This window comes from Lentzea flaviverrucosa, from assembly GCF_003350445.1.
Lineage (GTDB): Bacteria > Actinomycetota > Actinomycetes > Mycobacteriales > Pseudonocardiaceae > Lentzea > Lentzea californiensis.
Genome location: NZ_QQAU01000002.1, coordinates 640,573 through 697,597 on the forward strand (window position 1 = coordinate 640,573; position 57,025 = coordinate 697,597).

Consider the following 57,025-nt stretch of genomic DNA (forward strand, 5'->3'; position numbering starts at 1 on the left):
CGCCGCGAACGCGGGACGGGTCGCCGGGGTGGGCGCCCATCCACAGTTCGGCCTCGGGATGGGGTGCGGGCACCTCCTTCCCGAGCAGCTCGGCGATGGCCGTGCGTGAACCCCACGCGTACGGCCTTACCGCGTTGTGCAGCAGGTCCACTTCTGAGTCAGCTCCCAAATCAGTACGGGTTGCCGCCGAGAGTCCCGGCGGCGAGCCCGAGGTACAGCGCGGCCAGTTCGAAGCGGAGCGCGAGCAGCGCGGCGCAGACCGCGTCGCCTCCCGCCACCTCGACGGCCGGCTCCAGCACGTCGGCCCCCGGCAGGGCGTCCTCGGCGGCTTGACGCACGGCATCGGCCATGGGGCCCTGGCGCACGGCCAGCAACAGCACGCGCACGAGTCCGCTACCCGGCTCGTCGTCCGGGTCGGCGAAGAGGTCCGCACCCGAGGTCCCCTGCACCGCGCGGCGGTGCAGCACCGGGCGGGTCAGCGCCTGCGAATACCCGGAGACGTCGCAGGCCACGCCGGCGAACGCCCCCAGCACGCCGGCACCGTGCACGCCGACCGACGTGGCGACGTCGTCGAGGCCCCACAGCAGCGGCGTGCGGTCGGCGACGCGCAACGCGAGCGACTTCGCCGGGTTCACGAACGACTCGTGCACCGGGTGGTCGCGCTCGGCCTCCCGGTCGAGCTCGTCCGCGATCAGTTCGACGTCGGCCTTGAGCAGGCCGAGCGAGTGCAGCACCAGCAGCCACGCGGCGAACGCGCGCGGGAAGCTGAAGCCCGGCGGCACGTCGATGCGGGGCGGCAGCAGCACGGCCCGGCCGGCGGCGGCCGCGGCGATCGGACCGGAGTCCGGCGCCGTCAGCAGTGTGCGGGCGCCCCTGCGGACGGCCCTGTCGATCGACTCGGCGAGCACCCGGTCACCGGGGTCCTCGGTGTGTGCGAGCACCACGTCGAGCGCGCCCACCCACGGCGGCACCTCGTCGGACAGCACCACGGGCACCGAGCAGCCGGGGCCGAGCAACGCCATGACGACGTGGGCGACGGCGACCGAGTGGCCGGGCCGGGTGATGAGCACGACCGCGCGCGGGCGTTCGGCGAAGATCCGCTCCACTCCCGCCTCGGCCGCGGCCTCCGCGGTGGAACGGACCTGTGCCCCCGCCCGTGCGGCGGCGCGCAGCCAGCCGCCCGTGTCGGCGTCGGCGAGGCGGCGCTGGTCGTCGAGCAGCGTGTCGTCGAGCACCTACGTCACCCAGCCGGCGGCGGCTCGACCGCCTCGTCCAGCAGCAGCACCGGAATGCCGTCGCGCACCGGGAACGAACGACCGCACGCGGTGCACGTGAGGAAGTCCGCCTCCGGGTCCGACGGCGTACCGACCTGCAACGGCGCGTGCTCGGGGCACGGGCAGGCGAGGATTTCCAGCAACTGCTCTTCGATCTTGACGGCCACGGTGTTCTCCTCAGGCCCGCACGATCGCGAGGACCTCGTCGCTGAGCGCGGCGACGGCCTCGGGCGTGGCGGCTTCGACGTTCAGGCGCAGCAGCGGCTCGGTGTTCGAGGCACGCAGGTTGAACCACGACCCGTCCGCCAGCTGCACGGTGAGACCGTCCAGCTCGTCGATCGTGACGCCGTCCTTGGAGCCGTACGCGTCCTTGATGGCGGCGATCCGACCGGCCTGGTCGTTCACCGTCGAGTTGATCTCACCGGAGGCGGCGTAGCGGTTGTAGATAGAGGTCAGCGCCGACAGCGGGCCGTCCTGCTCACCGAGCGCGGCCAGCACGTGCAGCGCGGCCAGCATGCCGGTGTCGGCCTTCCAGAAGTCGCGGAAGTAGTAGTGCGCGGAGTGCTCGCCACCGAAGATGGCGCCGGTCCTGGCCATCTCCTCCTTGATGAACGAGTGGCCGACGCGCGTGCGCACGGGCTTGCCACCGTGCTCGGTGACGATCTCCGGCACCGCGTGCGAGGTGATCAGGTTGTGGATGACCGTGCCGCCGGGGTCCTTGGCCAGCTCGCGCACGGCCACCAGCGCGGTGATCGCGGACGGGCTGACCGGGTCGCCGTTCTCGTCCACGACGAAGCAGCGGTCCGCGTCGCCGTCGAACGCGACACCGGCGTCGGCGCCCTCGGCCTTGGTGCGGGCCTGCAGGTCGACGATGTTCTTGGGGTCGAGCGGGTTCGCCTCGTGGTTCGGGAAGCTGCCGTCCAGCTCGAAGTACATGGGGACGACCTCGATGGGCAGGCCTTCGAAGACCTGCGGCACCGTGTAGCCGCCCATGCCGTTGCCCGCGTCCACGACGATCTTGAGCGGGCGGATGTTCTTCAGGTCGACCAGCGCGTTGAGGTACGCCGCGTAGTCGACGAGCATGTTGCGCTCCTCGAACGTGCCGGGCTCGACGCCCTCGGCGTCCGGGACCTGGTTCTCGGCGTCCTGGCGGATCTGCGCGAGACCGGTGTCCTGGCCGACCGGCGAGGCACCCGCGCGGCACATCTTGATGCCGTTGTACTGCGCCGGGTTGTGGCTCGCGGTGAACATGGCGCCGGGCAGGTCGAGCTTGCCGGACGCGAAGTAGAGCATGTCCGTGCTGGCCAGGCCGATGCTGATCACGTTGACGCCCTGCGCCTGAGCGCCCTCGGCGAACGCACGGGACAGCCCCGGCGAGGAGTCACGCATGTCGTGACCGATCACGATGGTCGGTCCACCGACCAGGCGCGCGAAGGCGGCGCCGAAGTCCCGGACCAAGCCGGCGTCCAGCTGTTCGCCGACCACCCCGCGGATGTCGTACGCCTTGACGATGCCGGACAGGTCACGCACGCCGCACACTCCCGAAACTCGCTCTTGACGGCCACTGCCTGGGCAGCCTACCGGCGAGAAGATTAGTGGTGCGTGTGGTCAGTCAGTCCTCGTGCGGATCGGGCAACACCCGCAGGTGGCCACGCCGATGAGAGCCCGCAGGCACATCGGGCAGCTTCGGGCTCACATCAGCCCGCCCAGCCTCCCGCACGGCCTCTGCCAGGGCCGTCAGGTCGTCCACAGTCGGCTCGGGCGCCGCGAACTCACCCTGGTGCCTCACGACCTCCCACCCCCGCGGCGCAGTGAGCCGCAAGGCGTGCTCCTCACACAGGTCGTAACTGTGTGGTTCGGAGTACGTGGCAAGCGGCCCGACGACCGCGGTGGAGTCCGCATAGGCGTAGGTGAGCGTGGCGACAGCCGGGTTAGCACACCCGGTTCGCGAGCACCGTCTCACGCTCCGCACGATCGGGGACGATAGCGCGTCCACGGGAGGCTGTGTGTGAGGCACGCTGTGTTTAGTCGTCAGGGGTAGGAACTAGGCTGCTCGGTTGTGGTGATGGCACGGGGTTCTCAGCGGCAGGGTTCGCCGCGCCGACGCAACCGCGACCGGCACGGGCGAGGCCTGCGCGGCCCTCTCTACCCGGCCACGCTGCCGGCGGCCCGTTCCCGCGCGGAACGCTTCGACGCCCTGGTCATCGAGGCGCTGGAGCCCATCGAGACCCGCTGGCGCACCGAACTCACGCAACTCGACGTAGCCGTCGACGACGTGCCGGACGTCCAGGTGGAGGGCGAGGACGGCGTGGTGGAGGACGGCAACGTCCCCCTGGCGCGCCTGCTGCCCGCGGGCTCGGACAACCGCGCGCGGATCGTTCTGTACCGCCGCCCGCTGGAAGCCCGCGCGAAGGACGGCGCCGACCTGTCCGACCTGGTGCACGACGTGCTGGTGGAGCAGATCGCGAACTACCTGGGCCTGGACCCGGACGTGGTGGACGAGGGCTGAGACCCCTCTCACACCCCGCAATCCCCGCGAGCCGAGCAGTCCAACCGCACGGTCATGGGCACGCATCCCACCCGCGAAGCCGAAGGCGAGCCGTCCTCACCGAACGGTCCGGGTGGGATGGCTTCGGCACGACTCGTGACTAAGCCACCCCACCAACGCGCCCCCAAAGCAACGCAACTCCGCCCAACGCAATAGGCGTGCCATCTACCTACGCGTGGCGTGGACCCGGCTTCGGATCAGATTGGCGGGGTCTGGGGCGGAGCCCCAGGAACACCCCGCCGCCGAGTAGGCACCGCGGTCAACAGGGTGAACAAAGCCGCCGCCGCCTGCCCCAACAACAAGAAGTCCCGCAACGTGCTGGACACGGAGACCCGGACCTCGGCCCCACCGGACGGCAACGGCACCCCGACCAGATGCCCCCAGGCCCGGACGACAGGCACCTGAGCCCCGTCCACAGAAATCTGCCACCCAGGCTCGTCCTCAGCGGCCAGCACCAACACCCGCCCCTCCCCGCCAGGCGAGACCCGAACAGCCACGTCAGGCAGCGACACGTTCACCGGCGCGACCCCGTCCGCACCCAACTCGGACGGCGGCTCACCACCGGTCCGAGCACGACGGGCGAGATCAGGCGCCAGCAACACCCCGGTGTCCGCCACCAGCCGCATCCGCAACACGGGCCGTCCGTCCAGAGCACGCGGCGCCTCGGACACCAACTCCCCGGCAGCCGACCGGATCCGGGCGGACGCCTCCTCGGACGGCACCACCACGAAGGTGACCCCGGAGGACGCGGCCTGTCCCAGTGCCACCTTCACCGCAGGCGCCGCCCCGTCGAGCAACGACGAGTTCCACCGCCGCAACCGAGCCGGCGACGACACCGTGGGCACGAGATCGTCATCCCCGAACGCGGGCATCCGTCCGGCGACCTGACGAACGGGCGACCCGAGGATCAGCACCGAACGCCCGCTCCGCTCCAGTTCGGCGGTCAGCGACGCGTTCAGAGCGAGCCCACCGTCCGCCTTCAACGGCCCGGTCCGCAGGTCCAGGAACCCGGCCACGCCCAGGCTGACCAGCGTCACCACCCCGACGACGTACACGGCCCGCCGGACCCGCGCCTGCCCGGCCACACCGGGCGTCACTCCGCGCTGACACCCGGCCAGCACCACGCAGACGAGTCCCCAGGCCAAGATCACCAGCGGCGTTCCGGGCCAGGCCCCCACGGCCGCCACCGCCGCGAGAGCACCGACGGCCAGCACGATCACCGTCAGCCCGGGCAGCATCGAGGCGTTCGGGCGCAGGACCGCGGCGGCGAACGCGGCGGCCACGAACACCGAGCACACGATCAGGTTCGGCGGTGGCGACTCGAACGCGGCACCTAGGCCGTTGAGAACCATCTCCGGGTGTTGCAACAAGACGGCGGGCCACGGCAGAAGCAGGCCCATAGGCAGAAGCACGATCACGAACAGAGCCGCGATCCGGCGCGCACCACCCGTCACCGCGATGAAGCCGCCGAGGGCGCCGACGATCACAACCACGTGCGTCAGCGGCGAGAAGGCTCCGAGGACCGCGACACCGATGGCGGTGCCGGAGGCCATGGGCAGCCAGGCGTGTGTGGACGACGCGCGCAAGACCGCGTACACGCCAGCGAAGACCACCGGCGTGACGATGTGCACAACGACGACGTCCAGACGACCTTCGGCGACGGCGGTCGTCGCGACCGGCAGCAGGCCGTAGAAGGCCGCCACCACCGCGCGCACGGAACGGCGTACGCGCAAGCCGCGTGACGCGATGTAGGCGGACAACGCGGCGAGGGGGATGTCGCCGAGCAACATCATGGCGACGGCGAACGACGGTCCGCCGGGGATCAGGCCCAGGACGGCCAACGCCGCGGGAGCGGGTGCCGCGGTGCCGCCGAAGACCGGGTGCCAGGAGGACAGGTAGGTCGACCAGACCGATCCTGCCGAGCCGACCGGGAGCAGCCGGCCACCGGCGAGGTCGAGCCCGAGCCGGGACCAGTTCGCGATCACCGCGACGGCCGAGAGCGACAGCAGCAACAGGACCGGCGGCGCCAGCAGCAGCGAGCGCAGCACCCTGGACTGGTCGACCTCGACGAAGACCATGCCGGAGTCACCACGCGGGCCGGGCGACGGACGAGGTCGTGGTGAAGGGCGGAGAGCACCGGGCAGTGCGGCGTCGACGGGAACGACGACGGGCGGGCGGCGCAGGCCGGCGACACGCGGACGACCGCGCGACGCGCCGGCCGGCAGAGCGGACGGGCCGACGAGCCGGGAGTCCACTTCGGACGGTTCGAGCCACGCCGAACCGGAATCGGTTGCGGGCAAACGACCCAGTGCGGCGTCGGCCTCGACCCGGCGGCGGATCAGGAAGGTGGCGCCGGCGCGCACCGCGTTGCGCAGCCGGGTGAGTCTGCTGGTGAAGAGGCCGCGCACGACGGCGGAGCCGCGACGGGCGCGCCGTCCCTGCAGCAAACGGCCGCGCGTCAGGAGGTAACGGGCCGCACCGACTTCGGCGTGTGCGTCCGCGAAACGCCGTAGCAACAGGAAGCCCAGGGCGCGCAGCAGCGACAGGAACAGCAGCCGCGGCACTCCGACGAGGAACGAGGAACTTGAACAATTGACCAAAAATGTACGCATGCCGTGCGCGCGGTCGACGCCACGAAATGACGGACCGGGCCGTGCCATCGTCGCGTCCAAACGGCGTGCGCCTTTAGTCGCGGCGCGTGCATGTCGCATGCGTGCGACGGGTACGCATAGGACCAAATGACCTGAGCGATTAGCGCGCCAGCCGAAGTCGAGATCGTCGCGCAGCAGCGGCATCGCTTCGTCGTAACCGCCGAGTGAGTGCCACACCTCACGTTTGATCAACGATCCGGCGGACGATACGGCGAGAACCTCGGTGCTCTGCTGAAACGATGCGGAATGTTCCGCGGACGACAGACCAGTCTGTCGATGTCCTGAAGAATCCGTCGACAGACCTGCCTCGACGACCAGACGAGAATCCACCCAATCGAGGCACAACGGACCGAGCACAGCGGCCGACGGCGACACCTCGGCCGCGGTCAGCAGAGCCGCCAGGCAGTCCGGTTCGGGAGCGCTGTCGTCGTGCAGCAACCACAGCCACTTGCCAGGGTCACCCCACCGTTCGACGGCGTGGTCGACCGCGATGCGCAAGGCGGTGCCGTAGCCCGTGCCACGCGGCGCGGTCAGCACTCCGTCCAGCAGATCTCCCGCCTCTGCCAGGACTTTTGCCGTCCGGTCCGTCGATCCGGTGTCGACCGCGATCACGTGCCGTGGACGAATTCGCTGGCGCCGCAAGGCAGACAGCGCCGTGCTGAGCCACTGGTCTCCGTCGTGGCAGACCAGGACGCACAGCACCGGCGCTGTCCGGAGCCTCGGGTGAGGACTTGTCACGTCCTCAAGTTAAGGCAGAAAGATCACGCTTCTGACCGACTAGACGGCTCGCTTCTTCAGCTTGCGGCGTTCTCTCTCCGAGAGACCGCCCCAGATGCCGAAGCGTTCGTCGTGCTGGAGTGCGTACTCCAGGCACTCCGAACGAACCTCGCAGCCCAGGCAGATGCGCTTGGCCTCCCGCGTCGAACCACCCTTTTCGGGGAAGAACGCCTCGGGATCCGTCTGGGCGCAGAGCGCGCGCTCCTGCCAGTCCTGCTCGTCGGCAGGGTCGAACAGGTACGACAGCTCGCCCTGCACGACCGGCTGCGTGACGTGATCTTCTTCGAGCTCTTCGAATTCCTGCATTTCGTCCGCCTCCTCGCCTTCCGCTCTCCCCGGTTGGCGGACGCCAGTCGCCGTTCCCACAACGACGAATGACACCGATGTGATTACACCTGCGTCACAGCGGGCGGTCAAGCGGAGTCCACACGTCGGGGGATATTCCCGCAGATGGCCGCAAAAACCTTGACTGACTGCACAGACAGTGATTCAGGTGTCGCAACGCGTCCCCGAACGGCCCACGCCGCCGGCCGACACGCCACACTGGAGGGGTGAAGCGATCAGCGGTTCGCCCCAGCCCACTGTTCCTCGGCCTGCTCGCGGCAACCGTCGCCGGAGCTGTGCTCACCTTGTTCGAAGGTGACGTCGCCATCATCTCGGGCACCATCCTCTTCGTACTCGCCGGGTGGGCGGTGACGCTGTGCCTGCACGAGTTCGGGCACGCCGCCGTTGCGTACAAGGGCGGCGATTTTTCGGTACGTGACAAGGGATATCTGACCCTCGACATCCGCCGTTACACCGACCCCGTACTCAGCATCGTGCTGCCGCTCGTGCTGCTGGTCATGGGCGGAATCCCCCTTCCGGGTGGCGCCGTGTGGATCAACCACCACGCACTCCGGTCGAAGAAGATCGAGTCGTTGGTCTCACTCGCGGGGCCGATCTCGAACCTCGTGATCGGCGTCCTGCTCGCGCTGGTCGTCACGATCTTCTCGCCACCCGCCGCGCTCGCCGCCGCGATTTCGTACCTTGCTTTGTTGCAGGTGTTCGCGTTCGTGCTGAACATCCTGCCGATTCCCGGCCTGGACGGCTGGGGTGCCTTGGAACCGTTCCTGCCCTACGAGGCGCAGCGGTTCGGCGCGAAGGCCCGGCCGTGGGCGCCGCTGGTCCTGTTCGCCGTCCTGATCGGCTTCTCCGAGGTCAGCCGGCTGTTCTTCGAGGTCTCGACCTGGCTGTTCCAGCTCGTCGGCGGCGACTCGTTCGCGGCGTACCTCGGCTCCGCGACGTTCTCGTTCTGGCGCTCCCTGTAGGCCTCTCACCGCGCTGTGGAAGCATGGGCGGGCGTGAAGGTCGTAGCACTCGTCGGCGGGGTCGGCGGCGCCAGGTTCCTGCAGGGACTCAAAGCTCTCGGAGCGGATGTCACGGCGGTGGTGAACACCGGCGACGACGTGTGGATGCACGGGCTGCGCATCACGCCCGACCTCGACACCTGCATGTACACGCTGGGCGGTGGCATCGACGTCGAACGCGGCTGGGGCCGTGAGGACGAGTCGTGGACCGTCAAGGAGGAGCTCGCGGCGTACGGTGCCGAGCCCACGTGGTTCGGCCTGGGCGACCGGGACATCGCGACGCACCTCGTCCGCACCCGCATGTTGCGCGCCGGCTATCCGCTGTCCGCCGTGACGGAGGCGCTGTGCGACCGGTGGAAGCCGGGCGTGAAGCTCCTGCCGATGACCGACGACCGGGTCGAGACGCACGTCGTCGTCGAGATCGACGGTGAGACGAAGGCCATCCACTTCCAGGAGTGGTGGGTCAAGCACCGGGCCGGTCTGCCCGCCCAGTCGTTCGCGTTCGTCGGTGCCGAGACCGCCACCGCCGGGCCCGGCGTGCTGGACGCGATCGGCGAGGCCGACGCGGTGGTCCTGGCCCCGTCCAACCCCGTGGTGAGCGTCGGCACGATCCTCAACGTGCCCGGTGTGCGCGACGCGTTGCGCAAGACCGACGCCGGGGTCGTGGGCCTGTCCCCGATCGTCGGCGGAAAACCGTTGCGCGGCATGGCGGACGCCTGCCTGGACGCGATCGGCGTGGAGACCTCCGCCGAGGCCGTCGGGCGGCTCTACGGCTCTCGCAAGTGCTCTGAGGACGGCATCCTCGACGCGTGGCTGGTGCACACCGGTGAACGCGCGGACGTGCCGGGCGTCGCGGTCCGCGCCGTTCCGCTGCTGATGTCCGATGTGGACGCCACGGCGCAGATGGCGCGGGACGCGCTGGAACTGGCCGGAGTCGACGTTGACTGATCACGCCGCGGCGGCGCTGGAGCTGCTGCCGGTCACCGGCCTGCCAGAGTTCCGCCCCGGCGACGACCTGGCCGGCGCGATCGCGAAGGCCGCGCCCTGGCTGCGCGACGGCGACGTGCTGGTCGTCACGTCCAAGGTCCTGTCCAAAGTAGAGGGACGGCTCGTCCGCGTGCCGGCGGATCCCGAGGAGCGGGACCGGATCCGGCGCGAACACGTCGACGCGGAGTCAGTGCGGGTGCTCGCCCGCAAGATGCGCACGCTGATCACCGAGAACAAGCTCGGCATCGTGCAGGCCGCCTCCGGCGTCGACGCCTCGAACGTGGCGGGCGACGAGATCGCGCTGCTCCCCGTGGACCCGGACGGCTCCGCGGCGACCCTCCGCTCCGCGCTGAGGAAGTCGCTGGGCGTCGAGGTCGCCGTGGTGATCACCGACACGATGGGCCGCGCGTGGCGGATGGGCCAGATCGACGCCGCGATCGGCGCGGCCGGCATCCGGGTGCTGCACGACTACGCGGGTTCGGTGGACGAGCACGGCAACCAGCTCGCGGTGACGATGGTCGCGATCGCCGACGAGATCGCCGCGGCCGCCGACCTGGTGAAGGGCAAGCTCGGCGCGGTGCCGGTGGCGGTGCTGCGCGGGTTCGACGTGGTGGACGACGGTTCCACGGCCCGCGACCTGAACCGGCCGGTCGAGGAGGACCTCTTCAGCCTCGGCACGGAGGAGGCGCTGGCCGCCGGCCGCGCGCAGGCCGTGCTGATGCGCAGGTCCGTGCGGTTCTACTCGGACGAGCCCGTCGATCTCGCCGTCCTGCGGCGGACCGTCGGTGCGGCACTGACCGCGCCCGCGCCGCACCACACGAAGCCGCTGCGGTTCGTGCTGGTGCGGGAGAAGCGCGCTGAACTCTTGAAGGCCATGCGCGAGCAGTGGGAGAGCGACCTGCGCGCCGACGGGTTCACTCCCGACCAGATCGCACGCCGGGTGCGCCGGGGCGACCTGCTGGTGGAGGCACCGGAGATCGTCGTGCCGTTCCTCGTGCGCGACGGCGCGCACACCTACCCCGACGCCCGCCGTGCGGACGCCGAGAAGACGATGTTCACGGTCGCCGGCGGCGCCGCCGTGCAGGGCCTGCTGGTGGCGCTGGCCGCCGAGGGGCTCGGCTCGTGCTGGGTGTCGTCGACGATCTTCTGCGCGGACGTGGTGCGTTCGGTGCTGGGCGTTCCCGCCGACTGGGAACCGCTGGGCGCCGTCGCGGTCGGACACCCGACCGAGCCGCTGACGCCGCGCGAACCGCTGGAAGGGCTGATCGAACTGTGACGCTGCACGCCGACGCCGTCTCGACGCTGAGCCGGTTCTCGGGACAGGACGCCCTGCGCGAGGCCTACCTGGGCTTCCTGGCAGCCCGCGAGGACGCCTGCCGGCGATCTTGCGAACCCGGGCACCTCACGGCCTCGGCGTTGGTCCTGGACGCCACCGCGGAGCACGCGTTGCTGACGCTGCACCCGCGCGTGGGCCGGTGGCTGCAGCTGGGCGGCCACTGCGAGCCGGAGGACGTGTCCCTGGCCGCGGCGGCCCTGCGCGAGGCGACCGAGGAGTCCGGCATGCGCGGGCTGCGGATCGAGCCGACGCCGATCCACCTCGACGTGCACCCGATCACGTGCTCGCTCGGCAAGCCGACGCGGCACTTCGACGTGCGGTTCCTGGTGCGCGCCCCCGTCGGAGCACAGCCGGTGCGGTCCGCCGAGTCCGTCGACCTGCAGTGGTGGCCGCTGGACTCGTTGCCGGACAACGTGGACGACCTGCACCCGCTGATCGAGAGCGCTCTCGCGCGTCTGCGTTGAGCGCCGGCCTCAGCGCCGGAGCGCCCGGTAGCGCTTGAGCAGGGCCGTGATGCGCGCGGGATCGGCGGCGCCGTTCAGCTCGGCCAAGAGGTCGTCGGGGCACAGTTCGTAGTGGTCGCCCCACCACCGCCGCGTCTTGTTGTTCCAGATCCGGTAGCCGCCGGGCACGCCCCTCGCCACGTACTGCCGCTTCGCCAACGGAACTCCCTAGAACCGGCGGTAGTCGCGTGGCGAGAACCTCGGTGCTCGCCGCGGCCGCCGCAGGCCCGCCGCCGTCAGGTACATGACGGCGCGGTGTCGTTGCGGCTTGTAGGGCTCCAGCAACTCCATCATCCCGTCGTCGTCGCCCGGCGTGCCGGTCAAGGCCCACGTGACGTTCTTGGCCACGTGGTAGTCGCCGACGCTCACGGCGTCCGGGTCGCCCCAAGCCCGTTGCGCCACCTCCGCCGAAGTCCAGACGCCGACGCCGGGCACCTTCTCGAGGAGTTCGCGGCTGCGCATCTCGGCGGCCTTCTCCAGCCGGTGCGCGACCTGCGCGACGTTGATCAGCGTCCGGCGGCGGGCACCGTCGAGGCCGCACTGGTGCCACTCCCAGTCCTGCAGGCCCAGCAACCGTTGCGGTGTAGGCGGAACCTTCAGCGGCTTCGGTCCGGGAGCGCTCTCACCGAACCGGCGGCCCAGTTCACGCCACGTGCGGAAGGCCTCGACGCCGGTGACCTTCTGCTCCAGGATCGAGGCGAACAGCAGGTCCCAGACGCGTCCGGTGGCGCCGAGCCGCAGCCCGGGCCGTTGCCTGCGCGACTCGGCGATGACCGGGTGGTGGGCGACGAACTCGTCCACCGTGTCGTCCGCGCCGAGCAGCGCGGGCAGGCCGTCGAGCAGCCACGGCCCGCCCTCGCCCCACGCTTCCGCCAGCACCTCACCGCTCACCCTGGTGATGTGCAGCGTGCCGGGCCCGCACGGCGTGTTCGCCGCGAACCAGACGCCGCCCTCCGCGCTGAAGGACGGATCGCCCGGTCCGCGGCGCAGCCCGCCGAGCACCGCGCCCAGATCGAGTGGGAACGGTGGAGTCCAGGCTCTGCTAGGCATCCGTCGAGAAGCGCACGCCTGCCTCGGGCAACACGACGCCCGGCCAGACCCGCGCTCCACCGATCAGCTCACACCGCGCGCCGATCACCGCGGAGTCGCCGACCACTGCGTCCTTGAGGACCGCACCGGCCTGCACGAGCGCACCGGCACCCACGATCGAACGCTCGACCAGGGCACCCTCACCGACAACGGCACCGTCGAAGAGGATCGCGCCATCGAGCACAGCCCCGTCCGCAACCGTGCAGTTCGCACCGACCGTGCTGCCGCCCTTGAGCGTCGCACCCTCGTGCACCGCAGAGCCTTCGAGCACCAGGTAGTCGCCCGGCTGTGCAACTGCCGCCGACGGCGCAACGCCGCGCACGAGGTCCGCGGACCCCTGCACGAACGCCTCGGGCTTGCCGAGGTCCAGCCAGTACGTGGCGTCCACGTGCCCCTGCAGCCTCTTCCCGGCCTCCAGCAGCCCGGGGAACGTCTCGCGCTCCACCGACACCGGCCGCCCGGCGGGAATCGCGTCGATCACCTCACGCCGGAACACGTAACAACCAGCGTTGATCTGGTCCGTCGGCGGATTCTCGGTCTTCTCCAGGAACGCCTGCACACGCCCCTCGTCGTCCGTCGGCACGCACCCGAACGCCCTGGGGTCCTGCACCTTCACCAGGTGCAGCGTCACGTCCGCCTCGTGCTCGCGGTGCGTGTCGACGATCCCCGTCAGGTCGACGCCCGACAGGATGTCGCCGTTGAAGACCATCACGTCGGGCTCACGCAGCTTGTCCGCCACGTTGCGAATCGCCCCCGCCGTGTCCAGCGGCACCTCTTCCACCACGTACTCGAGCTCCAGCCCGAGCCTCGACCCGTCCCCGAAGTACTCCTCGAACACCTCGGCCTTGTAACTCGTACCCAGCACCACGTGCGTGATGCCGGCCTCCTTGATCCGCGACAGGAGGTGCGTCAAAAATGGCACCCCCGCGGTAGGGAGCATGGGCTTGGGAGCGGACAGGGTCAGCGGGCGAAGACGAGTGCCCTTGCCCCCGACCAGCACCACAGCTTCGACGCCGTGCACCTTTTTCCTCCTCCGCGTTACAGCAAGCCGTTCGACGGAATACTCTGACACGAAGCAGATCGTCATATGGGATCTGGTCCCGGCAAGGAGCTAAATCCGACATGGACCCCCGCGACCGGGCCGACGCCATGCTCGCCCGCGCCCGTGCACGCGGGCGGAACATCGTGACGCCGGACAACATGACGTCCCCGATGGACTCCTCGGACACGCAACAGATCCCTCGCGCGCTGGTCAACGCCGTGGACCCACGCCGGGACCCGGACTCGACGATGATCCTCGCACCGGCCCAGATGAGCCACCAGCAGCAACAACGCCCGCCGCACCACGCACCGCAGCAGCCCATGCCGACGCAGCCGATGCCGCAGCAACAGGCTCCCGGAGATGACGCGGAAATCACGCAGGTAGTCCGGCCGGGCCTGATCCCGACGGTCTCGAACCACCAGCAGAACCGCAACTCGCTGACGCAACGGCTGAGCGGCGACATGTAGCCGCGCCCGGCGACCGCCGGGCAGGCTCGCGCAGGGGTCCCCTTGGGGATCGGGTCCCCCGCGACCCAACATAGCGACGGGGTCTGACACTCCAGCGAAGCCGAAGGCGAGCACTCAGAGCGAAAGCTCAGGGGAAACACATCCCACCCGCGAAGCCGAAGGCGAGCCGTCCTTACCGAACGGTCTGGGTGGGGTGGCTTCGTCACGAGTCGTGCCACAGCTCTTGCTGCATGCGTGAAGGGGTGTCAAGCGGACACGCTTTTCGTCCGCTTGACACCCCTTCACGCATGTGGCCCGCTCTTGGCTCGACTCGTGACGAAGCCACCCCACCAACGCGCCCATCTACGCAACGCAACTCCGCCCAACGCAACAGGCGTGCCATCAACCCGCGTACGGCGTAGGCCCCCGGCTTTGGATCAGATTGGCGGGGTCTGGGGCGGAGCCCCAGGAAGCCAAGAGAACATCACCCGGACTTACGAGTGAGAATCTTCACCCGAGCCGCCAGCCCAGCCTTCAACACCACCCGGAACGGCGCCCAAACCACCCCGGCATGCCGATCAGCCATGTACCGGTAAGCACTCCGATGATGCTCCCGCAACATCCGATCCGAAGACCGAGCGGTCGAGTGCCCCCCGATGTGCGTGACCTCGGCATCAGGCACGTAGACGTTCAACCACCCAGCCGCCCCAACACGCTCCCCGAGGTCAACGTCCTCGAAGTACATGAAGTACCGCTCATCGAACCCGCCGACGGAGTCGAAAGCCTCACGCCGCATCAAAAAACAGGACCCGGACAACCACCCGGCAGAACGCTCGACGGGAGCCTTCTCCTGCCGATAGGCCCGAGTCCAGGGATTCGACTTCCAGACAGCACCGAACAACGCATGCCCCACCCCACGACCAAGCGAGGGCAGCAGCCGAGCAGACGGGTAGACCTCGCCAGAAGGTTCCCGGATCAACGGCCCGAACATCCCGCCCCGAGGCCACCGAGAAGCGGCGTCGATCAACGCGTCCACGCTGCCAGGCGAGAACTCGATGTCGGGGTTGGAAATCAGCACCCACCCGACGTCAGGCCCCAACGCCGCGACCCCGCGGTTGGCACCACCGCCGTACCCGAGATTTCCACCGGTGGGCAGAAAAGTGACGTGGGAGTGCGAAGCCGCGACGGACTCCGGCACCCCGTCGGTGGACCCGTTGTCGGCGAGGATCACCTGCGCCGGACGGGTGGTGGCCTTCGCAAGGGTGTCCACAAAGGGAGCCAGCGTCTCGCCCGGCGAGTACGTGACCGTCACGACACCAAGTCCGTCGCCGTATTTCACGCGCGTCACCCTAGCGACGACTCAGCTCCGGTGACGCACCAGCATCGCGCGCTCGTAGGCCAGGCGGTGGCGATCGGCGCTGACGGCCCACGAGAAGTCCTTGGCCCGCTGCTGGCCCGACGCCGCCAGCGACGCGCGGCGGGCCGGGTCGTCCAGGAGGTCGGCGAGCGCGGCGGCTATGTCGCCCGCCCCGACGCCGCAGTACGCGACGGCCTCGCCGCCCACCTCCGGCAGCGACAGGCGCCGGGTGGTCAGCACGCAGGCACCGCAGGCCATGGCTTCCAGCACCGGCAGGCCGAAGCCCTCGCCCAGGGACGGGTACGCCACGAGCTGCGCGCCGCCCAGGAAGCCCGCCAGCTGTTCGAACGGCAGGTAGCCGGCGCGGATCACGCGGACGCGGTGCGGGACGGAGTCCAGGGCGCGCTCCACCTGGCTGTCCCAGCCGGGCTGGCCAGCCAGCACCAGGGCGGGCGGTTCGGCGCGGCCCACCATGGCCTGGGCGAAGCCGCGGATCAGGGCCGGGACGTTCTTGCGCGGTTCCAGGGCGCCCAGGAATGCCACGTACGGCGCGTCGCCTAGTGACAGGCTGCGGCGCACCGCGAGGACCTCGTCCGGTGACGGCGGGTGGAAGCGTTCGGTGTCCACGCCGTGCTGGGCGATGTGCAGGACTCGGCGGTCGGCGCCTGCCACGCGCACCAGTTCGTCGGCGGTCGCCTGCGACGGGACCACGCACAGGTCCGCGCGCCGCAACGACGCTCGGGTCCAGGCGCGGAAGAAGCGGGCCTTCACCGACGAGTGCAGCACCGGGTCGGTGAAGAAGGTGGCGTCGTGCAGCGTCACGACCGAGGCGACCTTGCCGGCCAGCGGGAGCGTGTAGTGCGGTGAGTGCACCACGTCCACGCCGAGGGTGCGGATCAGGCGCGGCAGCGTCGTCTGTTCCCAGGCCAGGCGGGCCGTCCTGGTGGCGACGGCGTCAGCGGCGCGGACCACGCGGGCGTTCGGCGCGATCTTGGTGAACAGCTCCTCGTCACGCGGCTGGCAGACGACCGAGAGCCTGGCCCCGTCCGCGTCCAGCGCCGCGACGAGCGAATCCACGTAACGGCCGACGCCACCACGGTCTGCTGGAATCGCGGTGGCGTCGATCAGCACGCTGGGTTCGGCGGTCGGCACGATCAGCTAGCGTAATGTCATTTGCTAATGCGTTTAACGGGAATGCACCAATCCGATCGTCAGACGTGTGCTCCCCACACTCCCTGTGCCGTCTTTGCCCAGGTGAACTCACTCGCGCGGGTGATGCCGGCCTCGACCGTGTGACGAGGATCCGCCAAGACGGCGCGCAGACCTTCCGTCAACGAGGCCAGGTCGCCACGCCGCACGACGGTTCCGGCGCCGCCCGCGACCTCCACCAGAGCCGGGTCGTCGGAGTGCACGACGGGCACACCGGCGGCCATCGCCTCCAGCACCGGCAGCCCGAAGCCCTCCGCCAGGCTGGGCGCGGCGAGCGCGGTGGCACCGGCCAGCACCGAGGCGAGCCGCGCGTCGGACACCCTGCCGAGCAACGTCACGTGCGGCGCGCGCAGGTCGACGTCGCCCCAGCCCTGCGGACCGACCACGACCAGCGGCACCCGAAGCCGTTCGGTCGCCCGCACAAGCAGTCCGAAGCCTTTGCGCGGCTCCACGGTGCCGACGGCGAGCACGTACGACGAGGGCAGGTCATCGGCCGGTGAACCGATCAGGCGCGTGACGCCGTTGGGCACCACGTGCACCGGCACGTCCACACGCACGCACTCGGCCAGTTGAGACGCGACGGCCTGTGTCGGCACCACCAGAGCGCGCGCCTCGCGAGCAGCACGCGCGATCACCTTGCGGTGCCAGGCGACGCCGCGCGGAGTCAGCGTCTCCGGGTGCGTCCACGGCACCACGTCGTGCACGGTGACGACGGCACCCGGCAGCGGCGCGAGCGGCGTCGGGGCGTGCACGTGCGGGCCGAGCTTCGGTGGCAGGCCGCGTTCCCACAACGCCACCAGTGCCCGGCGCGGCACCCTGATCACGCGGTCGGCGCGGGCCGTCGCCGCGGTCGTCACGGTCCAGCCGGGAGGGGCGTTCTCCCCCAACGCCGCGAGCAGCTCCGCCGTGTAGCGGCCGGTCCCACCGGGGACCGGGGCGTTCAGCTGCTCGGTCAGCACTACTAGCTCGGGCACGTCGCGTACCGTCTCACGCCGTGTCTGCAGTCAGCACCGTGGTGGTCGTGACGTGGCGCGGCCGTGACCACATCACGGCGTGCCTGGACGCCCTCAAGGCCCAGAAGAGTCCACATAGGATGATCATCGTCGACAACGCGTCCGACGACGGCACAGCCGAGCTGATCAGCGCACACGAGGTCGTGAGGTTGCCCCGCAACCGCGGTTACGCGGGTGGGCTCGCCGCCGTGCTCGACATGGTCGAGACCCCGTACGTCGCATGGCTCAACGACGACGCGGCACCGGACCCGTCGTGGCTCACCGAACTGGAGAGCGCTCTCGACGGCGATCCCGGCGCGGCCGCCGCCACCTCGTCGATCCTGCTCATGGACGGCTCGACGCAGTCCGTCGGCGTCGCGCTGACGTCGGACGGCCACGGCAGGGACGTCGTGCTCGCAGGCCGCGAGGTGTTCGGGTTCTGCGGTGGCGCGGCGCTGCTCAGGACCGCCGAACTCAAGGCCGCGGGCGGCGTCCCGGCGAGCTTCTTCTGCTACTACGAGGACACCGACACGGCCTGGCGGCTGCGGCTGGCCGGCCATCGGGTGATCTCGGTCGGACCGGCGCGGGTCCGGCACCGGCACGGGGCCAGCACGCGTCCCGGTTCGGTGCTCTTCCACCGCTGGAACGAACGCAACCGGCTGCTGATGCTGCTGCGGTGCGCGCCCGCGAAGGTGGCGTTGCCCCAGTTCGCCCGGTTCGCGGTGATCACGGCGCTGCTGCCGTTCCGCAAGGACGTCCCGGACGCCGCCAACTTCCGGCTCGGACTGCGCACCCGCGTGCTGGCGGAGGTGCTGCTCAGGCTCCCCGCGACCCTCTGGCAACGGCTGAGGATCAGGACCGAGGTCTCCCGCGGGAGCGTCTGGCGGGACTGGGCCGGCCGCTGAGTGGAACCTGCCACCGGTCACAAGCGTCCCCGCAGCGATGACTCACCAGGAAGCAGCCGTGAGACGGCCAGTACCACTCATCGTGACCGGGCTCGCCGCCGTCGTCGCCGCGGTCCTGCTGGGCGCCGTCGCGCCCGAGCAGTACGAGCTCGCGGTACTGGTGCCGTGCTGCCTGCTGTCGCTGGCGTTCGCGTGGGGCGTCGGCAAGCTCGGGCCTGCGTGGCTCGTGCTGCCCGCGTTCATGGTCGTGATCCCCGGCACGGCGGTGCTCGTCGGCGACGGTCACCGCGCGTTGATGGACGTCCTCGCCACGCCCCAGACGTGCGTGATCACCGCCGTCGAGGACGTGCCGGGGCCGGACAACCCGGTCTTCGCGCACCACGTCACCTGCCCGGACGGCGCCGAGCTGCGGATCGTCGTGCGGGGTGAGCAGGACAAGCGGATGCAGCCCGGTCCGGCCACCGTGCTGCGGCACCCGCTGATGCGGCCACTGCTCGCCGACCGCAACGACTGGTCCGGGGAGTGGGTCTTCGGCGTGCCCGTTGCCGTCGTCTTGCTCCTGATCTGTGCAACCACACTGCGGGCGCGCAGAGTGATGAGGCAGGCTTAGCGCGTGGATCGTGCCTCTCTGCCCGTCGTGTCCGTCGTCGTCGTCAACTACCGCGGTGCGGACGACACCATCACCTGCGTGCGTGGCCTGGCCGACGTCGACTACCCGGCCGAGCTGCTCCAGGTGATCGTCGTCGACAACGAGGCGCACGACACCGCACGGCTGCAGGCCGCACTGCCCGGTGTCAAGATCGTCACCTCGCCGGAGAACCTCGGCTTCGCGGGCGGCTGCAACCTCGGCGTCGAGCACGCCACGGGCGGGGTGCTCGCGTTCCTCAACAACGACGCGCGCGCGGACCGGAACTGGGTCAAGGCCGCGATCCGGGTCTTCCACACCGAACCGGCGGTCGCCTCGGTCGCGAGCAAGGTCCTCGACTGGGACGGCGAGAAGATCGACTTCGTCGACGGCGGGCTGACCTGGTTCGGCATGGGCTACAAGCGGCACGCCGGCCAGGCCGACGACGGCAGCCACGACGGCCCCAAGGACGTGCTGTTCGGCACCGGCTCGGCGATGTTCGTGCGGGCCGAGGTCTACCGCGAGCTCGGCGGGTTCGACGACCGGTTCTTCATGTTCTACGAGGACGTCGACCTCGGCTGGCGGCTCAACCTGCGCGGCTGGCGGGTCCGCTACGAACCGGCGTCGCTCACGTTCCACCGCCACCACGCGTCGATGAGCTCGATCCACGAGAGCCGCGAGCTGTACCTGCTGGAGCGCAACGCGCTCATGTCGCTGTACAAGAACTTCTCGGACGAGACGCTGGCCAAGGTGCTGCCGGCCGCGCTCGCGCTGTGCGTGCGCCGGGCGACGGCGCGCGGTGAGATCGACGCCACGCAGCTGGAGATCACCCGCCGCCCGGCCGACCCCGCCTCCGACCGCGAGCCCGTCGGGGTGTCGCGCCAGGCGCTCGCCGGGTTCCTCGCGATCGACCAGTTCGTCGAGCTGATGCCGTCGCTGGCCGAGTCGCGCAAGGTCGAGCAGGCCGCCCGCCGGATGTCGGACACCGACCTCGTTCCGCTGATGCGCAAGGCGTTGGAACCCGCCTATCCCCTGCCGCGCTACCTCGCCGCGCACGACGTCCTCGTCGACGTGCTGGGCCTCGACGAGGTGTTCGGCAAGCCGCGCAAGGTCCTCGTGATCACCGGCGACGCCATCTCGGACCGGATGGCGGGCCCCGCGATCCGGGCCTGGCACATGGCCGACGTGCTGTCCGGCGAGCACCAGGTGCGGCTGGTCACGACGAACCCGCTGTGCGCGCCGCCCGACGCCCCGTTCGGCGTCGAGCGCGCCCGGCCGAAGGAACTGCCGCCGCACGTCGCCTGGGCGGACGTGGTCGTGCTGCAGGGCCACGCGCTGGAGATGGTCGGAGAGCTGAAGAAGCAGTCGTCGACCAAGATCGTGGTCTGCGACATGTACGACCCGATGCACCTGGAAATGCTGGAACAGGGCAAGGACAACGCGGACGACAAGCGCGCCCTCGACCTGGCGGCCGTCACGAAGGTGCTGAACACGCAGCTCGAACGCGGCGACTTCTTCCTGTGCGCGTCGGAACGGCAGCGGCACTTCTGGCTGGGCCACCTGGCGGCGCTGGGCAGGCTCACGCCGACGTTGTACGACAACGACCCCACGACGCAGTCGCTGCTCGGCATCGTCCCCTTCGGACTGTCGGGCAAGCCGCCGCAGCGCACCGGCCCGGCGATCAAGGGCGTCGTGCCGGGCGTCACGGACGCGGACAAGGTCGTGATCTGGGCCGGTGGCGTCTACAGCTGGTTCGACCCGCTGTCGCTGATCGAGGCGATGGACCACCTGCGCAGGCGGCAGCCGTCCGCGAAGCTGTACTTCCTGGGCATGAAGCACCCGAACCCCGAGGTCCCGGACATGGACATCGCCGGCCAGACGCGGGCGTTGTCCGCACAGTTGGGGCTGACCGGCGAGACCGTGTTCTTCAACGACGGGTGGGTGCCCTACACCGAGCGGCAGAACTGGCTGCTCGACGCGAACTGCGGTGTCACCACGCACTACGAACACGTGGAGACGACGTTCGCGTTCCGCACGCGGGTGCTCGACTACCTGTGGGCGGGTCTGCCGATCGTCACCACGTCCGGCGACTCGTTCGCGGACCTGGTGCTGCGGGAGGGTTTGGGCGTCGTGGTGCCACCGGAGGACCCGGAGGCACTGGCCGACGCGCTGGAGAAGGTGCTCTACGACGAGGAGTTCGCGGCCGCGTGCCGTGAGCGCATCGCCGTCGTACGCGAACGGTTCACCTGGGAGACGGCACTCGCGCCACTGGCCGAGTTCTGCCGCAACCCCAGGCCCGCCGCGGACCGTCTGCCCGGCTCGGCCCCCATGGTGCGCACACCGGGGCTGAGCAAGGCGGACAAGGTGAAGCGGGACCTGCTCCTGGTGCGCGAGTACCTGGACGCGGGTGGCCCGACCGAGTTGGCCAAGCGGGCGACGGGGCGTCTGCGGAAAATCGCGCGTGGTGGCAGGTAAATGGCGAGATCCCCTAAACCCCTCAGGGTGCTGCTCGACGGCACCCCCCTGCTCGGAAACCGCACCGGAATCGGCCGCTACACAGCGGCGCTGGCCGAGGAACTGGCGTCGATGGCGGACGACGTCGACGTGCGGGCGGTGGCGTTCACGCTGCGCGGCTGGCGCGCGTTGCGGACGGTGCTGCCGCACGATGTGACGGCACGCGGCCTGCCCGTGTCGGCACGGGCGTTGCGCCAGCTGTGGCTGCGCGCCCCTTTCCCGCCGGTCGAGGTGCTGACCGGGTTCACCGACGTCATGCACGCCACGAACTTCGTGCTGCCGCCGACGCTTCGGGCCGGCAAGGTCGTCACGATCCACGACCTGGCCTTCCTGGACTCTCCCGGCGACCTGCCCGCGTCCGACCGCCGGTTGCCGGAGCTCGTCCGGCTGTCGGCGCAGCGCGCGGACGTGATCTGCACGCCGACCGCGGCCGTCGCCTCGGTCGTCGCGGACCGGTTCTCGGTGCCGCTGGAGAAGATCATGGTGACGCCGCTGGGCGTCGACCCCGCCTGGTTCGCCTCACGGCCGCCGTCGACGACGTTGCGCGGCCGGCTGGGGCTGGGTTCGGAGTACCTGCTGTTCGTGGGTGCCGACGGGCCGCGCAAGGGCCTCGAATACCTGGTCAAGGCGCACGCGTCCGATCCGTCGCTGCCGCCGCTCGTCATCGTCGGACCGGGCCGGGCCGGCGTGGACGGCCGGGTGCTGCGGACCGGTTACCTGCCGGACGTGCACCTGCGGTCGGTGGTGGCCGGGGCGACGGCTCTGGTGCTGCCGTCGCGCGACGAGGGTTTCGGGCTGCCGGTGCTGGAAGCACTGGCCTGCAACGTTCCTGTGGTGTGCTCGGACGTGCCCGCGCTGCGCGAGGTCGCCGGCGGGCACGCGTTGCACGTGCCGGTCGGGGACGTCGAGGCCCTGGCCGACGGCCTGGCTCAGGCCGTCGCGGCGCCGGCCACACCGGAGGCGCAGTCCGAACGGCGTGCGTACGCGTCCGGGTTCACCTGGCGTCGGTGCGCGGAGAAGACGGTCGAGGCGTACCGGCGCAGCCGGGCCTGACGTGCGTGCTGGAGGGCGTCAGGAAACCCTGACGCCCCAACTACTTCACCGAGAGTGCGGCCTCGGTGAACGCTTGTCGAGCTGACTCATCGACACCTGTCGCGAACCCGTGACAACAGCAACGCACTTCAGGAAGCGCTGCCGATCGGAATCCTCTGTCGCGGGACGCTGAGGTTGGCGCCCGGAATCGAACATGCCGAAAAGGGTCCCGCACTTGGAACTACCGTGCCAGACCGGTCACTCCAATGGCGCAGCACCGGTACGGGGAGCTACCACCCCTGCCCGGAACGCCTCCGAAAGGGCGCTGCGCCAGTGCGGCAAAGGGCGTAGTCCCGCTGCTGCCCACGCCGTACCCGACAGCACCGAGTAGGCGGGTCGCGGGGCCGGGCGCGGGAAGTCCGCCGTGGTGCACGGCCGCACCCGCGCCGGGTCGGCGCCGAGCTCCTCGAAGATGGCCTGCGCGAACCGGAACCACGTGGTCTGGCCGCCGCCGGTCGCGTGCAGCAGACGCGTCTCGGGCAGCACCGAGACCAGCTCGAGGAGTCCGGCCGCCAGGTCGTGCGACCACGTCGGCGCACCGGCCTGGTCGTCCACAACGGACAGAGCCGGTCGCGAGGACTCCAGCGCCGCCATGGTCTTCACGAAGTTCGAGCCGTGCACGCCGTACAGCCACGAGGTGCGCACGACGTAACCGCCCGCGTCCAGCACGCGCTGCTCGCCTTCGAGCTTCGTCCGGCCGTAGGCGGATTTCGGGCCGACCGGGTCCGTCGTCTCGTACGGCCGATCGCCGTCGCCGGAGAACACGTAGTCCGTCGAGACCTGGATCATCGGGATGCCAAGGGAAGCGCACGCCTGCGCCAGCAGACCGGGGCCGACGGCGTTGACCGCGTACGCGCGTTCCTCGTCGGTCTCGGCTGCGTCGACGGCGGTGTAGGCGGCGCAGTTGATCACCGCGGAGGCGCCGGCCAGGTCGGCGGCCGTCACCGCGGTCACGTCCAGCTCGGCGGAGGACACCGCGCGGACGTCGGCGGACAGGGCGGCGAGGTCGTGGCCGAGCTGGCCACGACCTCCGGGAACGAGGATCACCGGGTCAGCCCTTCACCAGCGCGGCGCGCTCCTTGAGCGGCTCCCACCAGGCGCGGTTCTCGCGGTACCACTCGACCGTGTCGGCGAGACCGACGGTGAAGTCGACCTGCGGGGCGTAGCCCAGTTCGGAGGCGATCTTGGAGATGTCGACCGAGTAGCGGCGGTCGTGGCCCTTGCGGTCCTGCACCGGCTCGACGGCGGACCAGTCGCGGCCCGTCGCCTCCAGCAGCTTCTCGGTCAGCTCGCGGTTGGTGAGCTCGGTGCCGCCGCCGATGTTGTAGATCTCACCCGGCCGGCCGCCCTCGGCGACGAGCTGGATGCCGCGGCAGTGGTCGGCCACGTGCAGCCAGTCACGAACGTTCAGGCCGTCGCCGTAGAGGGGCACGTTCCGGCCGTCGATCAAATTGGTGACGAAGAGCGGAATCACCTTCTCGGGGAACTGGTACGGCCCGTAGTTGTTCGAACACCGTGTGATGCTCACGGGCAATCCGTGAGTGCGGTGGAACGCGCGGGCGAGCAGATCCGAGGAGGCCTTGGAGGCCGAGTACGGCGAGTTCGGTTCGAGGATGTGCGTCTCGGTCCAGGAGCCTTCCTCGATCGAGCCGTAGACCTCGTCCGTCGAGACGTGCACGAACTTGCCCACGCCCGCGTTCAGGGCCCCCTGCAGCAACGTCTGCGTGCCCAGGACGTTCGTGAGCACGAAGTCCGCCGATCCCGTGATGGACCGGTCGACGTGCGATTCAGCCGCGAAGTGCACGACCACGTCGATGCCGCGCATCTGCTCGGCGACCACGGCGGCGTCGCAGATGTCGCCCTGGACGAACTCGAACTTGCCCGCCACCGGCGCGAGGTTGGTCTCGCTGCCCGCGTAGGTGAGCTTGTCGAGCACCACGACTTCGGCACCGGCGAACGCCGGGTAGGACCCGCTCACCAACTCCCGCACGTAGTGCGAGCCGATGAAACCGGCCCCACCTGTCACCAGTACGCGCATGCCATTTCCTCCCGTGGTGTACCCCGACAGCAGTCTGTCACCTACCTGATCGCTGCAACCCACAGCAACGTCACGTCGTGTGACTTATAAACGACTAAACTCAGTGTGGTGGGGGAGGAAACGGCTGTGGAAGGCAGGAGTCTGCCCGTCAGAGTGGTCGGAAACCGGCCGTCTGCGGCCCTTCGCGCTTTCCTGGTGACGGGGAAGATCTTCGTGGCCCTCGTCTCGACGGCTGTGCTCCTCATCACGTCGTACGGCTGGAACAAGCTGCGCACGACGAACGACGGGATCGTGAAGACCGAGGTCATCTCGGACGAGCTCGCCCAGCAGGGCCCCAAGCCGCTCGACGGCGCGGTCGACATCCTGCTGGTCGGCATGGACAGCCGCACGGACGCGCAGGGCAACCCGCTGTCGCAGGAGGTGCTGGCCCTGCTCAACGGCGGCATCCCCGACGGCGAGCAGAACACCGACACGATGATCCTCGTGCACATCCCGGTCGACGGCACCCGCGCGGTCGCGATCTCGTTCCCGCGCGACTCCTACGTCGAGATGGCGGACGGGTTCGGCAAGCACAAGCTCAACTCGGCGTTCGCCCGCCAGCGCAACACCGTCGACCAGGAGCTGCGCTCACAGGGCGTGACGGACGAGGCACGCATCCGCACCGAGTCGATGGCCGCCGGCCGCAAGACGCTGATCAAGACGATCGAGGGCATGTCCGGCGGCGCGGTGCGCATCGACCGGTACGCCGAGGTCAACCTCGCCAGCTTCTACGAGGTCACCAAGGCCATCGGCGGCGTCGAGGTGTGCCTGAGGGAGCCCACCTCCGACCGCGACTCCGGCGCGAACTTCCAGGCGGGCCAGCAGACGATCGAGGGCGCGGCCGCGCTGTCGTTCGTGCGGCAGCGCCAGAACCTCCCCGGCGGCGACCTCGACCGGATCGTGCGCCAGCAGGTGTTCATCGGGGCCCTCGCGAAGAAGGTCCTGTCGACCGGCACCCTGACGGACACGAGCAAGCTCAACGGACTCGTCGAGGCCGTGCAGAAGTCCGTGATCCTCAGCTCGGGCTGGGACATCACCACGTTCGCCGAGCAGATGCAGGGCCTCGTGGGCGGCAAGTTCGAGTTCAAGACCATTCCGGTGGGCGAGCCGACGGACACGTACAGCGACGGCAACGTGCTGCCGGTGAACCCGGCCGAGGTCCGCAAGTTCCTCACCAGCCTGGCGGCGGACAAGAGCACGTCGAGCACCCCGCCGACGACGAGCACGAGCCTGCCCGCGCCGCCGAACTCCGCGATCACCGTGGCCGTCTACAACGCCGCTGGAGTGCAGGGTCTCGCGACGCAGGTGATGAACACGTTGACGGCCAAGGGTTTCCAGCGCGGCCCGGTCGCCTCGGCCACGCAGAACAGCGACACCACGGTCGTGCGGCACGCGGTCGGCGAGGAGGGCTCCGCGCGCAAGGTCGCCGCGGAACTCGGCGCCGGCGTGGGCGTCGAGGAGGACGCGTCCGTCCGAAAGGGACAGATCCAGGTCTTCGTCGGCGGCGACTACCAGACGCCGGACGACTCGGACGTCGAACCGCAGGGCGTTCCCGGCACGTCGACGGCCGCGAGCTCGAGCAGCACCCCGCCGATCACGGCGGGCGGACTGGTCTGCGTGAACTGAAACGCCCGGCGTAACGCTCTTCCGATAGTTACGCTGAGCACGCAAACACAGTCCACGAAGGGTCAGACGTTGAGCACTGCCGCACGCGCGAAGAAGACCGCACGGGTCATAGGCCGTACGGTGGTCGCGCTGGTGGCCGTGACAACACTGGCGGTCTCCGGCTACTTCTGGACCGCGCTGCGGCTGGTGAAGGAGAACACCAACACCACGCAGATCCTCCAGGTGCTGGAGGACATCCCGAACTCGCCGCCGGCCGAGGACGGCGCGCTCGACATCCTGCTGGTGGGCAGCGACAGCCGGACGGACGCGCAGGGCCGGCCACTTCCCGCGGACGTGCTGCGCAAGCTGCGCACCGAGGGCACGGACACGGTGAACACCGACACGATCATCGTGATGCGCGTCCCCCGCAACGGCGGCAAGGCCAGCGCGATCTCGATCCCGCGCGACACGTACGTCCCGATCGCCGGCTACCGCGAGGACAAGATCAATTCCGCGTACGGCGCGGTCAAGCACCTCACCGCCGAACGGCTGCAGGCCGAGGGCGTGAGCGACCAGCAGGAGCGCGAGCGCCAGTCGGACGAGGCCGGGCGCAAGGCGCTGGTGCAGTCAGTGCAGGACCTGACGGGAATGCGCGTCGACCACTACGCGGAGATCAACCTCTACGGCTTCTACCTGCTGACCGAGGTGATCGGCGGCGTGCAGGTGTGCCTGAAGGCGGGCACGTCGGACCCGAACTCCGGCGCGAACTTCCGCGCGGGCCCGCAGACGATCTCGGGCGGTGACGCGCTGTCGTTCGTGCGGCAGCGGAACATGCCCGGTGGTGACCTGGGTCGCATCGCACGGCAGCAGGTGTTCATGTCGCAGGCGATGAAGCAGCTGCTGTCGGCGGGCACGTTCACCGATCCCGGCAGGATGAGCGGGCTGCTCGACGCCGTGTCGAAGTCCGTCGTCGTGGACCAGAAGCTCGACATCGCGACGCTGGCGACGCAGGCGCAGGGCCTCGCGACGGGCAACGTGGAGTTCGCCACGATCCCGGTGACCAGCATCGACGGCCGCAACGAGCGAGGGCAGAGCATCGTGACGGTCGACCGCGAGGCGGTGAAGGCGTGGGTGGCCCAGCTGATCGGCGAGACCCCGAAGCCCGCTCCCTCGTCGACGACCCCGAGTACCCCGTCGCGGTTCGGCCCTGAAAAGCTGCTCTCGCTGGACGGCGCGCCCGCTGTCGCAGCCGCCGCCCGACAAGATGTGCCCTGCGTCGACTAGGAGTACCGCGTGAGCGTGACCGAGATCCTCTTCACGCCCCTGCTCAAGGCCGATCCGGGTCGTCCGCTGATCACGCACTACGACGACGCGGCGGGCACGCGGATCGAGCTCTCGCGCGCGACGGTGAAGAACTGGGCCGCGAAGACGGCGAACTGGCTGCGTGACGAGCACGACGTCGAGCCCGGTGACCCGGTGGCGGTGCTGCTGCCCGCGCACTGGCAGACCGTGGGCCTGCTGCTCGGCGCCTGGTGGTGCGGCGCCCGCGTGGTCGGCGCGGGCTTCTCCGGCGCGAAGGTGGCCGTGGTGCCGCCCGGAGGCACGGCGGACGCGGACGTCGTGGCCGTGGCCTCGTTGCACCCCATGGGGCTGGGCTCCGGCGCCCCGGTCGACTACGCCGACGACGTGCGCGTGCACGGCGACGACTTCATGCCGTGGGAACCGGTCGCGGGATCGACGCCCGCACTCGACGAGTCCACTGTGGACGAGGTGATCGCTCGGGCACGCGAACTGGGCGCCGCGCTCGGCACCGAACCGCGCGTGCTGTCCACTCTGGAGTGGGACTCGTCTACCGCTGTGCTGGAAGGCTTCCTGGCCGTGCTCGCGGCCGGCGGCTCACTCGTGCAGGTGAGCAATCCCGACGCGGGCCTGCTGGCCGCGCGCCGGGACAGCGAGAAGGTCACGCAGCAGCTGGGTTGAGCACCTTGTTGTTCTTGAACAGCACGCGGTCCAGCGCGTAGGCACCACCGTTGAAGCCGAGCGCGAGAGCGGCGGCACCGAGCACGATCACCAGTTCCGCACCACCCTCACCGATCAGGCCGTTCGGCAGGTGGACGAGGAGCCACGCGCCGAGCATGTTGACGGCGAGCAGGACGCCGGCGATCGGCAGTGCCAGCCCGGCGATCAGCGCGAGGCCACCGGCGAGCTCGACGGACGCGGCGAACCACGCGGACACCGACGGCAGCGGCACGCCCATCTTGTCGAACGACCCGGCGGTGCCGGCCATGCCGTACTCGGTGAACTTCTGCCAGCCGTGCGCGACGAACACGATGCCGACGGCGATGCGCCCGATGAGTGCGGCGACGTCCTTGACCATGATGTCTGCTCCCCGATCCTGTCGTTCGGCTGTAGGTCGTTCAGCCTCGAACCAAAACTAGTGCAGGTTTGAACGACCTCATGGTTCCGACAGGAAGCCGACAGCGAGTCCTTAGGTTCGCAGGTCGGAGGGCAGGCACGCGGGCGCACGAAGTCCTGGTCCGGCACGGCTGACGCAGTTGAACAGGCCGGGTGTGATGCGTGTTAAACAACGCGTGCCACATCGTGGTTCCTGGGGGGATTCATGAGGCGTCGACCGCGCGTGCCCGCACGTCCGCGGGCGGCAGCCATTCCCTCAGCGTGCCCGTGATCCGCACCTGCCTGGGGGAAGTGACGAGTGGAAGACGCAAGAGAGTTCAGCGCTGCCTGGTGGCGACGCAGAGCGAGCACAGCCGTGGTCCTCGCGGTCCTGCTGGCACTGGTCGGGGGTGTCGCACCCGCCGTCGCCGCACCCGCACCCCTGCTCACGCAGCAGAGCCAGGACCCGCCACCGGCTGATCCGGTCGACGAGGAGCACGAGTTCTACAAGCAACTCGTGCAGGACATCGCCGAACACGCAGAGGACGTCGAGGTCCGCGAGGCCGCCGCGGCGGCACTTGCCGTGGGAACCAAGGAGAAACTGCTCTGGTTCCTCGACCACGGCGAGGCCGAGGCGAGGGCCAAGGCCGACGAGCGCAAGCGCGTCGAAGCCGCGCAGAACCGCGCCAAGGTCGTCGAATGGGCGCGCACGGGCGGTCCGAACGTCAAGGCGGGCGCGGAAGCGGCGCTGAACGCCGGCGATCGCGCGATCAGGGACTTCGTGGCGTACGGCTACGAGATCGCGCTCAAGCGGGACAAGCAGCAGGCCGAGGACGACAAGGCCGAGCAGGACCGCATCATCGCCCGCGTCAAGATGATGGTCGAGATGGGCGGCCCGCAGGTCAAGATCGAGGGCACGCCGCTGCTCCTGCGCGGTGACTACGCGCTGATCCGCGAGTTCTACCTCACCGGGTACCACGTCGCGAACCAGCGCGACCACGACTTCCAGGCCGTCATCGAGCAGGCGCTGATCGACCGCAACAAGGCGATCACCGACCTGGAGGCGGTCGCACGGCGCGCCGAGAAGGCGGCGAACGCGCGGGCGGAGATCCTGCGCGCCAACATCGACGCGGTCAAGAACCTCGACGACGTGACGCTGGCGCTGAACCTGGCCGCCAGGGCCGCGCACAAGGCCGACGAGATCCACCGCGACGACAAGCCCGGCCGGGCGCACGGTCAGCGGGGCCGCGCCGCCGAGATCGACGCGTTGCGCGCCGAGGCGACGGAGTGGTCGAACAGGGCGGCACGGATCGCCGTCGAGTCAGCCGGGACGACCGCCCGTGCGCAGAGCGCGGGCGTGCAACTGATCGAGACCGGCATGACCAACGGCGCGGACTGGGCCAAGGTCACCATCGCCATCGGTGCCGCCGTGGAGGCCGCGGCCAGGGCCGCCGAGACCTCGCAGCACGCAGCCGAGGCCACGCTGGCCGACAGTCGTGCTCTGGACGCGAACGCCGGCGCGCAGGAGCACGCCGAGAACGCGAAGAAGTACCGGCAGGAAGCCGAACGCGGAGCCGAACAGGCCGCCGCGCTCGCCACGGCGGCCCGCGTGCAACTCGGCATCGCGACCACCGCGCGGGACAAGGCCGCGGAGCAGAAGCGGGTCGCGGAGGCCGCTTCCGCCAAGGCGCGGCAGCACGCCGTCAACGCGCGCAACCAGCGCCTCGCCGCGCAGTCCGCGTCGGCGAACGCGGTCGGCAGGTCGCAGGCCGCCGTCGCCGCGCGCAACGACGCGGTCAAGGCGGGCGTGCGCGAGCAGGAAACGATCGAGGCCGTCCAGCGCACCGGCCGTGAGCTCAAGACGGCGACCTCGGTCTGCCAGGGCCAGATGACCTTCGCCGAGCAGGCAGAGGCAGGCCTCAGGAAGGCACGCGAAGAGGCCATCGCGGCCGGCAAGAACGCCGACGAGGCGACGAAGGACATCGCGGAGGCGGCGGGCAGGGCCCGTTCCGAGGCCAACGCCTCCGCCGCGTGGGCGAGCCGTGCCCAGGCGGCGGCCGCGGCTGCGGCCGCCGAGGCGCAGAAGGCGGCGAAGGCGGCCCAGGACGCCCGCGCGGCCGCCAGCCGTGCCGAGCAGGAGGCCGTGACCGCCCGCCGTGCCGCGGACGACGCGAACCGCCTGGCCATGGAGGCGGCCAACGTCGCCGTCGCCACGTTGGCCGCCGCCGAGCAGACGCAGTACGAGGCGGAAGCCGCCATCTCCGAGGCCAACTCGGCGGTCTGGCAGTCCGCGATCGCCGACCGGGCGGCAGCGGCAGCGGCCGCCTCGGCCTCGTTGATCATCGATCCCGCCCGGATGACCGACCTCGTCGCGAGGCCGTACGCGGGGATCAACGCCGACGCCCGCAAGGCGTTGGCACTGGCCGCCAAGGCACTGCTGATCGGCGAGGAGCAGTCCCGCGCCGCGCAGGAGAAGGCGGCCGAGGCCCAGAAGGCGGCGCAGGACGCCACCCTCGCGGCGGACCGCGCGGTCGCCGAGGTCAAGCCCGCCTACGAGGCGGCCGCCCGCGCCGCCAAGTCGGCACAGCAGGCCGCCGAGGACGCGGTCGCCGCCACCGTCGCGGCGAACGCGGCCACGCAGTTCGCGGCGGGCGCACACGCCGCCGCCAACACGGCGGCGCAGCACTCGTCGTCAGCGCGCGCGGATGCCGTCGGCGCGGCGAGCGCGGCAGCCGTCGCGACGAGTGCCGCGCAGACGGCGGGTCAGGCCGCGGCCGCCGCCGAGCAGATCCACCAGTGGGCGATCAACGCCACGGCGTCGATCCACAAGTTCAGCGACGAGGTCGGCACGGCGCTCGACCAGTTCACCGACTTCAAGAAACGCGCGGAGGAAGCGCAGAAGAAGATCACGGCGGACGCCCAGCGCAAGCAGAACGAGCTCAACCAGCAGTTCACCGACGGCTTCGGGAAGCTGCTGCAGTGCGGGATCTCGCCGCTCGCACCGGGCTGCGTCGAGATGCAGGTGCGGTACGCCGAACTCTGGCTCGACGGCATCACCGGCACCGGCAACTACATCGCGAAGGGCATCAACTGCCAGGGCGGCGACCAGCAGGCGTGCCGCGACTTCGAGGACGCCACCAGGAAGATCGGGGAGTTCGCGAAGAACGCCGTCGACGGCTTCGTCGAGGGCGCGAAGAACACCTGGCAGGGCATCGTCACGCTCGGGAACTGCCTGAACGTCGGCGGCCAGTCGTCGGTCGCGGCCTGCGCGCAGATCGTCGCCGGCCTCAAGGACGTCGCCCAGAACCCGTACAAGCTGGTGCACCTCGACGTCTGGCACGACAACCCCGGCAAGGCGTTCGGCCTGTCGATGTTCGACGTGCTGGCGAACGTCGTCACCAGCCCGCTGGGCGGCAACGCGTTGTCCGGCGCGCTCAACGTCGTCCGGAACACGATCAGCCGGGCGACCGCCATCATCGCCAAGGACGTCGGCGAGTTCGGCACGTTCCTGATCAAGGTCTCGGACAACGTCCCGAACCGGCTTCCCGGCGACTTCGCTCAGGTCAACCGGCTGCAGGTCGCGGTCAACAACGGCGTGGCCAAGCTGACCGGCGGGTTCGTCCACCTCGACGGCAGGCTCTACAAGCTGCGTGACGTCGAACTCGTGCCCGAGGGCGACCTGTCCAAGCTGGACGGTTCGGTCGCGCGCATCGAGAAGGACCCGAAAGCGGCCGAGCTGCAGATCACCCTCGAGAACGGCCTCGCCAAGATCGAGGGCGCGAAGTTCAAGTTCGAGAAGATCGAGAAGATCGAACCGCCGGACACGACGAAGAACGTGGAGGGCGTCGAGGACAAGGTCACCGGCGTCTGGACCGCGGAGGAGTTCGGCCAGCCGCTCAGGCTGGAAGCAGGCCCCAACACGGCCGTGAACGACTTCCGCAAGATCGCGGTGAAGCTCGAGGCGGACCTCACCCCCAAGATGAGGACGCTCGCCGGCAAGGTGGACACCGGCCGGCTGTACGGCGAGGCCCAAGCTCTCAAGTCGGTCGACTCGCTCAAGCGCAAGGTCGCCGGCAAGTACGCCGAGAACCCTGACATGTCGAAGATCCTCCCCTACATCAACGACAGCGTCCGGTACACCATCGTGCTGGACGACGTCGCCTACGTCACGGGCGTCGAGTCGGCCATCAAGCAGATGGAGGCGGCCTTCGACAAGGTCGAGGTCAAGAACGCCTGGTTGAACAACGCCGACGTCCACGCGTACAAGGGCGTCAACACCACCTGGCGCGATCGTGAGACCGGTCACCTCTTCGAGATGCAGTTCCACACGGAGAGCAGCCTGCTCGCGAAAACGATCGAGCACCCGTGGTACCAACTGACCCGCATCCCCGGCCTCACCCGGCTGGAGGTGGACTTCGCGAAGGCGCAGTCGGCGCTGCTCTTCGCCGACGTGAAAGTCTCGCCGGGGTTCCTGAGCATTCCCGACTTCGTGTGGGTCGGAAAACCGAAGTAGGTGAGCAACAGCGATGGTCAGGAAGTACAGGTACTACGCGTTGATCGGCATCCCGGACACGCTCGACGATCCGTTCGCCGTGGTGCGCGTGGGTGGTGAGTTCGCGGAGAGCTTCAAGATCGACCTCCAGTGGTCCCGCACCGATCTGATGGACCGCATCGAGACCGGCCGGGACGACTACAAGGTCGTGGAGATCAGCGAGGCGGACGCCACGCGCTTCGAGGCGACCCAGGCCCGCCGGACCGCGGAAGCACGCGAGCGCGACGGCTGGTGATCCACCCGTGAACCGGGCCGGGCATTCCGCCCGGCCCGGTTCCGTCATTTCCGGAGCTTCAGGCCTGCGCCGTTCGCGTTCATCAGGGTCAGGGTGTCGCCGTCGATCTCGAAGGTGACCTCCCCCAGTCCGAGGGTGTCGAGGATGGCGCCCTCCACCTTCATCTTGTTTTCCGAGCACATCATCAAGGTCATGGCGAGGCTGCTGCCGAACGTGACCCGCTGACCGTCCACTTCGTACTTCTCGGCGCCGGTGGAGTCCGTGGAGCCGCTGTTGCAGCCGCCCTGCACGTAGATGTGGCCGTCCTTGAAGGAGACCGTGCCCGTCACGCCGTCCGGCACCGACGACACGGCGTCCTGGGTGACGATGCCCTCGACGGTCCAGGTGACGCCTTCCAGCGGTGCCTGAGGTTCCGGCGCGAGCACGATCTCGGTGTTCGCTCCGGTGAGCACGAGGTTCGGGCCGTCGAGCCGCCAGGACGGTTTGCCGTTGAGCAGCTCGGCCAACCACTCGTCCTGCTCGTGCAGGCCCTCGCCCGGACAGGCCATGTCGGTGGTGCTGAGGTCGGTGACCGTGAGCTTGCCGTCGTCGAGGTTCACCGGGCCCTGCATCTGGTTGCAGCCGGCGGTGGCGAGCAGCCTGCCGTCGGCGGTGAACCTCAGTTCCAGCTTCGTACCTTCGACCAGAGCGCGCGGCTTGCCCTGTTCGGTGACGGACGTGGACGTGAACACCTTGCCCTGCACGCCGTTTCCTCCTCCAGCGGTTCCGCACGCGGTGGCCAGCAGGACCAGGGCGACGAGAAGCCGGGAACCCATGCGCCTCATTGTTTTCCGAGCTTCAGGCCCGTACCGGACGCGTTGGTCAGGCTCAGCGTGGCGCGGTCGATCTCGTGGGTCGCCTCGCCGTTCTCGAACGTCGCGCGGACTGCGTTCTCCACCTCGTCCACCGCGCCGCACGACTTCAGGGTGCTCGTGCCCAGCTCGGCCTTGATCACTTGGCCCTCCAGCACGTACGGCGTTTCGGCGCCGTTCAGGTTGCAGCCGGTGTCCACCACCATGTTGCCGCCCTTGAAGGTGATCGTGACCTTCACCCCGGCCGGGACGGACGAGACCGCGTCCCGCGTGGCGAGGCCGTTGACGGTCCAGGCGCCCTCCAGGGTCGCGGGCTGTTCCGGCGCGAGGACGATCTCCGCGTTCGAGCCGGAGACCACGAGGTTCGTGCCGTCCAGCTTCCAGGACGGTGTGGCTCCGAGCAGCTTCGACAGCCAGTCGTCCTGTTGGTGCAGCTCGGGTTTGGGGCAGCCCATCGCGGTCATGCCGAGGTCGGTGACGGAGAGCTTGCCGCCGTCCAGATCCACCGGGCCTTGCATCTGGTTGCAGCCGGCCTGGGCGAGGAGCCTGCCGTCGTCGGTGAACCTCAGTTCCACCCGCGTGCCCTCGACCATGGCACGCGGCTGCCCCTGTTCGGTCACGGAGGACGAGACGTACACCTTGCCCCGCAGGTCGGCGCCCTGGCCCGCGGAAGGGCTGCCACAGGCCGCGGTGACGGCGAGGAGCAGGACGACGAGCGCGATTCGGTTGCTCATGCGCGTAGGACGGAACGTCGTGGCGTTGGGGTTGCCCGAAGGCCGGACGCGGGATCTTCCGCGTCCGGCCAACGGAGAATTCGATGTCACGGGGACAGCGACTCGGCGAAGTCGTAGAGGCTCTTGACGTCGTTGTCGAAGTACGGCCCGTCCATCTGGCTCGCGTCTGCGTGCCGGTGGCTGACCACGCTGTTGATGTAGCCCAGCCCGTTCTGGTCGTTGTACTCCTGCAGCCACGGACCGCCGGACGATCCGCCGGTCATGTTGCACCAGGCCCGCACCTGCTGGCCGTGGCCGTTCCAGGTCGTGCCCTGGCAGAAGTACTGCAGCTCACCGCTGAACGGCGCACCCGCGGGGTAGCCGAGGATCGTGACGGCCACCGAGTAGCCCCAGTTCCAGCGCAACCCGTTGCCACCCACGACGTTGGCGATCGAGCTGCCGCCGAGGGTGTTCATGACGACGATGCCCATGTCCTCGTCGCTGCTGCTGGAGTTGATCCAGGCGGTGCGAGTGCTGAGCGTGTACGCGCTCCACGTGCCGAACGGGCGCGCACCGTCGCGGTAGCGGGGGACGAACACCCAGTTGGACATCCACTGGCCACCGGCGCCACCGTGCACGCAGTGCCCGGCCGTCTGGACCAGCTTCCTCTTGGTGCTGCTCACGGTCGCGCCGGAACAGACGTAGTTCAGGCCGTTGACCGGGTTGGTGAAGAACACCTTTCCGACCGTCGACGCCTCGTTCAGCATCGTCCCGATGCCCTGCGCCCGCTCCGCCTTGACCTTCACCGAGGGTGCGACGCCCTCGATGCTGCCCGCACGACCCGAGGGCTGGCGTGGGGAAGAGGCCTGGACGGTGGCAGGAGCCTGAGCCGGGATCGCCTTGGCCATGCGCTCCGAGGTCCAGTACTGCTCGGCCGCGGCGGCCGTCTGGATCTTGTTGTCGGAGGTTCTGGCCTGGCTGGCAGCGCTGCCGTTCGGTGCCGCCTGCGCGGTCGGCACGAAAACGGAAGCGGCCAGCACAAATCCAAACACTAAAGTTACAGTTCTTTTCGCTCTCATTCGAAATACCTCACCAAAAGAGGTGGACTTGCGGCTTTTCGAACGTAGCGACGCCTCTGACCTGCTGTCCAGCGGTTCCCAGAAATTGCTCCACTCGGACTTGTTCGCATTCCACGCCCTTTAGAAAGGGGTCCGTACGGGTCATTTCCGACATGAATGCGCCGCATCGGAAAGCGCTATCCAAGTTGTTGATCTTGAACTTGAGGGTTGACAGCGCCCGCCGTCGTGGGTCTACTTAACCCAGAGGTTAGATAACCAAGTGGTTAGGTACGAGATGGACCAGCTGAGCTCCACCTTCGCCGCACTGGCGGACCCGACCCGCCGGGCGATCCTCGCGCGGCTCACCGAGGGCCCGGCAACGGTGAAGGAGCTCTCCGAGCCGTTCGACATCAGCGGCCCGGCGATCTCCAAACACCTGCGCGTGCTGGAGAAGGCAGGCCTGATCACCCGCGGCAGGGAGGCCCAGTGGCGGCCCTGCCAGCTCGATGCGACACCTCTTCGGGAGGTTGCTGTGTGGGCAGAGAACTACCGCCGCTTCTGGGATGCGAGCTACGCACGCCTGGACGCACTCTTGACCGAGATGAAGGAGAACGACTGATGAGCACCACCAAGTTCGGCACCGAGGTCACCCTGCCGTCCGACACCGAGATCGCGATGACGCGCACCTTCGACGCCCCCGCGTCGCTGGTGTGGAAGGCCTTCACCACGCCGGAGCTCCTGCGGCGCTGGCTGCTCGGCCCCGACGGCTGGGAGATGCCGATCTGCGAGGTCGACCTGCGAGTGGGCGGCAAGTGGCGCTACGGCTGGGCGCAGCCGGACGGCTCCGGCGCGTTCGAGATGCACGGCGAATACACCGAGGTCACGCCGCATTCGCGCCTCGTGAACACGGAGATCTTCGCGGACAACCCGCCGGCCGTGTCGACGGTGTCGTTCGTCGAGGAGGACGGCCGCACGACGATGACCACCACGATGCGCCTGGTGTCGCAGGAAGCGCGTGACGCGGTGCTGGCGTCGGGCATGTCGGACGGCGCGGGCCGTTCCTACGAGCGCCTGGGCGAGGTCCTGGCCACGCTCTGACCTTCCAGGACAGTCCACTGTGGCTGCTTCCACAGCGTAACCACCTTTTGTGGCAACGTTTCGCCCGGTCGGGTCGCGGATTCGTGGTTACCTTCGGGCACATGGGACGTTTCTTCGTGGCTCTGGCCATCATGCTCGGCTTCGCCGTGCTGTCCGCTCCCCTCGCTCACGCGGCCCCGGACACCCGCTGGGAGATCGTGCCGTGCGCGCCCGGCACGAAGGCCCTGTGGCTGCCGCGCGTCGACAAGTTCGGCACGGACCTGTCGTGCACGACCGAGGAAGCCCGTTCCGCAGCGGTGAAGGCTGCCCGGGACAGCGGTAGTCCGAGTCGGATGATGAGCGTGGCCGTCGCGTACTCGCAGCAGCTCGCCGACAAGTCGATCACCCCCACCTCGCCCTGCGTGCTGGGAGCCAAGGGGGCTGTCGGGGAGGCGATCGGCACCTGCCTGGCTGCCTGATGCTCGGGCCGCTGAAGGCTACGGCCGTGTTGTACGGCCCGGAAAATGTCTCGCGACTGGGGTTGTGACGCGGTCGAGGAACCTGGGGTGGTGGTCGGTCTGGAGGCTTGCGCCCCCAGACCGACCGCCAAAGCCTCAGCCGTTGAGCACGGCGCGCGACATGACCACGCGCTGCACCTGGTTCGTACCTTCGTAGATCTGCGTGATCTTCGCGTCCCGCATCATCCGCTCGACCGGGAAGTCACGCGTGTAGCCGGCGCCGCCGAACAGCTGCACGGCATCGGTGGTGACCTCCATGGCCACGTCGGAGGCGAAGCACTTGGCGGCGGCGGTGATGAAACCGATGTTCGGCTCACCCCGCTCGGCCTTCGCGGCGGCGACGTAGACCATGTGGCGGGCTGCCTCGATCTTCATCGCCATGTCGGCGAGCATGAACTGGACGCCCTGGAAGTCCGAAATGGACTTTCCGAACTGCTTGCGGTCCTTGACGTACGCGACCGCTGCTTCCAGTGCGCCCTGCGCGATGCCCACTGCCTGGGCGCCGATGGTGGGGCGGGTGTGGTCCAGGGTCCGCAGGGCGGTCTTCAGGCCGGTGCCCGGTTCGCCGATGATGCGGTTGGCCGGGATGGTGCAGTTCTCGAAGTAGATCTCGCGGGTCGGCGAGCCCTTGATGCCGAGCTTGCGCTCCTTCGGGCCCACCGAGAAGCCCTCGTCGTCCTTGTGCACGACGAAGGCCGAGATGCCCTGCGACTTCTTCGGGGCGTTCGGGTCCGTCACGGCCATGACCGTGTACCAGGTGGACTCGCCCGCGTTGGTGATCCAGCACTTGGTGCCGTTGAGCACCCAGTGGTCACCGTCCAGCTGGGCCCTGGTGCGCATCGACGCGGTGTCGGAGCCCGCCTCGCGTTCGGACAGCGCGTACGACGCCATGGCCTCGCCCGAGGCGATGGACGGCATGACGAGCTGCTTGAGCTCGTCGGAGGCCGAGAGCAGGATCGGCATGGTGCCGAGCTTGTTCACCGCGGGGATCAGCGAGGACGACGCGCAGACGCGGGCCACTTCCTCGATGACGATGCAGGTGGCCACGGAGTCCGCGCCCTGGCCGTCGTAGTCCTCGGGCACGTGGACTGCCGCGAAGCCCGCCTTGACCAGGGCGTTGTGTGCCTCTACCGGGAAGCGCTCGTTCTCGTCGACCTCGGCCGCGTACGGCTTGATCTCCTTCTCGGCGAGCGAGCGGACGGCCTCCCGCAGCGCCTCGTGCTCCTCGGCGAGCTGATAGGTGCCGAAGCTCGGGTTCACCTTGTTACCTCCCGGTAGCGAGTACTCGTGCACGATGTTAGCGCCCGTTCACGTCGGACGCCGCTGTGCTGTTGAGCACTCAGAGGGACTTCTGCAGCGCCGCGTCCTTGTCTAGTACGAGCTGCTCGAGTTCTGCCTGGAAGCGGGCCATGCGCTCCTGCAATGCGACGTCCGAGGACGCCAGCATCCGGACGGCCAGCAGGCCCGCGTTGCGCGCACCACCGACTGAGACGGTGGCGACCGGGACGCCCGCGGGCATCTGCACGATCGAGAGCAGCGAGTCCATGCCGTCGAGGTACTTCAACGGCACCGGAACGCCGATCACCGGGAGCACGGTGGCCGAGGCGACCATGCCGGGCAGGTGGGCGGCGCCGCCAGCGCCCGCGATGATCACTCGCAGGCCGCGGGACGCGGCCGACGTCGCGTAGTCGAGCATGCGCTGCGGGGTGCGGTGCGCGGAGACGACGCTCACCTCGAACGGCACGTCGAACTCGGCGAGCGCTTCGGTGGCCGCCTTCATCACCGGCCAGTCCGAGTCGCTGCCCATGATCACGCCAACCTGAGTCACTCCGCACTCCCGTGAATGTCGTATCCGTCTGACCAAATGCCCGTGGACAGCCAGTCGGCGGCGAGCCGCGCGCGCTGACGTACCTCGGTCATGTCGTTGCCGAGGAACGTCACGTGCCCGATCTTGCGGCCCGGCCGTTCCTCCTTGCCGTACAGGTGCACGTGCGCGTCCGGGTACCGGGCGAACAGGTGGTGAACGCGCTCGTCGGGGCCCATCGCGGGCGTCTCGGTCGCGCCGAGGACGTTCGCCATCACGACGGCCGGCGCCATCAGGTCGGTACGGCCGAGCGGGTAGTCGAGCACGGCGCGCAGGTGCTGCTCGAACTGCGACGTGCGGGCGCCCTCGATCGACCAGTGGCCGGAGTTGTGCGGGCGCATCGCGAGCTCGTTCACGACCACGCCGTCCGCGGTCTCGAACAGCTCGACGGCCAGCACGCCCACGACGCCCAGCGCCTCGGCGACCTTCAGCGCCAGCTCCTGGGCGTCGGCACCGTCGAGGGCGGGAGCCGGCGCGAGGACCTCGACGCAGATGCCGTCGGACTGCACGGTCTCGACGACCGGCCACGCCGCACCCTGCCCGAACGGCGAGCGCGCCACGACGGCCGCCAGCTCACGGCGCATCGGCACGCACTGCTCGACCATCAACGGCGTGCCGGACTCCAGCAGCTCGGGGACGACCCGCTCGGCGCTCTGCGGGGTGTTCAGCATCCACACGCCGCGCCCGTCGTAGCCGCCGCGGATCGCCTTCAGCACGCACGGCCAGCCGTGCTCCGCGCCGAAGCGGAGCACGTCACGCACCTCGTGCACCTCGGCGAACGGCGGCACCGGCAGGCCCAGCTCGGCCAGCCGCACGCGCATCTTCAGCTTGTCCTGCGCGAACTGCAGCGCGTCCGGACCGGGGTGCACCTTCACGCCCTCGGCGACCAGCGCGCGCAGGTGGTCCTGGGGCACGTGCTCGTGGTCGAAGGTGACCACCTCGCAGCCCTTGGCGAACGAGCGCAGCGCTTCGAGGTCGGTGTGCGTGCCGAGCACCACGTCCCGCGCGACGAGCGCGGCCGGGTCGTTCTCGGAGACTGCGAGCACGCGCAGCGACTGCCCGAGCGGGATCGCGGCCTGGTGCGTCATGCGGGCGAGCTGCCCGCCGCCGATCATTCCGACGACGGGGAGACGGGTACGAGAGTCCACGGTTCAGGCATTCTACCTGCGGCTACAGCGACACTCACCACCACGCCCAGCTCGTGCCCGCGCTAGCCCTCGGCCTTGGGGGCGGTGGAATCCGGCGTGCTCTCCGCGCTGTCCTCGCCCGAAGCGGACTTCGGCTCCGAGGCCTCGGCTGGCTCCGGCTCCACCCCTGGATCGAACGCAGGTTCGGGCTCCGCCTCCGGATCGAACGCAAGCTCGGCAGGTTCGGGCTCCGCCTCCGGACCGAACGCAAGCTCGGCAGGCTCGGGCTCCGCCTCCGGATCGAACGCAGGCTCGGCAGGTTCGGGCTCCGCCTCCGGACCGAACGCAGGCTCAGGCTCGGCGACGGGATCGAACGCGGGCGCGGGGGCGGACTCGGCCGCCGCTCCGGCCAGGACCACGGCCGGCCCGGAAACGGCGACCAGCGACGGCTCCCCGATGCGGCGGTGCGAGCGGGAGGGCTTCCACCCGCCGCCGTGCCGCATCAACCGGAACACGAGCAGGAACAGGCCCAGCGCCAGCAGCGCACACACGAAGAACTCGATGATCTGGAACGTCGTCACCCGCTCGACCGGCTGGTATTCGACGTACGTGCCGATGGCGGCCCTCTCGTTGCGCATGCAGGTGTTCGTGTTGACCGCCTCCATGCACTTGTTCAGCACGGGCACCGGTTCGAGGTCGGGCCCGACGAAGCCGTTGCCGAGCTCGAGTCCGCGTTCCGGCACGACGGGGGTGTCCTCCCAGCGCACGATCACGCGTTCCGGCGGCAAGTAGTAGTCGCGCCCGACCACGGACACGAGGATGCGCGTGAGCGTGAAGAACACCAGGGTGCCCGCGATCGCCGTCATCACGTGCCTGGTCAGCAGGCCGACGAGCACGCCGACCGCCAGCCCGAGGACCGCGTAACCGGCCTGCACGAGCAGGTTGGCCTCGAACGAGGACCACGACCTGCGCGTGCCGACGTAACCGTCGCCGGTTCCGACGAGCGCGCCCAGCAGGACGGCCAGGACGCCGAGCACGAGCAGCTTGCCGCGCAACCACTCCGCGGGCGTGACGTCCTGGCCCCAGGCCACGAAGTAGGTGCGTTCCTCCAGCTCACGGGCGATGAGCGGCGCGCCCCAGAACATGCCGATCACGCCGCCGAACCCGAGCTGCACCATGAGGGCGTAGAAGCCGACGATCGGCATCGTGGGCGATCCGCCCTCGAACTCCGTCGAGACGAGGCCGTACACGGCGAGCAGGGCGATGGCGGTGACGCCGAGGATGGACCAGCGGTGCTGACGCCAGGTCAGCCAGATGATCGAACCCAGGTTCACGCCGCACGCTCCAGGTGCGCCACGACCAGTTCCTCCAGCGTCACGTACCGCGCGGTCCACGGCTCGTCGATCCGCGCACCGCCGGAACGCACCAGGTACGACGATTGCGACTTGCCGTGCTTCGCGAGCACCACGGGTCCCTCCACGGGTGATTTCGAGGCGTGCGGGCCGGTGTAGAGAACGTGCTCCTCCAGCAACTCGTCCGTGTCGCCGTTCACCAGCAGGCGGCCGTTCGAGAGCAGCAGCAGCCGGTCGGCGACGCCTCCGATCTCCGCCACGACGTGCGTGGAGAAGATCAGCGTCATGCCGTTGTCGTTGACCTCGGTCAGCAACTCCCGCATGACCTTCTGGCGTGCCAGCGGGTCCAGCTCGGCCAGCGGCTCGTCCAGCAGCAGGACGTCCGGGCGGGCGCCCAACGCCAGTGCGAGCGTCACGTGCGTGCGCTGGCCGCCGGACAGGTCACCGATCTGGAGCCTGCGCGGCACCTTGAACCGGGTGAGCCACCCGTCGGCGCGTTCCTCGTCCCAGACGTCGTTCATGCGGCGGCCGAACTGCAGCACGTCCGCGACCTTGAACGACTTGTACATCGGCTTGTGCTGCGGCACGTACGCCACCCGGCCCGCGATCGACGAGTGACCCCAGTCCGGCGGCAGGTGCCCGGCCAGCACGTTCAGCAACGTCGACTTGCCGGAGCCGTTGGCCCCGACCATGGCCGTCACGCTGCCCGGCGGCAGCTCGAAGGAGACGTTTCGCAACGCCCACTTCGACACATCGGCCGCGACCACGCTCATTGCGCTCCCCCACTCAGCACCTCGCGCATCAGCGCGTTGATGTCCTCGTCCTCGAACCCGGCGGAGCGTGCCTCCGCGACCCATGCGGCGAGCTTCACGCGCAACGGGTCCAGGTCCTCGGGGGCGGCGGACCCCAAGGAGGCCTTGACGAAGGTGCCGGAGCCCTGACGGGCTTCGACGAGGCCGGCGAGCTCCAGCTCGCGGTAGGCCTTGAGCACGGTGTTCGCGTTCACGCCGCTCGAGGCGACGACGTCGCGGACCGTCGGCAGCCGATCACCCGGCTGCAACCAGCCGAGCCTCAGAGCCTCCCTGACCTGCTGCCCCAGCTGCAGGTACGCGGGAAACCCGCTGCCGCGGTCAACGTGGAACTCGACCACGCACGCTCCCCAGATTGTTCTAGTGAACTAGCACAATAGAACACTTCTGGGAGTGTTGGGAAGCGACCCCGGTGGGGACGTGGGGAGGGCCGCCGGGCGCGGGACAGGGGGTTCAGCGCCCGAGCGAGGTGAGGAGCACACGCGCCTCGGCGTGCGTGTCCGGCAACTGCTCGACCCAGACCTTGGCGGGTCCGACCGGCCGGACGTGGGGGTCGTCGGCGAGCCGGTCGGCCGCCAGGACCCTGAGGTTCGAGACTCTTCGGGCAAGAAGTCCGTCACGGCGGACCAGCACCGCGGCCACGCACGGACCGAGGGACGCCAGCGTCTCGCCGCCGTCGAAAACCGTGCGCAACGCGTCGGACGCCAGCGTCATCGCGACGACGCGGGACCAGCCCGACGCACGGTGCACGTCGAGCCGCAGCAGGACGAGGGCGTAGTCGAGGGACGCGACCGGCGTCTCCCGGTACACCTCGCCCAGCCGCGTCCGGAGGTAGGCGGCGGTCGCCAGCCCGGTCAGCGGGTCCTCGGCCGCGCACTCGCCGGCCTGCTTCGTCACCACGTCCGCCCATCCCAGCGCTGTCATGCGCACCATCCGTGGAGGGAGCGCGTCGACGTCCGGCGACACGACGTGCGACGCGTCGGTCAGCACGGCGTGCAGCGCGGCCAGGTCCAGCAGCGTCTCGCTCAGGCCCGCCCCGGCCTCGGCGCGAGCGCGGCCCAGCCGGACCAGCGCGTCGCCGGGGTCGGCGTCGTCCAGCATCGCCGCGCACACGTCGTCGACCTCGGCGAGCGGCCAGTCTGCGGGGAACGCCCAGCCGGCAGCCATGGTGGCGGTCCGCCACCTCGACTTCAGCAGGCGTTCCGCTTGTGCGACACCCACCCGGTCTCCCTTCAGTTCGCCCGATTCCAGGTGGGAGACGCAGCCGTCGCCTATTCGTGACGCAACCCGCGCGGGGGATTGAGATGACTGCGCCAGGCGCCGTAAGTCACACTGGGCGCGCGTGGGAGGGAAACAAAAACTGTGGCGATCGTTCCTGCAGACGTCCAGGGACCGAGCGACGCGGAACTCATCGAGTCCGTGCGCGGCGGGACCATCGACGCCTACGGCCAGTTGTACGAACGCCACGTCTCGGCGGCCTACAACCTCGCCCGCCAGTTGGCGCGCTCCCCGGCGGAAGCCGACGACCTCGTCTCCGAGGCGTTCGCGAAGGTCCTGGACACGCTCCGTGGCGGCCGCGGCCCCGACTCGGCTTTCCGCGCGTACCTGCTCACGGCCCTGCGGCACACCGCGTACGACAAGACGCGCCGCGACAAGAAGGTCGACCTCACCGAGGACATGACCGACGTCGCGCCCGCCGTGCAGTTCAGCGACACCGCGGTGGCCGGGCTGGAGCGGTCGCTCGCCGCCCGCGCGTTCGCCGCCCTGCCCGAGCGCTGGCAGATGGTGCTCTGGCACACCGAGATCGAGGGCCAGTCGCCCGCCGAGGTCGCCCCGTTGCTCGGGCTGACGGCCAACGGCGTGTCCGCGCTCGCCTATCGCGCCCGTGAGGGCCTCAAGCAGCAGTACCTGCAGATGCACCTGGCCGACACGGAGGCGGAGCGCTGCAGGGCGACCGTCGACCGGCTCGGCGCCTGGACCCGCGCGGGCCTGTCCAAGCGCGAGGCGACCCAGGTCGAGGCGCACCTCGACGAGTGCGGCCGGTGCCGGGCGCTGGCCGCCGAACTCGCGGACGTCAACGGCGCGCTGCGGATCTTCGTCGCCCCGCTGGTGCTGGGCATCGGTGCCACGACGTACCTGGTGGCCGCCGGCACGACGACGGCCGTCGTCGGTGCCGGAGCGGCGGCGGGTGGCGCGGGCGCCGTCGGTGCCGCGATCCCCCGCCAGCTCGTCACGGTCGGTGGTTCCGCGGCCGCCGTGGCCGCGGCCGTGGTGATCGCGCTGGCAGCCGCCGGCGGTGAGCAGCAGGCGCCGGTGGTGCAGGCCGTCCAGCCCCCGCCCGCACAGACCCAGGTCCAGTCACCGAGGCCGCCGGTGCCCCCGGTCCCGCCCGCTCCCACCCCCACGACGGAACCGCCGGCACCGACGACCACGACGGAGCCGCCGCCCTCGGCGACCCCGCCCGCTCCGCCGGCGCCGCCCGTTCCAGAACCTCCCGCGCCGGAACCGCCCGCACCCGCGCCGCCGTCGCTCACGCCGACCACGCCGAGCGGGTACTCGCTGACGCCGGGCGAGGAGCCCAAGGACTTCCCGATCACCGTCCGGAACACGGGCGGAACCCCCGCGCCGCCCGCGAGCATGGTGCTGAACCTGCCACCGGGCGTCGTGTCGACCGGCGGGCCGTCGGGCTTCGGCGCCGCGCGCCTGCTGCAGCCGGACGGCTCGGCCGACCAGAGCGTGAACTGCCCCGCCGGCACCGGCACGATCACGTGCGTGACGCCGCAGGGCATCGCGCCGGGTGGGCAGGCGACGTTCCACTTCCTGCTGCGGGCCACCGACTCCGCCGTGCCCGGCACGATCACCGGTGTCATCAGCGCGGGCACGTCGGTCTCGGTCGACATCAGCGTCGAGGTCAACGTGCCGCCGGTGAACGACGACATCGACCTCTTCGTGAAGACGTGGAGCCAGGTGTGGTGGCACAACCCGCGTGCGGACGTCGAGGTGCGCAACAAGGGTCCGCGCGCGGGCACGGTGAAGCTGGACATCTCGTCCACGAAGGACCTGGTGATCTTCGCGCCTTACCGGCAGTGCACGCAGGTGGACCACAGGTCGATCCGCTGCGTCGCCGACCTGGACAAGGGCGACAGGTTCCGGATGTCCTTCTGGGCGTTCGGACGCCACGGCGGGGACGTCACCGTGACGGCCGCGCTGGGCAACGCGACCAAGTCCGTGACCGTGCCCATGAAGGGCTGGCCGGAGCACCCGCCTGGCGAGGAACCGCCGAACCCGCCGACGTCCACCACGACGGTGCCGCCGTCGACCACGACCACGAAGCCCACCGAGCCCACTCGGCCGGCCGAGCCCACCAAGCCGGTCGACCCGACGAAGCCGACGGTGCCGACCGAGCCCACCAAGCCGACCGAGCCCACGACGCCGGAAGTCCCGCCATCGACGACTCTGCCGCCGTCACCGCCCCCGTCGACGCCGCCGACGACCACGCCACCGCCGAGGTCGGAGGAGCCGTGCGAGCCGCCGCCGGGTCTGCTCCCGGGGTTGATCGGCGGCCTGATCGGCTGGCCGGACTGCGAACCACCGCGAAGTTGATCAGAAGTTGATCTTTGTTCGTCACGGAACGTGCAGGTCATGCACCTCTGTGTCGCGGTTCGTCCCACCCGGAAGCAGCGTCGTGATCTAGATCCGTAAGCTGGCGCGGTGCTGCCAGTCGTTCGCCGCGCCATGAGCCGGCTGCCGGAACCGGTCCAGTTCCTGATGCACAAGCACCGCGAACTGCTCCGGTTCGCGCTGGTAGGCGGCACGACGTTCCTCATCGACAACGGCGTCTGGTACGCGCTCAAGCTCACCGTGCTGACCGACAAGGTCGTCACGGCGAAGGTCATCGGCGTGCTGGTGGCGATCATCGCCTCGTACGTGCTGTCGCGCGAGTGGTCGTTCCACACCCGCGGTGGGCGCGAACGCCACCACGAGGCCGCCCTGTTCTTCTTGGTGAGCGGTATCGGCGTGGGGATCAACATCGCCCCGCTGTGGCTGTCGCGGCACCTGTTCGGCCTGCAGGCCCCGTTCGTCTCGGTCATGACCGAGGAGATCGCGGACTTCGTCTCGGGCTCGATCCTCGGCATGCTGCTCGCGACCGGCTTCAAGTTCTGGGCCATGCGCCGCTGGGTCTTCCCCGACGCGGGTGCTCGGCCGGACCGGCGTGTTCACCCGATCTCCGTAGACTCATCCCGTGTCTCTAGCCGAAACAGTGGTCTCCCGGTTTCCGGAACCGATCCGGTCGATCGCGCTGAAGCATCGTGAACTAGTCAAGTTCGCCCTGGTCGGGGGCACCTGCTTCGTGATCGACACGGTCCTGTTCTTCGGAATCAAGATCGTGATCCTGCCGAACAACCCGGTGACGGCGAAGATCATCGCGACCCTGGTCGCCACGATCGTGTCGTACATCCTGAACAGGGAGTGGTCGTTCCGCACCCGCGGCGGCCGCGAGCGTCACCACGAGGCGTTGCTGTTCTTCCTGGTCAACGGCATCGGCATCGTGCTGAACTCGGCGCCGCTGTACATCGCGCGGTACGCGTTCCACCTTCAGGAGCCGCACGTGTCGCGGCTCACCGAGGAGATCTCGGACTTCCTGAGCGCGCAGATCATCGGCACGCTCATCGCGATGGCGTTCCGCTGGTACGGCTACAAGAACTGGGTCTTCCCCGAGGAGAACTTCCGCAACAGCCGGTCGATCGAGGAAGAGAAGGAACTCGGCCACTCCTAACGGGGTGTGCTCGGCTTCTTCCAGGAGATCCCCACAACGTCCTGCGCCTTCGGCACCGGCAGGAACACGGCGAACGTCGCCGGCCGTGCCGTGGACAGCTCCAGCCGGCCGCCATCCGCATCGACCAGAGCCCGTGCGAGCGCCAAGCCCACCCCGGTCGAGCCGCCGCCGGAGACGCCGCGCTCGAAGATGTGCGCCGCGAGCTCGTCCGGCACGCCCGCTCCTCCGTCGCTGACCTCTACGACGACAGTGCCGTCTTCGCTGCGTGCGGAGACCACGACCGATCCCTCGCCGTGGCGCAGGGCGTTGTCCAGCAGCACCCCGATCGCCTCGCGAAGACGGGCGGGCGTGGCGCGGGCCAGCAGACCGTCCGGGACGCGCACGCGCAGCGCCCGGCCCTGGCCCTTGACCTGCTCGCGCCACTCGTCGGCGATCAGGTTCAGCGCGGGCCGCAGTTCCAGCGGCTCGGCGCCGACGGCCCGGGCCGCGCGGGCGGCGGCGAGCAGTTCGTCCAGCACGGCGGCGAGGCGTTCGGCCTGCTCCAGTGCCGCGCGGGCCTCGGCCGCGGTCTCGGGTTCCGGGTGCTCGGCGAGGGCTTCCAGGCGCAGTTGCAGGGCCGTCAGGCGGCTGCGCAGCTGGTGGGAGACGTCGCCGACCAGCTCGCGTTCGCGCTGGACCAGGCGGGCCAGTGCCGTGGCGGAGGTGTCGAGCGCGTCGGAGACCGCGTCGAGCTCCTGGACGTTGTAGCGCTGCTCGTCGGCGCGGAAGTCGCCCGCGCCCAGCCGGGACGCGCGGGCGGCCACGTGGACCAGTGGCCGGGCAAGCGTTTGCGCCGTCACCAGGGCGACGACGGTGCCGGTGCCGACGGAGAGTGCCAGCAGGAGCAGCACCAGGCCCGCGACCTGGGCCTGCGAGGTGTGCATCGGGCCGGAGGGGATCTCCAGGCGGACGGTGCCCTGCTGCGCGATCGGCAGTTCGACGGTCAGCGGGTCGTCGCCCGGCGAGGGACCCGTGGACTTGGTGGTGCCCGCCGACACGACGGTGAGACGGCCGTCGGTCGGGATGGCGATCCGGACGGCCTCGATGTCGAGGCTCTGCTGCTTCGCGAGCTGGTCGTCGAACGACGTCGCGATCTGCTGGGCTCGTTCGGTGAGGTCGCCACGGGCCGTGTCCTCGACGAGCTGCAGCGCGGTGTAGCCGAGCGGGAGGCCCAGCACGATCCCGGTGACGGCGACGGCGAGCAGGATCGCCCGCAGGATCCGGCGGCGCACTAGTCGGCGTTGAAGCGGAAGCCGCGGCCCCGCACGGTCGCGATGCGCTTCTCGGCGGAGTTCGGGGTGCCGTCGCTGAGCTTCCTGCGCAGCCAGGACATGTGCATGTCGAGCGTCTTGCTGCCCTTGAGGTCCGGGTCGTTCCAGACCTCGGACAGGATCTCGTCGCGGCTCACGACCTGGCCCGCGCGCTGGATCAGCACCTTGAGCAGTTCGAACTCCTTGTTCGCGAGCTGGATCTCGCCGCCGTCGACGGTGACGCGGCGGGCGGCCAGGTCGACGCGCACGCCGTTGACCTCCAGCGTCCCCGGCGCGCGGCGGCGCAGCAGCGCCCGGATGCGGGCCATCAGCTCGGCCAGGCGGAACGGCTTGGCGACGTAGTCGTCCGCACCCGCGTCGAGCCCGACCACGAAGTCGACCTCGTCGGCCCGGGCCGTGAGCATCAGCACGGGCACTCCCCTGCCGCTCTGGCGCAGCCGCCGGCACACCTCCAGTCCGTCCATCCCCGGCAGGCCGAGGTCCAGCACCAGGAGGTCTATGCCCCCGGCGATGGCGGCGTCGAAGGCACTGGGCCCGTCACTGACGACCTGCACCGAATAACCCTCCCGCGTCAAAGCGCGGGAGAGAGGTTCCGCGATGGCCGGGTCGTCCTCGGCCAGCAACACCACGCTCACGGGCTCAGCGTATTCGTGGAACGATCGCCGCGTGTCACGCCACGATGCTGATCTCGAACTCGCCCTCCGACTCGCCGACTCCGCCGACGCGATCACCGCGACCCGGTTCCGCGCGCACGACCTCGCCGTGGAGCGCAAGCCGGACCGCACACCCGTCACCGACGCCGACGTCGCAGTGGAGGACGCGGTCCGTGCCGTGCTCGCCGCCGAGCGCCCGGACGACGTCGTCATGGGCGAGGAACGCGGCGGCACGCTGGACGCGGCCCGCGTCTGGGTGCTCGACCCGATCGACGGCACCAAGAACTTCCTGCGCGGTGTACCCGTTTGGGCGACGCTGATCGCCCTGGTCGAGGACGGCGTGCCGGTCGTGGGCGTCGTGTCCGCGCCCGCCATGGGCCGCCGCTGGTGGGCGGCCGCGGGCGGTGGCGCGTTCGCGTCGGACGCCTCCGGTGAGCGCGCTATCTCCGTGTCCGGTGTGCGCTCTCTCGAAGACGCCTACGTGTCGACGACGGACATCAAGTCGTGGGTGAAGTACCACTCACGCGAGGCGTACCTGCGCCTCGTGGACGCGACCTGGGAGAGCCGCGCGTTCGGCGACTTCTACCAGCACTGCCTGGTCGCCGAGGGCGCCATCGACCTGGCGCCCGAGTGCGTGGCGAACCCGTGGGACATCGCCCCGTTCCAGGTCCTGGTGACCGAGGCCGGTGGCCGTTTCACCTCGCTGGACGGCGAGGAGCGCTACGACGGCGGCAGCGTGCTGACGTCGAACGGCCACCTGCACGAGGCGGCGCTCAAGCTGTTGGAACGGTGAGACTTCCGCGCGCGACCTGGGCCCAGGCCAGCCGGCCGAAGAGGTAGTGGCACGCCACGCTCTCGTCGTCGAACCGGGCCCAGTCGTAGCGGTTGCCCTGCTCCTGCCAGAACACCTCGTGCCCCTTGCCGTCCTCATCGGACAGCAGGCACCAGCGCTGGTCCGCCTCCTCGCCGAGGCTGACGACGTCGTCCGGCACGCCGATCCTGGTCAGCCACTCGGGCAGCGACTCGACGTTCATGCGGTGATCTCCGTGAGGTAGCCGAGCGCGACGAGGTCCGCGACGGGGTGGGTGGTGCGGTACCGGCTGCCACCGCCGGGCTGGCCGAACCAGGGCGCGCTGATCGTGCGGTGGACGGGCAGGTCCCTGGTGACGCGGTACCTGCGGTAGCCCTCGTCCGCCGCCTGGGGCGGCAGGGAACGCTGCGCGAACGGGGTGCCCGCCGTGCTCAGGACACGGCCCTCGGGCGTGCCGAACCTGTCGAGCTCGGCGCCTGCCTGGAGGACCTCGGGCTGGCTGTCCTCATAGCCGCCCTCGCGTTCCGCGGGCCAGCGCGGGGTGCCGTCCTCGTGCTGGAACAGGCTTTCCCAGTCGCGTTCGTGCATGCCCGCGAGCGGGTCGTGACCGGCGAGGAGTTCTTGCACGATCGGGTGATCCTTGCCGAGGCCGGCGCCGGGCTGCGCCGGCTGGGCGGAGGACGTGTCGATCGGCTGCGGGTGGTCGTCCGGGGCGAACCTCGGGACGGCCTGCTCCTCGTCCTGCGGGGGCGGCGGGAGCTGGCGGGCCGGCTTCGGGGCGAGGGTCGGAGCCCGTCCGGCGCTCAGGAAGACGGCCATGAACCAGCTGCCGGCCGCGGCCGCCGTGTAGGTGTGGCGGGCGATCTCGCCGGCGATGCCGGGATTCGCCAGTGCCAGGTCGTTCCGGTTCTCGAGGCGGTCGCTCAGCGCGTGCGAGCCGCCGGGGTCCACCGCCGCGAGCGGGCCCGAAGTGGTGGTCCGGGCTCCGAGGTCGACGCCGGCGCCGGGCGCGGCCGGGCTGGCGATGGTGTCGCCGACCTGGCGTTCGCCGCGTTCCTCCACGGTCGCGACATCGCCGTCCAGCAGCGCGTCCGCGGCGTCCTTCGCCAGGTCCTTGGCCGCGGCGTCCTTGGCCGCGACCGCCGCCGGGGAACTCTGCCCGTGGGAGGAGGCGTGCGTGCCGGACTGGGTCTGACCCGACCCCTGCACCTGGCCCGGCTGGGTGCCGGCCTGGCCGCCGAACTGGGCGGCCTGGTTGCCCAGCGCCTGACCCGGTGCCGCACCGGGGAAACCGGTCTTGGCCGCGGCTGCCTGCGCACCCGCCTTGGCCTCGCCCGGCTTGAGCTCGCCGGCCTTCGCCTCGCCGGACTTGAGCTCGGTGGCCTTCGCGTCCGCCGCGGGCTTGGGGCCCTGCTGACCTTGCTGAGCGGCCTGACCCGCCTGGCTCTGCTGGCCGGGTGCCTGCGCGGCACCCTGCTGACCCACGACCGCACCGACCTGCGACGCCGCCGCCGGAACACCACCGGCAGCACCGCCCACGGCACCACCGATCGGGCCGCCCACCGGGCCACCGGCCGGAGCCGCGCCCATCGCCGGGGCGGCAGGTGAGGCGGCCGGAGCTGCGGGAGCCGCCGCCTGAGGTGCGGAAGGAGCCTGGCCGGGCAGTTCGCCACCGCGGACCAGGGTCGGGTCGAGCACGGCGGCGGACGCCTGGGTCGTGCCTTCGGTGACGGGGCCGAGAGTGCCCGCGACGCTCGGGATCGCGTCGGCCACCGGATGCGCGACGGGCGCGACGACCTGGCCGACCGCGTGGCCCGCGCCGGCCACGATGCCGGGGATCGGGCCCTTGCTCTCGCCACGGCCTTCACCACGGCCTTGTCCGTCGCCATGGCCCTGGCCCTGGCCGTCGCCGTCACCCCGGCCGTCGAACACCGGACCGGCGGCGTCACGGCCACCGGGCACCGCGTCCAACACCGGCTGCACGACAGCGGCGGCGGGTGCGGTCACGGGAGCGGCGGCGTCGAGGACCGGTGCGGCGACCTCGGTCACGGCACCGACGACAGGCGCGAGCGGAGCCGTCACGGCACCCACGACGGGCGCGACCGGTGCGGTCACCGCGCCGACGACGGGAGCCACCGCTTCGGTCACCGGGGCGACCACGGCGGCGACGGGCTCGACGATGGGGGCGACCACGCCCGCCACCGGGGCCACCACGCCACCGACGAGGTTCGTGACGGGCGACAGCAGGCCACCGCCGGGCCCGTGGGCGCCGGGCGCGGTGTTGACCGGATGCGTGCCCTGGCTCATGTCGATGCCGCTGTCCAGGCGGATCGCCGAGGTCAGCGTGTTCTGGAGGTTCGCGACGTTGGCCGCGGCACCCTTCGTCAGCGTGTCGAGGCCGAGCAGCGCGGTGGGGTTGCCGGCACTGGCCGAGGCCGTCGCGGCGTCGTTGTTCTTGGCCAGCGCCACCAGCTCGCGGACGATCTCGACCTTCGCGGCACCGACCTGCTTGGCGGCGTGGTCGAGGCGGTCGGCGGCGGCGTGGCAGCCGTGGGCGGCGCGGTGGAAGTCGCCGTCGGGACCCACGACCTCGGCCCAGCGACCGCGTGCCGCGTCACCGGTGCCACCGGTCATGCCGCCCAGCGCACGGTTCGCGGCGCCGTCGGACGTGGTGCCGAGGCTCTTGATCTTGTCGCCCGCCTCACGCCACGCGGTGGCGCTGGAACGCATGGCGTCCTCGTCGGCCTTGGGCCAGGAGACACCGGCCTTGGCCGCGACGGCGGCGAGTTCGGCGGGAAGCTCGATACCCATGTCAGCCGTCCAACCTTCTCATCCCGGAGGCGTTCTGCTCCTCGACGTGCCGGTACGTGGAGGCCGTCGCGGCGAGCTTGTCGCTCACGTCCCCCAACGTCGTCGCCAGCCCGGACAACGCCCCGGTGGCGTCCCCGGACGGCTTCTCGTGCGAGGCGGCGAAACTCCGCCCGACGGCGTCGTCCCCCCAGCAGACGCCGAACGAGGCCAGCGCCCGGTCGAGCGCCCCCGCGATCTCGCCTGCCTGCCCCGCGAACCCCTTGAGCTCGCGCGCCCCGGCGTCGAGCCGCTCGAGGTCGGCCGAGTACCCGGTCATCGGACCCTCCTGTCGATGAGCTCGGAGTCGAGCCAGCTCTCCCGTTGCTCGTTGTCCTCGTCGTCGTCCCTGCGCCCGCGAACGGACTGGTGCCCGAGATCCACGGTCTCGGTGTCGTCCGGCGCGTACTCGGAGGGCTTCAGATCAGCCGTCCCGGCAACGAGCGCGGCAGGGTCCGTGGAAGCGGGCAACACGGCACTCAACGTCTGATACGTGTCTTCGGCAGCACTGGCCGCGGCCGCGGCCACGGTCCGCACGATCAACTCGGCCAGCTGCTCAGGCCGATGCCTGCGATAGGCCATCTCGGAAAGCTCCAGTCCCACGAGCTTGCCGCCGGATCCGACGGTCGCCGCGACCGTCCCGTCAGGACTGGAGGCCTGCCCGGACACGGCGGCCAGCTCGCGCTGAACCGAAGCAAGCTGCTCGCGGCTACGCCGGTAGTCAGCGAGCAACTCCTCGACCTGCGCACGGTGGTCGTCCACCGAGTCCCCCTCACACGCATAGCCCTGGGCTCGGGCTCTAGGACGCCGTCGCCCCTAGATCGGTTCCCAGCGGTTTCAGTTACGTAGGATCAACGAGATGATCGCCTTCGAGGATCTGCCCGCAGGCCGCATCATCCCGCTTGGCGAGGTGATCGTCGACCGGGACGACATGCTGGACTTCGCGAAGAAGTTCGACCCGCAAACGTTCCACCTGGACGAGGAAGCGGGCAAGAACTCGATTTTCGGCGGTTTGTCCGCCTCCGGCTGGTACACCGCGTCCCTCTGGATGCGCCGCTGGGTGGACGAGGTCCTGGCCGACTCCACCTCACAGGGCTCGCCGGGCGGCCGCGAACTCTCGTGGCTCGCCCCCGTCTACCCCGGCGACAAGCTCACCTTCGAGGCGGAGGTGCTCACCGCACGTCGCTCGAAGAAGCGGCCGGACCTGGGCCTGGTGGAGTTCGAGGGCAGGGCGAAGCGGGGCGACGAGCTGGTCTACCGGTTCATCGCCACGGGCATGTTCACCGCACGCGGCTAATCGCACGCGAGCAGTCCGAGCGCACGCTCACGAGCACGCATCCCACCCGCGAAGCCGAAGGCGAGCCGTCCTTACCGTGCGGTCCGGGTGCCACCATCTACGCAACGCAACTCCGCCCAACGCGACAGGCGTGCCATCAACCCGCGTACGGCGTGGACCCCGGCTTCGGATCAGATTGGCGGGGTCCGGGGCGGAGCCCCAGGATCACTTGGCCAACGCCCGAACCACCCGAGAAGGACTGGGCCGCCCCAACTGCTCAGCCATCCACACCGAGGTCTCGACCAGCTTGTCAAGATCAACCCCGGTCTCGACACCCAACCCGTCAAGCATCCACACCAGGTCCTCGGTAGCGAGGTTGCCGGTAGCCGACTCGGCATAAGGACACCCACCCAGCCCACCGGCCGAGGAGTCCACAGTCGTCACCCCACACCGCAAAGCGGCCAAGGTGTTCGACAACGCCTGCCCATAGGTGTCATGGAAATGCACAGCAAGCCGAGAAACGTCGCGGAACCCTTCCAGCAACGACTCGACCTGTCCGGGAGTGGCAACCCCGATGGTGTCGCCCAGGGACAACTGCGAGCACCCCATCTCGAGCAACCGTTCCCCGACAGCCACGACCTGGGACCGGGCGACAGCCCCCTCCCAAGGGTCGCCAAAACACATCGACACGTACCCGCGCACGTCCAGACCTTCTGCCAGCGCACGGGAAACAGTCGGCTCGAACATCTCGAACTGCGAGTCCAACGTCCGGTTCAGGTTGCGCGAGGCGAACGTCTCCGTGGCCGAGGCGAAGATCGCGATGTGCGTGACCCCCGCCTCCAGTGCCCGGTCCAGCCCACGCTCGTTGGGCACCAGCACGGGGTAAAGGACCCCAGGCCGCTGCTCGAGTCCCGCCAGCAACTCGGCGGCGTCGGCCAGCTGCGGCACCCACTTGGGGTGCACGAACGACGTCGCCTCCAAAACGGACAGTCCGGCGGCAGCCAGGCGGTCCAGGAACTCCAGCTTCACCGCCACCGGCACGACGACCGACTCGTTCTGCAGGCCGTCGCGGGCGCCGACCTCCCAGATCGTCACCCGCGGGGGCAGCGATCCGGAGCCGACGACGTCCGGCAGCCCTACCTCACGCGCGCCCATCGACGGCCCCCGGGTGGAAGTCGTCGTCGGGGTTGTCGTTGACCTCTCGGTACAACATCGTGTGCACCTTCTCCACGGACGGGATGTCGTCGAACTCGAGCGGCTCGTCCGAGGCCGACTCGATGATCAGGGTGCCGCAGCCGAGCAGGCGGTCGGAGAAACTGTGCTCGAAGCGGACGCTGTTCACACGAGCCAAAGGGATGTCGAGGCCTGTGCGCTTGAACACTCCCTCGCGGTACATCACGCGGTCCGACGTGATGATGAAGTGCGTCGTCCGCCAGCGCACCACCGGCGTCACCGTCAGCCACAGGATCAGCACGGCACCGACCACGGCCAGCACGATCCACACGACGGTGGCCCACGACTGGTCGCCGAAGAGCCCGGCGAGGTAGGTGCCGAGCGCGACCACCACCAGCAGCCAGAACACCGGGAAGATCAGCATCTTCCAGTGGGGGTGCTTGTGGATCACGACGTGCTCGCCGGAGCTCAGCAGGTCGTCGGGATAGGCCATGGCGCAACCCTAACTACGCCTGGCGCAAATGCACCACGTCACCAGCGGACACGCCGTGCTCCACCCCGTCGGCGCCGCGCACGACCAGCGTGCCGTCGGCCTCGATGCGCTGCGCCACCCCGAGGAGCTCGACGCCACCGGGGAGTTCGACCCGCACGTTCTGGCCCACGGTCGACGAGTGCTCCTCGTACTCCTCCAGCACTCCGGACTCGACCGCGTCGCCGCCGTTCTTGCGCCACACGCCTTCCAGCCCGGCCAGCTCGACCAGGAGCCGGAACGCGAGCTCGCCGCGGTCGAGCTCGGCGGCGCCCAGGTCCTCCAGCGACGTCGGCGCGAGCCCACCCGGTGCGGGCCGGACGTCGGACGGCAGCTTCGCCACGTTCAGGCCCATGCCGACCACGACCGCGCCGTCGGCGGTGATCTCGGACAGTATCCCCGCGCCCTTGCCCGGACCAGAACCGAGCAGCAGGTCGTTCGGCCACTTCAGCGTGGCCTCGACACCGGCCGACTGGGCGACGCGCACCAGGGCGAGCCCGGCGATCAGGTTCAGCCACGGCAGCCGCTCGGCGGGCACACCGGCCGGGCGGAACAGCACGCTCAGGTAGAGGCCACCGGCGGGCGACGACCAGCTGCGGCCACGCCGGCCCTGGCCCGCGCTCTGCTCCAGCGCGATCAGCACGGTGCGGTCCGCGGCGCCGGAGGCGGCCAGGTCCGCGTTGGTGGACGCCGTGGTCTCGACGACGTCGAGAGCGGCGTACGG

At 70.1% G+C, this 57,025-nt stretch carries 58 protein-coding genes (2 of these 58 running past the window's edge); 23 read left to right on the top strand and 35 right to left on the bottom strand.

Annotated features, from left to right (window positions below; all coding sequences use genetic code 11):
* The 5 genes from manA to DFR72_RS09075 all read right to left on the bottom strand — a co-directional run.
* Nucleotides 1–151, bottom strand: partial view of a mannose-6-phosphate isomerase, class I gene (manA, locus tag DFR72_RS09055; protein WP_090067318.1) — the beginning only. 1,064 nt of this gene lie to the left of the window's left edge; only the first 151 of its 1,215 coding nucleotides appear in the window; its start codon is at nt 149–151; the stop codon falls past the left edge of the window.
* Between the two features lie 19 nt (nt 152–170).
* Nucleotides 171–1,235 carry a hypothetical protein gene (locus DFR72_RS09060; protein ID WP_090067317.1) on the bottom strand — a complete coding sequence of 355 codons (1,065 nt, stop codon included), beginning with the start codon at nt 1,233–1,235 and terminating at the stop codon, nt 171–173.
* 5 nt (nt 1,236–1,240) lie between these two features.
* Entirely contained in the window at nt 1,241–1,441 is a 201-nt protein-coding gene (locus tag DFR72_RS09065; protein WP_030476541.1) for a Trm112 family protein, read from the bottom strand.
* Nucleotides 1,442–1,451: 10 nt separating this feature from the next.
* A complete protein-coding gene (locus DFR72_RS09070) occupies nt 1,452–2,804 on the bottom strand; it encodes a phosphomannomutase/phosphoglucomutase (RefSeq protein WP_090067485.1) in 1,353 nt (450 codons plus the stop codon).
* 82 nt (nt 2,805–2,886) lie between these two features.
* Nucleotides 2,887–3,246, bottom strand: coding sequence for a DUF3499 domain-containing protein (locus DFR72_RS09075; RefSeq protein ID WP_189154299.1), 360 nt, complete (start codon nt 3,244–3,246; stop codon nt 2,887–2,889).
* 93 nt (nt 3,247–3,339) lie between these two features.
* Here DFR72_RS09075 and DFR72_RS09080 point away from each other — a divergent pair, with 93 nt between their 5' ends.
* On the top strand, nt 3,340–3,783 hold the full coding sequence (locus DFR72_RS09080) for a metallopeptidase family protein (protein ID WP_090067484.1): 444 nt from the start codon (nt 3,340–3,342) through the stop codon (nt 3,781–3,783).
* Nucleotides 3,784–4,019: 236 nt separating this feature from the next.
* Here the strand turns inward: DFR72_RS09080 and DFR72_RS09085 are convergent, their stop codons facing one another.
* Nucleotides 4,020–7,211 (bottom strand): glycosyltransferase family 2 protein, encoded by a 3,192-nt coding sequence (locus tag DFR72_RS09085; RefSeq protein ID WP_090067316.1) that lies wholly within the window; start codon nt 7,209–7,211, stop codon nt 4,020–4,022.
* Nucleotides 7,212–7,250: 39 nt separating this feature from the next.
* Nucleotides 7,251–7,556, bottom strand: coding sequence for a WhiB family transcriptional regulator (locus DFR72_RS09090; protein WP_051784712.1), 306 nt, complete (start codon nt 7,554–7,556; stop codon nt 7,251–7,253).
* Nucleotides 7,557–7,801: 245 nt separating this feature from the next.
* Here DFR72_RS09090 and DFR72_RS09095 point away from each other — a divergent pair, with 245 nt between their 5' ends.
* The 4 genes from DFR72_RS09095 to DFR72_RS09110 are packed head-to-tail and all read left to right on the top strand — an operon-like array spanning nt 7,802 to nt 11,383.
* Nucleotides 7,802–8,557: a site-2 protease family protein gene (locus tag DFR72_RS09095; protein WP_090067315.1), complete on the top strand. Its 756-nt coding sequence runs from the start codon at nt 7,802–7,804 to the stop codon at nt 8,555–8,557.
* 33 nt (nt 8,558–8,590) lie between these two features.
* Nucleotides 8,591–9,544, top strand: a complete 954-nt coding sequence (cofD, locus tag DFR72_RS09100; protein ID WP_090067314.1) for a 2-phospho-L-lactate transferase — start codon at nt 8,591–8,593, stop codon at nt 9,542–9,544.
* Nucleotides 9,537–10,859 (top strand): coenzyme F420-0:L-glutamate ligase, encoded by a 1,323-nt coding sequence (locus tag DFR72_RS09105; protein WP_090067313.1) that lies wholly within the window; start codon nt 9,537–9,539, stop codon nt 10,857–10,859. The genes cofD and DFR72_RS09105 overlap by 8 nt, the downstream gene beginning before the upstream one ends.
* On the top strand, nt 10,856–11,383 hold the full coding sequence (locus DFR72_RS09110) for an NUDIX hydrolase (protein ID WP_030476532.1): 528 nt from the start codon (nt 10,856–10,858) through the stop codon (nt 11,381–11,383). Before DFR72_RS09105 ends, DFR72_RS09110 begins: the two co-directional genes overlap by 4 nt.
* 9 nt (nt 11,384–11,392) lie before the next feature.
* Here DFR72_RS09110 and DFR72_RS09115 read toward each other — a convergent pair whose 3' ends face one another.
* The 3 genes from DFR72_RS09115 to manB are packed head-to-tail and all read right to left on the bottom strand — an operon-like array spanning nt 11,393 to nt 13,532.
* Nucleotides 11,393–11,581, bottom strand: coding sequence for a hypothetical protein (locus DFR72_RS09115; RefSeq protein ID WP_090067312.1), 189 nt, complete (start codon nt 11,579–11,581; stop codon nt 11,393–11,395).
* 9 nt (nt 11,582–11,590) lie between these two features.
* Nucleotides 11,591–12,472 (bottom strand): DNA-3-methyladenine glycosylase family protein, encoded by an 882-nt coding sequence (locus DFR72_RS09120; protein ID WP_090067311.1) that lies wholly within the window; start codon nt 12,470–12,472, stop codon nt 11,591–11,593.
* Nucleotides 12,465–13,532 carry a mannose-1-phosphate guanylyltransferase gene (manB, locus tag DFR72_RS09125; protein WP_245982689.1) on the bottom strand — a complete coding sequence of 356 codons (1,068 nt, stop codon included), beginning with the start codon at nt 13,530–13,532 and terminating at the stop codon, nt 12,465–12,467. Before manB ends, DFR72_RS09120 begins: the two co-directional genes overlap by 8 nt.
* Before the next feature lie 101 nt (nt 13,533–13,633).
* Between manB and DFR72_RS09130 the strand changes: the two genes are divergently transcribed.
* Entirely contained in the window at nt 13,634–14,020 is a 387-nt protein-coding gene (locus tag DFR72_RS09130) for a hypothetical protein (protein ID WP_090067309.1), read from the top strand.
* A gap of 463 nt (nt 14,021–14,483) precedes the next feature.
* On the opposite strand, the gene DFR72_RS09135 is transcribed toward DFR72_RS09130, so the two are convergent.
* The 3 genes from DFR72_RS09135 to DFR72_RS09145 form a co-directional block, all read right to left on the bottom strand.
* Nucleotides 14,484–15,347, bottom strand: a complete 864-nt coding sequence (locus DFR72_RS09135) for a glycosyltransferase family 2 protein (protein ID WP_090067308.1) — start codon at nt 15,345–15,347, stop codon at nt 14,484–14,486.
* 12 nt (nt 15,348–15,359) lie between these two features.
* Entirely contained in the window at nt 15,360–16,487 is a 1,128-nt protein-coding gene (locus tag DFR72_RS09140; RefSeq protein ID WP_090067483.1) for a glycosyltransferase family 4 protein, read from the bottom strand.
* An 80-nt stretch (nt 16,488–16,567) separates the two neighbouring features.
* Nucleotides 16,568–17,539 (bottom strand): glycosyltransferase family 4 protein, encoded by a 972-nt coding sequence (locus DFR72_RS09145; RefSeq protein ID WP_090067307.1) that lies wholly within the window; start codon nt 17,537–17,539, stop codon nt 16,568–16,570.
* Nucleotides 17,540–17,559: 20 nt separating this feature from the next.
* On the opposite strand from DFR72_RS09145, the gene DFR72_RS09150 reads away from it, so the two are divergent.
* The 4 genes from DFR72_RS09150 to DFR72_RS09165 are packed head-to-tail and all read left to right on the top strand — an operon-like array spanning nt 17,560 to nt 22,654.
* A complete protein-coding gene (locus DFR72_RS09150) occupies nt 17,560–18,462 on the top strand; it encodes a glycosyltransferase family 2 protein (protein ID WP_245982691.1) in 903 nt (300 codons plus the stop codon).
* A 58-nt stretch (nt 18,463–18,520) separates the two neighbouring features.
* Nucleotides 18,521–19,072 (top strand): hypothetical protein, encoded by a 552-nt coding sequence (locus DFR72_RS09155; RefSeq protein ID WP_143086791.1) that lies wholly within the window; start codon nt 18,521–18,523, stop codon nt 19,070–19,072.
* 3 nt (nt 19,073–19,075) lie between these two features.
* Nucleotides 19,076–21,562, top strand: a complete 2,487-nt coding sequence (locus DFR72_RS09160; protein ID WP_211335360.1) for a glycosyltransferase — start codon at nt 19,076–19,078, stop codon at nt 21,560–21,562.
* A complete protein-coding gene (locus tag DFR72_RS09165) occupies nt 21,563–22,654 on the top strand; it encodes a glycosyltransferase family 4 protein (RefSeq protein ID WP_090067303.1) in 1,092 nt (363 codons plus the stop codon). It begins immediately after the preceding gene.
* 237 nt (nt 22,655–22,891) lie between these two features.
* Here DFR72_RS09165 and rfbD read toward each other — a convergent pair whose 3' ends face one another.
* Both rfbD and rfbB read right to left on the bottom strand, forming a co-directional pair.
* Entirely contained in the window at nt 22,892–23,740 is an 849-nt protein-coding gene (rfbD, locus tag DFR72_RS09170) for a dTDP-4-dehydrorhamnose reductase (RefSeq protein ID WP_090067302.1), read from the bottom strand.
* A gap of 4 nt (nt 23,741–23,744) precedes the next feature.
* On the bottom strand, nt 23,745–24,731 hold the full coding sequence (gene rfbB, locus DFR72_RS09175) for a dTDP-glucose 4,6-dehydratase (protein WP_090067301.1): 987 nt from the start codon (nt 24,729–24,731) through the stop codon (nt 23,745–23,747).
* A 195-nt stretch (nt 24,732–24,926) separates the two neighbouring features.
* On the opposite strand from rfbB, the gene DFR72_RS09180 reads away from it, so the two are divergent.
* The 3 genes from DFR72_RS09180 (at nt 24,927) to DFR72_RS09190 (ending at nt 28,355) form a co-directional block, all read left to right on the top strand.
* The gene (locus DFR72_RS09180) at nt 24,927–26,396 is read left to right on the top strand and encodes an LCP family protein (protein WP_245982693.1); all 1,470 of its coding nucleotides are present in this window, start codon (nt 24,927–24,929) and stop codon (nt 26,394–26,396) included.
* 69 nt (nt 26,397–26,465) lie between these two features.
* Entirely contained in the window at nt 26,466–27,659 is a 1,194-nt protein-coding gene (locus DFR72_RS09185; RefSeq protein WP_090067300.1) for an LCP family protein, read from the top strand.
* A 9-nt stretch (nt 27,660–27,668) separates the two neighbouring features.
* Nucleotides 27,669–28,355 (top strand): TIGR03089 family protein, encoded by a 687-nt coding sequence (locus tag DFR72_RS09190; protein WP_090067299.1) that lies wholly within the window; start codon nt 27,669–27,671, stop codon nt 28,353–28,355.
* Here DFR72_RS09190 and DFR72_RS09195 read toward each other — a convergent pair.
* A complete protein-coding gene (locus tag DFR72_RS09195) occupies nt 28,336–28,752 on the bottom strand; it encodes a DoxX family protein (RefSeq protein ID WP_090067298.1) in 417 nt (138 codons plus the stop codon). The two genes, DFR72_RS09190 and DFR72_RS09195, sit on opposite strands and share 20 nt — an antisense overlap.
* Nucleotides 28,753–29,145: 393 nt before the next feature.
* Here DFR72_RS09195 and DFR72_RS09200 point away from each other — a divergent pair, with 393 nt between their 5' ends.
* Both DFR72_RS09200 and DFR72_RS09205 read left to right on the top strand, forming a co-directional pair.
* Nucleotides 29,146–33,282 carry a hypothetical protein gene (locus DFR72_RS09200; RefSeq protein ID WP_090067297.1) on the top strand — a complete coding sequence of 1,379 codons (4,137 nt, stop codon included), beginning with the start codon at nt 29,146–29,148 and terminating at the stop codon, nt 33,280–33,282.
* A gap of 13 nt (nt 33,283–33,295) precedes the next feature.
* Nucleotides 33,296–33,556 (top strand): hypothetical protein, encoded by a 261-nt coding sequence (locus tag DFR72_RS09205; RefSeq protein WP_090067296.1) that lies wholly within the window; start codon nt 33,296–33,298, stop codon nt 33,554–33,556.
* A 44-nt stretch (nt 33,557–33,600) separates the two neighbouring features.
* Here the strand turns inward: DFR72_RS09205 and DFR72_RS09210 are convergent, their stop codons facing one another.
* From DFR72_RS09210 to DFR72_RS09220, 3 genes are all read right to left on the bottom strand, one after another.
* Nucleotides 33,601–34,371: an META domain-containing protein gene (locus DFR72_RS09210; protein ID WP_170176184.1), complete on the bottom strand. Its 771-nt coding sequence runs from the start codon at nt 34,369–34,371 to the stop codon at nt 33,601–33,603.
* A 5-nt stretch (nt 34,372–34,376) separates the two neighbouring features.
* Entirely contained in the window at nt 34,377–35,141 is a 765-nt protein-coding gene (locus DFR72_RS09215; protein WP_090067294.1) for an META domain-containing protein, read from the bottom strand.
* A gap of 86 nt (nt 35,142–35,227) precedes the next feature.
* On the bottom strand, nt 35,228–36,160 hold the full coding sequence (locus DFR72_RS09220) for a trypsin-like serine peptidase (RefSeq protein ID WP_090067293.1): 933 nt from the start codon (nt 36,158–36,160) through the stop codon (nt 35,228–35,230).
* 313 nt (nt 36,161–36,473) lie between these two features.
* Here DFR72_RS09220 and DFR72_RS09225 point away from each other — a divergent pair, with 313 nt between their 5' ends.
* The 3 genes from DFR72_RS09225 (at nt 36,474) to DFR72_RS09235 (ending at nt 37,734) form a co-directional block, all read left to right on the top strand.
* Nucleotides 36,474–36,797: an ArsR/SmtB family transcription factor gene (locus DFR72_RS09225; RefSeq protein ID WP_090067292.1), complete on the top strand. Its 324-nt coding sequence runs from the start codon at nt 36,474–36,476 to the stop codon at nt 36,795–36,797.
* Nucleotides 36,797–37,276 (top strand): SRPBCC family protein, encoded by a 480-nt coding sequence (locus DFR72_RS09230; RefSeq protein WP_090067291.1) that lies wholly within the window; start codon nt 36,797–36,799, stop codon nt 37,274–37,276. Before DFR72_RS09225 ends, DFR72_RS09230 begins: the two co-directional genes overlap by 1 nt.
* A gap of 101 nt (nt 37,277–37,377) precedes the next feature.
* Nucleotides 37,378–37,734 carry a hypothetical protein gene (locus DFR72_RS09235; RefSeq protein WP_090067290.1) on the top strand — a complete coding sequence of 119 codons (357 nt, stop codon included), beginning with the start codon at nt 37,378–37,380 and terminating at the stop codon, nt 37,732–37,734.
* 135 nt (nt 37,735–37,869) lie between these two features.
* On the opposite strand, the gene DFR72_RS09240 is transcribed toward DFR72_RS09235, so the two are convergent.
* The 7 genes from DFR72_RS09240 to DFR72_RS09270 all read right to left on the bottom strand — a co-directional run bounded on the left by DFR72_RS09240 (nt 37,870) and on the right by DFR72_RS09270 (nt 44,146).
* Entirely contained in the window at nt 37,870–39,033 is a 1,164-nt protein-coding gene (locus DFR72_RS09240) for an acyl-CoA dehydrogenase (protein ID WP_090067289.1), read from the bottom strand.
* A gap of 79 nt (nt 39,034–39,112) precedes the next feature.
* Nucleotides 39,113–39,601, bottom strand: a complete 489-nt coding sequence (gene purE, locus DFR72_RS09245) for a 5-(carboxyamino)imidazole ribonucleotide mutase (RefSeq protein ID WP_256239420.1) — start codon at nt 39,599–39,601, stop codon at nt 39,113–39,115.
* A complete protein-coding gene (locus tag DFR72_RS09250; protein ID WP_090067288.1) occupies nt 39,598–40,785 on the bottom strand; it encodes a 5-(carboxyamino)imidazole ribonucleotide synthase in 1,188 nt (395 codons plus the stop codon). The genes purE and DFR72_RS09250 overlap by 4 nt, the downstream gene beginning before the upstream one ends.
* 62 nt (nt 40,786–40,847) lie before the next feature.
* Entirely contained in the window at nt 40,848–42,098 is a 1,251-nt protein-coding gene (locus tag DFR72_RS09255; protein ID WP_090067287.1) for a hypothetical protein, read from the bottom strand.
* Nucleotides 42,095–42,889 (bottom strand): ATP-binding cassette domain-containing protein, encoded by a 795-nt coding sequence (locus tag DFR72_RS09260; protein WP_090067286.1) that lies wholly within the window; start codon nt 42,887–42,889, stop codon nt 42,095–42,097. Before DFR72_RS09260 ends, DFR72_RS09255 begins: the two co-directional genes overlap by 4 nt.
* Nucleotides 42,886–43,266, bottom strand: a complete 381-nt coding sequence (locus tag DFR72_RS09265) for a GntR family transcriptional regulator (RefSeq protein WP_090067285.1) — start codon at nt 43,264–43,266, stop codon at nt 42,886–42,888. Before DFR72_RS09265 ends, DFR72_RS09260 begins: the two co-directional genes overlap by 4 nt.
* 112 nt (nt 43,267–43,378) lie before the next feature.
* Nucleotides 43,379–44,146, bottom strand: coding sequence for a GGDEF domain-containing protein (locus DFR72_RS09270; RefSeq protein ID WP_245982695.1), 768 nt, complete (start codon nt 44,144–44,146; stop codon nt 43,379–43,381).
* A 141-nt stretch (nt 44,147–44,287) separates the two neighbouring features.
* On the opposite strand from DFR72_RS09270, the gene DFR72_RS09275 reads away from it, so the two are divergent.
* The 3 genes from DFR72_RS09275 to DFR72_RS09285 all read left to right on the top strand — a co-directional run bounded on the left by DFR72_RS09275 (nt 44,288) and on the right by DFR72_RS09285 (nt 47,702).
* Nucleotides 44,288–46,528 (top strand): sigma-70 family RNA polymerase sigma factor, encoded by a 2,241-nt coding sequence (locus tag DFR72_RS09275; protein WP_090067284.1) that lies wholly within the window; start codon nt 44,288–44,290, stop codon nt 46,526–46,528.
* Nucleotides 46,529–46,639: 111 nt separating this feature from the next.
* Nucleotides 46,640–47,239 carry a GtrA family protein gene (locus DFR72_RS09280; protein ID WP_425459878.1) on the top strand — a complete coding sequence of 200 codons (600 nt, stop codon included), beginning with the start codon at nt 46,640–46,642 and terminating at the stop codon, nt 47,237–47,239.
* Entirely contained in the window at nt 47,169–47,702 is a 534-nt protein-coding gene (locus DFR72_RS09285) for a GtrA family protein (protein ID WP_090067282.1), read from the top strand. The genes DFR72_RS09280 and DFR72_RS09285 overlap by 71 nt, the downstream gene beginning before the upstream one ends.
* On the opposite strand, the gene DFR72_RS09290 is transcribed toward DFR72_RS09285, so the two are convergent.
* Together DFR72_RS09290 and DFR72_RS09295 are read right to left on the bottom strand one after the other, a co-directional pair.
* A complete protein-coding gene (locus tag DFR72_RS09290) occupies nt 47,699–48,973 on the bottom strand; it encodes an ATP-binding protein (RefSeq protein ID WP_090067281.1) in 1,275 nt (424 codons plus the stop codon). The two genes, DFR72_RS09285 and DFR72_RS09290, sit on opposite strands and share 4 nt — an antisense overlap.
* Complete coding sequence (locus DFR72_RS09295) at nt 48,973–49,647, bottom strand: response regulator transcription factor (protein ID WP_090067280.1); 675 nt, start codon at nt 49,645–49,647, stop codon at nt 48,973–48,975. Before DFR72_RS09295 ends, DFR72_RS09290 begins: the two co-directional genes overlap by 1 nt.
* Before the next feature lie 31 nt (nt 49,648–49,678).
* On the opposite strand from DFR72_RS09295, the gene hisN reads away from it, so the two are divergent.
* Nucleotides 49,679–50,458, top strand: a complete 780-nt coding sequence (gene hisN / locus DFR72_RS09300; RefSeq protein WP_245982696.1) for a histidinol-phosphatase — start codon at nt 49,679–49,681, stop codon at nt 50,456–50,458.
* Here the strand turns inward: hisN and DFR72_RS09305 are convergent.
* From DFR72_RS09305 to DFR72_RS09320, 4 genes are read right to left on the bottom strand one after another with little or no spacing between them, the layout of a single operon-like run.
* Nucleotides 50,439–50,699: a hypothetical protein gene (locus DFR72_RS09305; RefSeq protein WP_090067278.1), complete on the bottom strand. Its 261-nt coding sequence runs from the start codon at nt 50,697–50,699 to the stop codon at nt 50,439–50,441. The two genes, hisN and DFR72_RS09305, sit on opposite strands and share 20 nt — an antisense overlap.
* The gene (locus DFR72_RS09310) at nt 50,696–53,287 is read right to left on the bottom strand and encodes a TNT domain-containing protein (protein WP_090067277.1); all 2,592 of its coding nucleotides are present in this window, start codon (nt 53,285–53,287) and stop codon (nt 50,696–50,698) included. Before DFR72_RS09310 ends, DFR72_RS09305 begins: the two co-directional genes overlap by 4 nt.
* A gap of 1 nt (nt 53,288) precedes the next feature.
* Nucleotides 53,289–53,603 (bottom strand): WXG100 family type VII secretion target, encoded by a 315-nt coding sequence (locus DFR72_RS09315; protein WP_090067276.1) that lies wholly within the window; start codon nt 53,601–53,603, stop codon nt 53,289–53,291.
* Nucleotides 53,600–54,085, bottom strand: coding sequence for a YbaB/EbfC family nucleoid-associated protein (locus DFR72_RS09320; protein ID WP_090067275.1), 486 nt, complete (start codon nt 54,083–54,085; stop codon nt 53,600–53,602). The genes DFR72_RS09315 and DFR72_RS09320 overlap by 4 nt, the downstream gene beginning before the upstream one ends.
* Before the next feature lie 97 nt (nt 54,086–54,182).
* Between DFR72_RS09320 and DFR72_RS09325 the strand changes: the two genes are divergently transcribed.
* The gene (locus tag DFR72_RS09325; RefSeq protein WP_090067274.1) at nt 54,183–54,620 is read left to right on the top strand and encodes a MaoC family dehydratase; all 438 of its coding nucleotides are present in this window, start codon (nt 54,183–54,185) and stop codon (nt 54,618–54,620) included.
* Nucleotides 54,621–54,824: 204 nt separating this feature from the next.
* On the opposite strand, the gene DFR72_RS09330 is transcribed toward DFR72_RS09325, so the two are convergent.
* The 3 genes in view from DFR72_RS09330 to DFR72_RS09340 are tightly spaced (at most 13 nt apart) and all read right to left on the bottom strand, a layout consistent with a single transcriptional unit that may run on beyond the window.
* Nucleotides 54,825–55,754, bottom strand: a complete 930-nt coding sequence (locus DFR72_RS09330) for a hydroxymethylglutaryl-CoA lyase (protein ID WP_090067273.1) — start codon at nt 55,752–55,754, stop codon at nt 54,825–54,827.
* Nucleotides 55,741–56,265: a PH domain-containing protein gene (locus DFR72_RS09335; RefSeq protein ID WP_090067272.1), complete on the bottom strand. Its 525-nt coding sequence runs from the start codon at nt 56,263–56,265 to the stop codon at nt 55,741–55,743. The genes DFR72_RS09330 and DFR72_RS09335 overlap by 14 nt, the downstream gene beginning before the upstream one ends.
* A 13-nt stretch (nt 56,266–56,278) precedes the next feature.
* Nucleotides 56,279–57,025: the 3' portion of a biotin--[acetyl-CoA-carboxylase] ligase gene (locus DFR72_RS09340; protein WP_090067271.1), read on the bottom strand. The gene runs 57 nt beyond the window's last position; 747 of the gene's 804 nt are visible here — the last part of the coding sequence; its start codon lies beyond the right edge, outside the window — the gene reads right to left on this strand; it ends in the stop codon at nt 56,279–56,281.

Excerpts from the sequence above, each read along its gene's own strand:
- DFR72_RS09080 (WP_090067484.1), top strand. The coding sequence starts at position 3,340 with ATGGCACGGGGTTCTCAGCGGCAGGGTTCGCCGCGCCGACGCAACCGC.
- DFR72_RS09090 (WP_051784712.1), bottom strand. The coding sequence starts at position 7,556 with ATGCAGGAATTCGAAGAGCTCGAAGAAGATCACGTCACGCAGCCGGTC.
- DFR72_RS09120 (WP_090067311.1), bottom strand. The coding sequence starts at position 12,472 with ATGCCTAGCAGAGCCTGGACTCCACCGTTCCCACTCGATCTGGGCGCG.
- DFR72_RS09130 (WP_090067309.1), top strand. The coding sequence starts at position 13,634 with ATGGACCCCCGCGACCGGGCCGACGCCATGCTCGCCCGCGCCCGTGCA.
- DFR72_RS09165 (WP_090067303.1), top strand. The coding sequence starts at position 21,563 with ATGGCGAGATCCCCTAAACCCCTCAGGGTGCTGCTCGACGGCACCCCC.
- rfbB (WP_090067301.1), bottom strand. The coding sequence starts at position 24,731 with ATGCGCGTACTGGTGACAGGTGGGGCCGGTTTCATCGGCTCGCACTAC.
- DFR72_RS09195 (WP_090067298.1), bottom strand. The coding sequence starts at position 28,752 with ATGGTCAAGGACGTCGCCGCACTCATCGGGCGCATCGCCGTCGGCATC.
- DFR72_RS09205 (WP_090067296.1), top strand. The coding sequence starts at position 33,296 with ATGGTCAGGAAGTACAGGTACTACGCGTTGATCGGCATCCCGGACACG.
- DFR72_RS09210 (WP_170176184.1), bottom strand. The coding sequence starts at position 34,371 with ATGGGTTCCCGGCTTCTCGTCGCCCTGGTCCTGCTGGCCACCGCGTGC.
- DFR72_RS09215 (WP_090067294.1), bottom strand. The coding sequence starts at position 35,141 with ATGAGCAACCGAATCGCGCTCGTCGTCCTGCTCCTCGCCGTCACCGCG.
- DFR72_RS09225 (WP_090067292.1), top strand. The coding sequence starts at position 36,474 with ATGGACCAGCTGAGCTCCACCTTCGCCGCACTGGCGGACCCGACCCGC.
- DFR72_RS09230 (WP_090067291.1), top strand. The coding sequence starts at position 36,797 with ATGAGCACCACCAAGTTCGGCACCGAGGTCACCCTGCCGTCCGACACC.
- DFR72_RS09235 (WP_090067290.1), top strand. The coding sequence starts at position 37,378 with ATGGGACGTTTCTTCGTGGCTCTGGCCATCATGCTCGGCTTCGCCGTG.
- DFR72_RS09260 (WP_090067286.1), bottom strand. The coding sequence starts at position 42,889 with ATGAGCGTGGTCGCGGCCGATGTGTCGAAGTGGGCGTTGCGAAACGTC.
- DFR72_RS09305 (WP_090067278.1), bottom strand. The coding sequence starts at position 50,699 with ATGAACGTCGAGTCGCTGCCCGAGTGGCTGACCAGGATCGGCGTGCCG.
- DFR72_RS09310 (WP_090067277.1), bottom strand. The coding sequence starts at position 53,287 with ATGGGTATCGAGCTTCCCGCCGAACTCGCCGCCGTCGCGGCCAAGGCC.
- DFR72_RS09315 (WP_090067276.1), bottom strand. The coding sequence starts at position 53,603 with ATGACCGGGTACTCGGCCGACCTCGAGCGGCTCGACGCCGGGGCGCGC.
- DFR72_RS09325 (WP_090067274.1), top strand. The coding sequence starts at position 54,183 with ATGATCGCCTTCGAGGATCTGCCCGCAGGCCGCATCATCCCGCTTGGC.
- DFR72_RS09330 (WP_090067273.1), bottom strand. The coding sequence starts at position 55,754 with ATGGGCGCGCGTGAGGTAGGGCTGCCGGACGTCGTCGGCTCCGGATCG.
- DFR72_RS09335 (WP_090067272.1), bottom strand. The coding sequence starts at position 56,265 with ATGGCCTATCCCGACGACCTGCTGAGCTCCGGCGAGCACGTCGTGATC.